This window comes from Pseudoclavibacter sp. AY1F1, from assembly GCF_002931075.1.
GTDB lineage: Bacteria > Actinomycetota > Actinomycetes > Actinomycetales > Microbacteriaceae > Pseudoclavibacter.
On the sequence record NZ_PSTQ01000015.1, the window covers coordinates 1 to 56,708 of the forward strand.

Consider the following 56,708-nt stretch of genomic DNA (forward strand, 5'->3'; position numbering starts at 1 on the left):
CGCCGGGTCGTTGGGATCAAGCCCCAACACCTTCAGCGGCTCACCGTCGTAGAAGTCGTCCATGACCACAGCCTGGACCGGACCACCGACAAACCACGCACCAGCACCCGCACGCGAACAAAAGTGCAGATCAAACGGCGTGTCTCGCACACCCAACGCGGCCCCTGGCCGGCCCATTCGACGATGGTACGTTCGAACCCACGAACAAGGAGGTTCGCTCATGCGCAAGGTCACCTATTCGCTCGCCCTCACGCTCGACGGCTACATCAAGGATGAGGACGGCAGCTTCGACTGGGGCGACCCGAGCGAGGAAGTGTTCCGAATGGCGACCGACGAAGTCCGCGGCGCAGACGTGCACCTCATGGGGCGGCGCCTCTACGAGACGATGGTGTATTGGGAGCCGGGCGCCGAAGAAGAGCACTGGAGTGAGCTCGAGCTGGAGTTCGCCGGGCTCTGGCGGGCTCTTCCGAAGGTCGTCTTCTCACATACGATCTCGGAGGTCGTGGGCACTACCCGACTCGCCGGGGCCAGCCTCGCCGACGAGATCGCGCTCCTCAAGGACGAATCCGGCGACGGCACGATCGCGATAGGCGGCGCCGAGCTGGCCCATCAGGTGGCGGATCTCGACCTGATCGACGAGTACCTGCTTCGCATCTGCCCCGTGCTCGTCGGCGGCGGCACTCCATTCTTCTCCCGGAACAGCCGCCGAACCAAGCTCAAGCTGCTCGACTCCCGCACGTTCGAGTCTGGGGTCGTGCATCTCCGCTACGGCGTCATCCGGTAGCCGAGCCAAGCGGCGACTGCTATGCCTCCCGCGACCACCCGATCGCCGGCGCCACGTGCTCGGCGATGGTCGCGAGCATCCGGGTGTTGTAGGCAACGCCGAGCTGATTGGGGACGGTGAGCAGCAGCGTGTCGGCAGACTGGACGGCCGCGTCGGCCGCGAGTTCCTCCGCGATGCGGTCGGGCGCGCCCTGGTACGTGCGCCCGAACCTGGAGCGCATGCCATCCAGCATCCCGACCTGGTCGCCCTCGCTTCCGCCCCGCCCGCCGAAGTAGGTGACGTCCTCGTCGGTCGTGATGGGGATGACGCTTCGACTCACTGACACACGCGGCTCGCGCGTGTGTCCGGCCGCAGCCCAGGCGTCTCGGAAGCCCTGAATCTGTTCAGCCTGCAGCTCATCGAATGGCACTCCGGTATCTTCCGTGAGCAGCGTGGAGCTCATGAGGTTCATACCCTGCTCGGCCACCCAGACCGCGCTGGCCCGACTCCCGGAACCCCACCAGATACGGTCATCGAGACCCGGAGACTGCGGCTGGATGGGCAGCGGCGCGGTCGAACCCGTCATCTGCGGGTTGCCGGCGACGAGTCCTGCACCATTGATGGCCGCCCGGAACAGTTCCGTCTTGGCGCGCGCCAGTTCGTCGTCCGTTTTGCCCTCCGGAGGGGTGAATCCGAACGCGTGAGCGCCGTCCTGGGCTGGCTCGGGCGACCCCCGGCTCAGGCCGAGCTGCAGTCGCCCCTCACCGCCGGAGTGCGCGCTGATGAGGTCAGCCGAGGCCGCCTCCTCCGCCATGTACAGCGGGTTCTCGTAGCGCATGTCGATGACGCCTGTGCCGATCTCGATGCGGCTCGTCCGAGCCCCGACAGCGGCCAGCAGCGGGAACGGGGCGGCGAGTTGCCGCGCGAAGTGGTGGACCCGGTAGTAGGCGCCGTCGATGCCGAGCTCCTCCGCAGCGACCGCCAGTTCGATCGACTGCACAAGCGCATCACCCCCGGTTCGTGTGCCCGACTGCGGGGACGGGTGCCAGTGACCAAACGAGAGGAAGCCGATTTTCTTGCGCATGCTCGGCATAGCGTTTGGGATGCGCCTCGCATTCCCAGACCGATCGCGTGTCGCCTTCACCCGCTTTGTCGGTCGTCGGAGTTAGCGTGCTCGCATGACTCACGTGATCTACAACACCGCCACCACGCTCTCCGGGTACATCGCCGACGCCGACAACTCACTCGACTGGCTGTTCGTTGTCGACCAGCCGGAAGACAACAGCTTTGGCGAGTTCCTCGAGGGCATCGGCGCCCTCGTGATGGGCGCAACGACGTACGAGTGGGTCTACGCCCACGAGGGCCTCGGCGAGCATCCGGAGAAGTGGCATGCCTCGTACGCCGACCGCCCCACCTTCGTCTTCACGACAAGAGACCTGCCCGTCCCCGACGGTCTCAACATCACATTGGTTCGGGGTCCTGTCGACGACCACTTCGGCGATGTGGCCGCTGCCGCAGGCACGGGCAGCGTATGGGTCGTTGGCGGCGGCGACCTCGCAGGGCAGTTCTACGATGCTGGGCGACTCAACGAGATCCGACTATCGATCGCGCCGGTCACCCTTGAGTCAGGGGCTCCGGTGCTTCCGAGGCGCATCGAGGCGGATGCACTCCACCTGACCTCGGCGCACGCTGAGGGACAGTTCGTGGAAGCGCACTACGAGGTTCGCTACCCGCGACTCTGACGGAGGCGGAACCGCGTCGCGAGGGCAAGCGAGAGGGCCCCCGCGACGAACGCCGCAAAAGAGAGGACAGGAAGCCCAGCAGTCCAGAGCAACGTGGTCCCGGCGCCGAGCGCCGCCGCGATGAGCACCGAGTCGAACTGCCAGAAGAGGCGTGCCACTGCTGAGAGGTCGCCGATCTCACTCGGCATGGGCGTCAGGAGCAGCGGGGGCAGCGGCCCGCGTGCAGCCTCGAACGCGCGCACAGCGACCACACTGAGGCCACCGAGGAGCGGCGCGAAGCTTCCGCCCGAGATGAGCATCGTGGTGCCGATCACAGCAAGGACGACCGCCACGGGGAACGCTGCGTGCAGCAGGAACTCCTCCCCGACAGGCGCGCCGAAGATGGGTGGGCCGGCCGCCGCCTCGGCGGCATGCCTGAACCCTTCGGCGAAGGCCCCAAGGGAGGAATAGATGACAACGGATCCGAGGGCGGCCGTGACCGCGGCAAACGCGCCGAGGCCACCGGGGCCCACCACGAGACCGAGGAGCAGCGCCGCGCCAGCCAGCCCGGCGACCCCAAGCACCGTGCGCTGCGGCGTCCGCAGCGCCCCGACGGCGTCGCGCACGAGCATCGCAGCAGCGCGGGGGCCGCCGACAACCGCCGACAACCGACGCCCGACCGTCGGCGCCTCACGATACGGCGTTGTCGCTTCGGAGAGCTCGCCCGTGGCCACGGCCATCTGGGCCGCCTCGCGATGCCGCGCCTGGAGCAGCAGAACGTCACCTCGAAGGCGGTCGAGCAGCGCAGGAACACACGCCAGCGCGAGGCCAGCGGCCCCCGTGAGGCAGAGCACACCAGCAGCTGACTCTGCAGCGAGACCAGCCAACGCGGCGCCGCCCGCGGGAGCGCCCACCGTCAGGCCTGCCCACGCCGAAGACATCCAGGCCCCGATGCCGATCGGCGAGAGAGCGAAGGCAACGACCAGGACCGCTGCGCCCCACGCCCTCGCGCTGCCGATCAGTTGCCCAACGAGAGCCCCGACAGTCCCGAGGCAGGCGAGCGCCGAAGCCGCGGTGACGAAGCTCAGCGCTCCAATCGGCGATGCGCCAGCACCAACAACAAGCGCGCTCCCGACGAGCGCAGCGAGCCCCGCAGCCCCAGCCGACGCCGTCAGCAGGCTCCGCACGAACGGGCGACGGAGAGTCGCCCGCCTGGGGAGATGGTTCGAGCCGAGCGTCACGGTGGCGAACGGGGTGAGGAGCGCCGGCCCACGGACCGCGCCGGCAAGCAGGCTGAAAGGAACCACAGCGGCCGCGATCACCTGCAGCTGCCCCGCGAAGGCCCCCGACGAGAGCCACGCAAGCGAGGCGGGTTCCAGGAGAGCGAGGAAAAGCATCCGCACGAATGGTGCCACGGCAACGAGCCCGACGGCAGCAACCAGGTAGGCGCGATACGCGCCTTCACGCCGCATGCTGACTCCCCTCGCTGTCTTCCCGCTCGCCATCCCGCCCCTCGCCGCCCTGCTCCTCGCCGCCCTGCTCCTCGCCACCCTGAGCACCGAGTCGGAACTCCGACGCCTGCAGTGCGTCACGAAGCGCCCGGCTGTGCGTCGCGATGACAACTGCCGCGCCGCGGTCGCGTTCCTCGCCGAGGACGCGAGCAAGCAGCTCGCGTCGGTCGGCGTCGAGGCGCTGCTCGGGCTCGTCGAGAACGAGGACGTCGAAGGGACGCGCGAGGACACTGGCCAGCGAGAGCATCTGAAACTGCCCAGAGGAGAGCTCATGCGGGAAGCGTCCCGTCAGCTCTTCCAAGCCAAGACGACGCAGCACCGCGTCTGCAACACTTTCGGCGTCACGCCGTCGTGCACCCCAGGATGCGGAGACTGCAGTCAGGTGCTCCCGCGCGGTCATGGTCAGCGAGAACGGCACCGAGCCGACCACCGCGGCAAGCCTCCGCCGGAAGGCTGGGCTTCGCTCATCCACGAGCTCCCCGCCGACGAGGATGCGCCCAGCCGTCGGCCTCACAACCCCAGCAATGGCCCGCAGCACGGTGGTCTTGCCGGAGCCATTTGCGCCCGTGAGGCACAGCACCGCCCCTCCGGCCACGACGAAGTCGACGTTCGACAGCACCGGCGTGCCTCCGCGGCTGAACGAGGCATCTTCGACGAGGACGGCTGACATGCGGCTATCCTCCCCGTCGGTGCCGCGACGAGCAAGTCGCACCTGCAAGGGCAGGCCACAGGCGGCCCTCGCCGGTCAGAGCTCGACCCAAGCTCACCCCTAGAGCTCGCCCCTGGTTCGGCCCAACGACTCTGGGCGAGGCTCGGCTCCGGCGAGGCTCGGCTCCGTCGGGGGTCAGCCGGCCAGCTCACGCACGAACGCGCCGAGTCTGCTCAGCCCATCGATGAGTTCGCTCCGGGACGCCGCGTAGGAGAGCCGCACGTGCGTCTCGCCGGTGTGAGAGCCGAAATCGCGCCCTGGCGTGAGGGCGACAAGCTTCTCCTCGAGGGCGCGACGGCAGAACTCCCATGCAGAGAGCCCTGTGCCCGCCACGTCGAAGTACACGTAGAAGGCACCGTCTGGCACGACGGGCACCGGGAGGCCGATGGCTTCGAGCCGATCCAGCACGAGCGTGCGCCTGGCGGCGAGCTCGAGTCGGCGTTCTTCGCAGATCGCCAGAGACTCAGGAGTGAACGCTGCGAGCGCCGCTATCTGAGCTGGTGCCGAGGCCGAGAGGAAGTAGTTGGTCGCGAGCTTCTCCGCTGCCGGCACGAGCGCCTCCGGCAGCACGGCCCAGCCGAGTCGCCACCCGGTCATCGCGAAGTACTTCGAGAAGCTGTTGATGACGATGGCGTCAGGGTCAACGCTCAGGACGCTCCGTGCGGGACTTCCGTCCGGCGCAGGATCGGAGAGATTGAGGTAAATCTCGTCGACGATGCGCCAGGCGCCACGAGCTCGGGCGAACTCGCACATCGCGGTCAACTCGTCGAACGGAACTGACGTGCCCGTCGGGTTCGATGGCGTGGCCACCATGAGCGCCGAGGTGTGCTCGGTCCACGCCTGTGCGACGCTGCCCGCGTCGATCTGGTAGCGCGATGCGACGGTTGTCGGCACGCTGACGACGCGACCGCCGAAGCTCTGCACGAGTTGACGGTTGCAGGGGTATGAAGGGTCGGCCATGATCACGTCGTCACCCGTGTCGGTCGTCGCTGCCACCACGAGCAGCAGGGCCGCGGATGCGCCCGAGGTCACCACGATCCGAGCGGGATCGACATCGACTCCGTGACGAAGCCGGTAGAACCCGCTGATCGCTTCGCGGAGCGCCGGCAAGCCAAACGCGACCGTGTACGGGAGGGGCCGCCCGTCCATGGCATCGCGCATCGAAGCGCGCACAGCCGGGGGTGCGCCGAAGTCGGGCTCCCCCAGGGAGAGCTTCACGACTGGGTGCCCCGCAGCCTCGAGCTCGGCGGCTCGCTGCCCGAAGGCCATGGCATGGAACGGCTCGACGGTCTGGGCGCGGCGCGAGAGCTTCATGCGTCAAGGATGACAGGGGCAAGCGACATCGCGCTCCTATGCGCCGGGATCCCTGCCGGTACGCTGATCGGAACGGTACAGAGCTGGGGGCGACATGAGGGTACTTCTGACTGGTGCAACGGGGTTTGTCGGCGCGGCGGTGCACGAGCGTCTGCGATTGATGCCCGAAGTCTCGAGCATCCGCCTGCTGGTACGTGAGGACCGGCCCGCGGTGGCGGGCAGCGCAGGCGACTACTTCCGCGGGGATTTAACGGACGAACCCAGCCTCGCAGGCATTACCGCTGGAATGGATGTGGTTGTACACGCCGCCAGCTACGTTGGGGCAGACGAGGTAGTCGCCACCGCCGTGAACGATTTCGGCACGGCGGCCCTTGTCGGCGAGTGCCAGAGAACGGCTACGCGAATCGTGGACGTGAGCACAACTGCCATCTACGGGCCAGGACCGCACCGCCTCTCCCGGGAGGGTGAGCTCGCGGCGCATCCGGTGTCTGTGGCAAGTGCTTCGCGGAGTGCCGGCGAGTCGCGCACCTTGGGCGCCGGCGGCAAAGTGGTGAGGGCAGCCCTGACGTACGGCGCGGGAGATCGCTGGTTCGTCCCGCTGGCGCTCGCCGGCGTGCGGACATCTCGTGGCTGGGTGGGCGGCGGCGGGGCACGGCTGTCGACGATCCACGTCTCCTCGCTCGCGGCACAGGTCGCCGCACTCGCGCTGAGATTCGACGAGATCGAGGAGTCCGTCTTCCACGCGGCCGACCCGGCCCCCGCGACCTTTCGAGAGATCATGACGCACGTCGGTGACGCGCTCGGAGTCGCGCTCTCTGACCGGGACATCCCCGTCGATGACCCACTCCTGGCACACCTACCCCCGCAACTGCTCCAGCGCGCCTACGTTGACCACAGTTACAGCGGCGAGCTACTCAGCGCGCGGACGGGCGTGCAGGCCCAGGGTGGGGTCCGACTGACGCAGGCGGACTTGGATTGGTACGCCACCACTTTGCAGGCCTGACACGAAGGACGTCACCGCTGGGCCCCACCGCGACAACGGCTCGCACGCGAGGCATGACACCCGTGATCGTGTGCAGCCACATTCCTGTCGGGACCGTTCGAAGAGGCGCGCAGCCGACCTGCTTCCTGGAGTCGCGGCGCTCACTGTCACGGCACTGATTGTCGTGGAACCGAATGTCATGGCCCTCATCGTCACTGCGCGGAGCGCCACGGTCCTGATGGGGGCTTCCCTCGCGGACTGCACCCGGCGCGAAGATGTCGACGAGAAGCGCACGGTCGTCGCTCACGAACACCGCAGACTCCTCCTCGAGCCAGACGGCCCGCTTCGACCCGGCAAGTGGCCCCTCGACACGGATCTCGCCCGCTCCGTCCTTCGCGATCACTATGGCGGCCCCCTGGAGCAGCATGGGCAGGTCGTCCAGCTCTTCGAGCGCTCGCTTCCCCTGCGCCAGCAGCAGAACCGCTGTGGCCGTCTCGCCGTCGAGGTGACTCAGGATGACGATGTCGAGGTACTTGGTGCGAATCTCGGTGAGTGCGCGCTCCCAGTGGCGGGCAAGGAGCCAGGGATTGCCCGAACGATGGTTCGAGACGATACGCAGTCGACCGTCATCAAGTGCACGCAACACAGCGGGATGCACTGGCTTGTCCGGATGAACGAGCACTCCCATGTCTCCCCCGTCGATTCACGACCACTGATGTTCAGCTGGCGCCTCCGGGCAAGCTAACATACAGGACGCTCTGTTTGTGGCATTCGGGAGCGAAGCCCTCTTCACATCCGGCACGACCTCGTCCAAGTCGTCTAGCCGGCGAGCGGCCTCTCCGATGAGCGCCGCGCATGTGTCCGAAGAGCGAATCCGAAGGGGCAATGATGCGTGTAGGTCGAGAACTTGTGCATAAGGACAGCGAGGAGACGATGCTCGTCGCAACCCTGGAAGAGGTGCGGCCAGACAACTACCTCGCGCGGCTTCGTGCAGTTGGCGAGCCGATACTGGCACCGGAAGTCGGAGTCGGCGCGGCAAGCGGGCCTCGAGCGGTAACCTCGCCGACTCTGCTCGGTCTCGAGGTCACGCGCCAGCTCGGTCTGCTCATGGGTCACCGCGCAGGAGGAATCCCACTCGACTGGGCCTTCCTCCTCAACGAAATCAGCTTCCAGGGCTCAGACGCCTTTGCACTTGGAATCGCCACACGTGCCGCTGACATGTCCGCTGCCGTGCACATCAGCGATGCACGCGTGCACGCTGGGCGGTGCGATCAGATGACCGCCAACGCAGTGTTCGAGCTCGACGGCGAACTCGTAGCTACAGGCTCGGGTTCGTTCCGGTGCATCCCTCGACGCACTTACGAGGCCCTCCGTCGACAGCAGCTGAGGGCCCCTCGACGTGCTGACGCGACAACGGGCGGCGCGCTCAACGAGGTGTCCGTGATTGGCACCGACCTCCAGGCGAATCTCGGCTGGCCGTCGGCAAACCGTCTCATCTTCGATCATGACGTCGACCACGTGCCCGGCATGCTGTTCGCCCAGGCTGGCATCGAAGCGCATGAGCACCTCACCGGGGAGCCGCCCCATGACGTGTCGCTTGTGTGCCCGCGTTTCGCGGAGATCGGCGAGGTGGTGTCGATCAGCGCCAGACGCTTCGGGAAGCAGGTTGCGACCGCAGCCGCGCAGGCTGACGAGAGTGTCGCCGAAGTCAAGTGCGCTTCGTGAGGATGCACCGCCACTCGCCGCTCGGCTGCACGAGGAGCGGAGCTTATCGTCACTACACTCACTGGCTATGAGTGCCCTCCCACGTTCGGCCAACGCGCCGCAACAGCAGCGCAGTGTCGCAACCCGGAGCCGTCTGGTTCAGGCCGCCGCCACGACGTTCGTGGAGCACGGTTTCGCCGGCTCGACCCTGGCTCGCATCCGCGCGAACTCTGGCGTGACGAACGGCGCGTTCTACCACCATTTCGCCACGCGTGAAGCGGTTGCCGAGGCCGTGCTCGCGGAATACGCGGTGCGTGCGACGCAGACGGTGACGGATGCAACAGGAACTGCGACAAGCGGCATGGAAGCGCTCCTGAGAGTGTCGGTGGCCTTCGCGGAGCTCCTGCGCACGGACGTTGTCGTCCTCGCGGGAGTGTTGGTGACGACGGAGATCGGCTCGAGCTTCCTCGCCCACGGGCCCTACCTGGACTGGCTAGCCCGCCTCAAGCCGCTGATCGAGATCTGCCAGCGCGAGGGAAACCTGCGCCGGGACTTCAAGGCAGCCGACCTCAGCTCACTCCTCGTGTCGACGTTTACGGGCACGCAGCTCCTCTCGGGAGCGGTGAGCAAGCGCCAGGACATCGTTGACCGGATCGCCTTGCACTGGCGGATCATCCTGCCTAGCCTCGCTCCACCCGAGAACGCTGAGCGCGTCGAGGCCCTGCTCGACACCGTCTTCAGCGAGTATGTGGTGAACAACTAGTTATTGCCGCTCCAGGCCGCCGCCGTGGCAACGGTGCCGGGGCGAGCCGGACGCACGGGTATTCTCGCGCCAGGAAGAGACGGCACATGCCTTTCGCAGACGAACTGCTGGGACGCCCACAGGCAACGCAAATGACCGACCTGCTCGAGTCCGCGGCCGGCGGGCGCGTGCTTGCGGCGACGCGCGAGGCGACCGATGAGCTCACCGACCTGGCCCTCGGAGCTCGGAGTTCACATCTCGCGGCTTCTCTCCTGGCCGATCTGCCGGTGCCGTATGGAGAGTTCGCAGCGATCATTCGGAGGGGGCTGGAATCTCCCGCTCTCACCGGGTGGATGGTCTGGCCGGTCTCGAATGCGGTCTCGGCCGCATCCATTGCAGATGGCAGTGACAGCGCGTTCGACGACGGCATGCAGCTGCTCGCCGAGCTGACCCCTCGGCTCACCTGCGAGTGGGCGGTGCGGGCAATGCTCCGGTCGCGCCTCGAGCGATCGCTGGAGATCATGCTCGCGTGGACCAAGTGCCACGATGAGCACGTGCGCCGCCTTGCGTCGGAGGGCAGCCGCCCCTACCTGCCGTGGGGTGTTCGTGTGGCGGGGATCACCAGCGACGCTCGACTGGCGGCACCGATCCTGGATGCGCTGTACCGCGACGAGAGCGAGTACGTCCGACGGTCCGTCGCCAACCACCTCAACGACATCAGCAGGCACGACTCGGCGCTTGTGTGCGAGCTGGCAGGCGCTTGGCTTGCGGACGGCGACGAGAACACGCCGAAGCTCGTGCGCCACGCGCTCAGGACGCTCGTGAAGCGCGGCGACCCTGCGGCGCTTGGCCTCCTCGGTTTCGGCTCCGCCGACGTTGCTGTGGACGGCCCGACGCTCGACCGCACGAGCATCGCGCTCGGCGAGGAACTGCTCATCTCCGCGCTCATCCGCAACCACGGGGAGGTGCCCGTGAAACTGGTTGTCGACTACGTGGTGCACCACGTGAAGGCCGACGGGAGCCGGACCCCGAAGACCTTCAAGATCTCGACGACAACGCTCGATGCCGGGGCTTCCCTGACCATCGCGAAGCGGCACTCGATCCGACCGATCACAACGCGTCGCTACCATCCCGGCATGCACGCGGTCGAGCTGCAGGTCAACGGCGCCCGCCACGGTTTCGCGGAGTTCGAGCTGCTTCCCTGAGACGTGTGCTGAGATACCCCCATGCCTGAAGAAGCCGCCGCCGCCACCGACACCGACACTGTTGCCGGCACCGCTGCCGGCACCGACACCGCTGCCGACACCGCCGCTACTGACACCGAGTCGATTCGCATCGAGCGCACCGTAGCTGTTGCCAGGGAGGAGCTGTGGCTGTGGCTGACCGAGAGTGCCAAGACCGCCCAGTGGATCGGCCCCTGGCACTACGTCGACGAGAGCGCGGGACAGATTGGCCTGCAACTCGTCGCCGAAGAGGGGGCCCCGGCAAGCGGCGCGACGATCCGACGATGCGAAGCACCAGGCTTGCTTGAGGTCCTGACCGAGGACTCTGCGGGCTCATGGCACCTGCGCATCTCGCTGGAGAGCGCGGTGGCAGGCACGGAACCGGGCACGGAAGCGGGAACGGGGACGACGCGCGATTCCACCCTGCTGGTGTTCGAGCACTTCGACGTTCCCAAGGCGATGCTGACCGACATCCGTGCGGGCTGGAACTTCTACCTCGACCTGATGCTCGCCGCGAAGGACGGCCTCGAGAAGCCAAGGTTCGAGGACTACCTCGAGTCCCCGATGCCGGAAGCCTGATTCGCGGCGACCGGGGAGGGGCGCATCCGTCTACCCGACGACCAGGACAACTTTGCCGCCGGCGCGGCCGCTCGCCACGAGAGTGAGCGCTTCGGCCGCTTGCTCGAAGGGGAACGTCGCAGCGATCGGGAAGGAGAGCTCGCCTGTCGCGAGTGCCCGCAGGAGCCCTGGCCGTGAGGCGACTCGTACCTCGGCGGCGGGCTGATCTGGCCTGCCGTCGAGGGGAACGATGCCGGTGTCGAGGCGCGAGAAGCCGGCGATCGTGAAGACCCGTTGGGGGTCGCCGACGATGGCGAGCGACACGTCGATGGCCTCGTCGTTGCCCACGGTGTCGAGGGCGGCGGCGACGCCATCTGGCGTCACGTCGCGCACACGCTGCTCGAGGCCCTCACCGTAGGCAACGGGCTCGACTCCGAGTTCGCGCAGTCTTTCGTGATGCTTGGCCGAGGCGGTGCCGATGACTCGCGCTCCCTCGGCGATCGCGAGCTGCGCAGCGAGGCGACCAACCGCACCGGATGCTCCGTGGATGAGGATCGTCTGCCCCTCGGTCGGCGCAGCTGCTGCGACGAGCTGGGCCGCCGTTCCACCGACGACAACAAGCCCAGCGGCCTGCTCGAAGGTCAAGTCGCCCGGTTTACGGAGGAGCCCAGTCGTGTCACGGTTCACTGACGTTGCGTAGGCACCGCTTGACGTGGCGGACACGACTTCGTCGCCGATCTTGTAGCTTCCGTCGGCGGCGATACGGTCGCCGACCGCGGTGATGACGCCGGCGAGTTCAAGTCCCGGCACGAGCGGGAGGGCGGATTCGTCCCGCCCGAATACCCCGGAGAGCATTTTTGCGTCGAAGCCGTTGACGCCGATCGCCCGCGTCTCGATCGTCACTTCGTTGGCGGCCGGTGCCGCAAGGGAGCCTTCGACGACCCTGAGTTCCTCCGGGCTCCCGTACCGAGCGGCCTGGGCGGCGAGGATTCTGCGGGCACCTCGTGGTGCCGGGTCTGCTGGTGCCGATGCTGCGGAACTCATGCGGAGGGAAACTTCACTCGCGCAGATGTCATTCCCGGTCATGATCGATGGAGTGTCACATTGTCGATACACAGCGTCGGTAGCCTGTGTTCATGCTCGAAGCCCCCACGAACTCCCCCGCCAGCCGCACAGAAGCTGGCGCTGAACTGCCGGATGAGCTGCGCTCTGACGTACACCTCCTCGGCACCCTGCTCGGCCAGGTCCTGACTGAGACAGGAGGCGCAGACCTCCTCGATGACGTCGAGCGACTCCGTCGCCTCACGATCTCAGCCTACGAGCATGGCGGCATATCCGCGGACGACGACTTCGCGTCCGCCGAGGACCTCGTCGAAACGCTGTCGCCGGCTCGGGCCGACGAGGTCGCGAGGGCGTTCACCTGCTACTTCCACCTCGTGAACCTCGCCGAGGAGCACCACCGGGTCCGCGTGCTTCGCACCCGCGGGGCATCGCCTGCGAAGGAGCAGGAGGACACGATCTCGCAAGCCTTCGCTCGGCTCAGCTCGGAGATCGGCGCAGACAGCGCGGCCGAGCGCGTGCGCGCGCTCCGCTTCCACCCGGTGTTCACGGCACACCCGACGGAGGCCCGCCGTCGCGCGGTGTCGTCGGCGATCAGGCGCATCAGCGACCTGCTCGAGGAACGGGATGAGCAGCGTCTCCTCGGGGGCGCATCCGAGGGCAGCCCGGCCGCCCAGGAGCTCACGCGCCGCCTGCTCGAGGAGATCGATCTGCTCTGGCGCACCTCCCCGTTGCGGAGCGACAAGCCCACTCCCGTCGACGAGGTTCGCACCGTCATGGCCGTCTTCGACGAAACGCTCTTCACGACCGTGCCTCGCGTGTACCGCCGCGTCGACGAGGCACTGCAGGGAGCCCTCTCGGGCACCACTGCGCCCGTCGCGGAACCCTTCGTGCGAGTCGGCTCCTGGATCGGCGGAGACCGCGATGGCAACCCGTTCGTGACGGCGAAGGTCAGCAGGCAGGCGGCGGTCATCGCTTCCGAGCACGTCCTGCTGGGCCTCGAGCGCGCCTCTGCCCGCATCGGCCGCACGCTCACGCTCGGCTCGGACACGACTCCCCTCGACGCAGCGGCGGCAACTCTGCTCGCCCGCCTCGGCAGCGCCGATGAGGCCGCCGCAGCCGAGATCGCGCAGCGCTCTCCCGGGGAGCCGCACCGCCGCGTGCTGCTGCTCATCGCGCGACGCATCGAGGCCACCCGACGCCGCAACGCGGACCTCGCGTACAAGGTGCCGGACGAGCTGCTGCGCGAGCTGCGCATCCTGCAGGCGTCCCTCGTGTCGGCCGGCGCGGGTCGCCACGCTTACGGCGAGCTCCAGCACCTCATCTGGCAGGTGGAGACGTTCGGCTTCCATCTCACGGAGCTCGAGGTGCGCCAGCACTCCCAGGTGCACCGCAAGGTGCTTGCCGAGCTCGCAGACCAAGCCACTGGCGGGGAGCCGAGCGAGCTGGCCGCCGAGGTGCTCGACGTGTTCCGTTCCATCGCGTTCATCCAGGAGCGCCACGGGCCGCGCGCCGCCGGACGCTACATCGTGTCCTTCACGCAGTCCTCCGAGGACATCGCGAACGTGTACAAGCTCGCTGTGGCAGCGACGGGGCCGGGCGCGACGCCACCATCCCTCAACGTGATCCCCCTCTTTGAGACGTTCGCCGACTTGCAAGCCGCGCCGCGCATCCTCGCCGAGATGCTCGAGCAACCCGAAGTCGGAGAACTCCTTGCCGCCAATGGACGCAAGCTCGAGGTCATGCTCGGCTACTCCGACTCGTCGAAGGACGTCGGCCCGGTCGCCGCGACGCTCGCGCTCTACGAGGCGCAGAGTCAGATCGCTGCCTGGGCACGTGAGAACGACATCGAGCTGACGCTCTTCCATGGGCGCGGAGGAGCCCTGGGCCGCGGTGGCGGTCCAGCGAATGTGGCGATTCTCGCTCAGCCGCCGCACTCGGTCGACGGCCGCTTCAAGTTGACCGAGCAGGGCGAGGTCATCTTCGCCAGGTACGGCGACCCCGACATCGCAGCGCGCCACATCGATCAGGTCATCTCGGCGACGCTTCTGGCCTCAGCTCCCTCGACGGAGGCGCGCAACGCGGATGCCGCCGAGAAGTACTCCGGCGTCGCTGCCACGATGGATTCGGCCTCACGTGAGCGATTCTTCGCGCTGGTGAAGGCGCCAGGGTTCGCCCCCTGGTTCGCTCGAGTCACCCCGATGGAAGAGGTCGGGATGCTCGCGCTCGGCTCGAGGCCGGCACGCCGCGGCCTGTCGGTCGAGTCGCTCGAGGACCTGCGCGCCATCCCGTGGGTGTTCGCGTGGACGCAGGCGCGCATCAACCTCACCGGCTGGTTCGGGCTGGGAACCGCCCTGGAGGCCGTCGGCGACCTCGACCAGCTGCAGGCCGCCTACGCGGAGTGGCCGCTGTTCCGTTCGATGATCGACAACGTCGCGATGAGCCTCGCCAAGACGGATGCGCGCATCGCGCGCCGCTACCTCGAACTGGGCGACCGGCCCGAGCTCGCAGAGCTGGTGACCGGCGAGCTGGACCTCACGGCAAGCTGGGTCACCCGCATCACGGGCGGTGCGGAGCTGCTCGAGCGCAAGCCCGTGCTCCAGAGGGCCGTCAAGATGCGCAGCCCCTACGTGGACGCGCTCTCACTGCTGCAGCTTCGTGCACTGCGTCGGCTTCGCGACGACGATAGGAAGCCCGACGCCGCTGAGGCGGCCGAGCTCCAGAGGCTCCTGCTGCTTTCCGTCAACGGCGTCGCTGCTGGTTTGCAGAACACGGGCTGACGCGAACAATCCACGACGAAGCGGGCATTCGCACACACGTGCGGATGCCCGCTCGGTTTTAGGATGCTGGCGAGCTGGCGAAGGCGACGAGGCTGAGGAGTTGCTGCGCGACGGCATCGAAGTCGTCGATATCGCGAGTCGCGCGGCTGACAAGCACGGCGCCCTCTGCGCCGGCGATGAGCGTTGTTGCCAGGGCCTTGGCCGCCTCGTGCGGGACTCCACCCGTAACCAATAGGCCTGCGAGCTCATGAGTCCACCCACGGAAGACACGACCCGCGGCGTCAACGAGGTCTGCGTTGTCGGTTGCAACTGTCACTGCCACCACCGAGCACCCGGTGGAGAAGTCGAGCTGCACCAGGAGTGAGCGCCAGAGGTCGAGGAACGCGGCGGTGACGCCGGCGGCCGGCTCCCCATCGAGCTCCTTCATCCGCATCAGCGTGCGATGGCCGGCGAGTTCGACTGCTTCGCCGACCAACTGGTCTTTGCCCCGCGGGAAGTGGTGGTAGATCGAGCCCCGCGGAGCCTTCGTCAGTGCGATGACCTCGCTGAACGACGTCGCTTGAATCCCCCTCTGCGCGAGGAGCTGGATCGCGCCCTCGACCATTCGGTCACGCACAACTGCGGTCATCTGGACCTCCCGTTTTCTATGGTCTCATTGTCGCGCCAGCCGCCTGATTTGTGAATTCGCATTGACTATGACGACCATCATAGTTCAGAGTCTTCTTTACACGGCGAGAGACGCCGCGCACTGAAGGAGCACCACCATGCCGATGATCGACGTCTACGCCACCCAGGGAACGTTCACCGACCCGCACGCGCTTGCCACTCGTCTCGCGACGGCCGTCATGACGATCGAACAGGTCCCGAACATCCCGATGTTCCGCAAGAACACCGCAGCGTTTGTGCACGACCTACCCGAGGGGTCGATCTCCAACGTCGACGGCGACAGCAACTACGTGCGCGTCCAGGTGCTGACCAACGCCGGCGCCCTCGACCGTGAGAAGCAGCTCGCCGTCGTGAGCGAGCTCACTGCAATCGTCGCCGACGCAGCGGGCGACCCCGCCCTCATCGACCGCACGTGGGTCATGCTCACGGAGGCCGTGGCAGGCGGATGGGGCCTCCACGGCGTCGCGCACACGAATGACGAGCTCGTGACTGCCGCTCGCGCCGAGATAGCGCAGCTGCAGGCTCGCGCCTAGGCTGCGCGAGAACGAGGATCTGGTCTCCACCCCGCCCGCGTGGCGACCAGATCCTCGTTCTCGCACCGAGGGGTCCAGGGCTCTAGACCAGCCACTGCCACTGAGAGATTCCTTAGCCGAGGATCTCGCCGTCGACATAAACCCAGCGGCCACCCTCACGAACGAAGCGGCTGCGCTCGTGGAGCAGACCGGTACCGTCGGAGTCGCGATAGGACGCGCGGAACTCGACGATGCCAGTCTTCGCCCCCGCACCGCCGTCAAGAGTGTCGACGATCTGCAGGCGCCGCCAGACCGTGCCGTCGTTGAGGTCGATCTCGTCGGGCCGCGTCTCGTCTGCCCACGTCTCGGCCAGGTAGCCGGGCAGACCGAGCGCAAACGCCGAATAGCGGGAGCGCATGAGGGCCTCAGCCGTCGGGGCAGGGAGGCCGTCGTGGAAGGCTCCGCAGCACTCGGAGTACTCACTCCGGCTGCCGCACGGGCAGGGCCTAGTTGGCGGCGTGGCGGCGTCCGGCCCGGCGGCCGCACCGGCTTCGACCGCACCGGCTTCGGCCGCCCCTTCTGCCCCTGCCGTCGCGGTCACTCCCCGGCCGTCGCTGGTTTCGTGGCCACCCCGTCGAGCCAGAGTGTGTCGGATTCGTCGCCGTGGGCTCCGGGCTTGCCGACGTGTCTGTCGCTGATCTGCGGTCCGTTCTTGATGACGTGCACAAGCGCCATACCGTGCCCGCGGCCCAGGTCGTAGTCCTCCTTCAGCCAGGCGAGGATGACACCGGCTTTGGTGTCGGGTGCGTCGAAGCCCTTCTCCTGCGCGATGGCGATGAACTGCCGCGGAGTGAGGCCCGTCTTGCCCTCGATGTTGTCGAGATACGACTGGAATGACATGGATGTTCCCTCCCTCGGTTCGCCGCCGATCGGCGACCGTGCTGGCATCCTAGCGAGCGCTCTACCTCCCAACTCCCTGCGGATCGGGCACCGGGCACGACAACGGGAGGAAGATGTGGCTATGTCGCACCATCCAGCATTGTCGCGGCCGCTGTTCCACGACGCAGACCAGAATTTCGAAGCCAAGATCGTCCTCGGCTCTGTCGGCGCGGGTGCCGGCGACCTTGGGGAGATCTTCGCGACGCTCGCCGCCATCGAGGATGGCAAGCGGGAGTCGTGGATTAGGGCCTGGTTCGCGAGGGCCCAGGCCACGCAGCGGCTCGCGGAGGTCTCGACGAGCAGTGGGCGCAACGCGACCGCGTCCGCTCAGTGGCTGCGCGCATCCGCCTACTACGGCCATGCCCTCAACTCGATCGCGTCGATCGGCGATGCCGACGGGTATGCCAACGCGTTCGCCATGCACCGCGCGGCCTGGGATCGCTTCGCGGGGCTTCGGCGTGTACCGCTCGAGCGCCTCTCGATCAGGTACGGCAAGGGCAGTCTGCCCGGCTACCTGCAGCGGCCGGATGCGCCGGCCGCTGCGGATGACGGTAGCCGTGACGCCCCTCTGCTGGTGCTCGTCAACGGCAGCGACGGGACGCTCACTGATCTGTACGCGACCATTGGCGCTTCAGCCGCGGCCCGCGGCTACGCGGTCCTCTCCTTCGACGGGCCGGGCCAGCAGAGTCAGCTGATTGCGGGTTCGCACTTCAGGCCTGACTTCGAGGCCGTGCTGACGCCGGTTCTCGATCACGCCATGTCCCTGCCCGGCATCGACGCATCGCGCATCGCTGTCTACGGCGTGAGCCAGGCCGGGTACTGGGTGCCGCGGGCGCTGGCCTTCGAGCACCGCGTGGCCGCGGCGATCGTCGACCCCGGCGTGACGGACGTGTCGACCTCCTGGGTCAAGCACCTGCCGTCGACGTTGCGCCACGAGCTCGAGAAGGGCGATTCGAAGCACTTCGACCAGTACATGAAGCTTGGCCTGGGCCACAGCGCAGCAGAGCGTGCCGTGTGGAGCTTCCGCGCGAAGCCCTACTCGAGCACCGGCTACTTTGCGGTCTACCGCGAGGTCGAGAAGTACCGTCTGACACCGGATCTGGTGGGGTCGATCACGACTCCGCTGCTCGTCACAGCGCCGGAGAACGAGCAGTTCTGGCCCGGCCAGTCGGAGCAGCTCGCGGCGTGGGTTTCCGACTCCGAGCTTGTCCAGTTCACGGCCGTCAACGGCGCCGACTCGCACTGCGAGCCGCTCGCCCGCACCGCGGTCAACGAGGTGTTGCTCGATTGGCTCGATGCACGCCTCTCGCGCGCGGAAGCTCCGACGCTAGCCGTTGCGGCGACTGCCTAGACGTCAGCGGCGGGCGGCGGCGGGCTGCCCGGCCGCCGCCTACTCACCTGACGGCTACTCGCTGCGCTTCGCCACGAGCGCTTCGCGAACCTGTCGGCGCAGCACCTTGCCGATGAGCGACTTCGGTAGCTCGTCGACCCGCACGACTCGCTTCGGCACCTTGTAGGAAGCGAGGCGCGACCGACAGAAGTCTCGGAGGGCGTCGGCGTCGAAGGTCGCGCCGTCGCGCAGGACGACGGCGGCGGTCACGTCCTCGCCGCCGGAAGAGCGAGGGAGGCCGACGACGGCGGCTCCCTCGACGTCAGGGTGAGCCGTGAGCGCTTCCTCGACCTCGGAGGGCGAAACGTTGAACCCTCCCGTGATGATGAGCTCCTTCTTGCGGTCGACGACCGTGACGAAGCCGTCTTCCGAGACGGTGACGATGTCGCCGGTGCGGAGCCACCCTCCGGCGAGCAGCACCTCGCGTGTCTCGTCGGGCCGCTTCCAGTAGCCCTGGAAGACCTGGGGTCCGCGGATGAGCAGCTCGCCCGATTCTCCGGCGGCACGGTCGACGCTCGGATCGTCCGGGTCGACGACGCGGATGTGCGTGCTCGGGAACGGCACACCAACAGTGCCGGGGCGGCGGGTCGGGCCGACGGGGTTGCCGAGCGCGACGGGCGACGTCTCGGTCATGCCGTATCCCTCGACGAGCAGCCCACCGGTGACCTCTTCCCAGCGCTCCACGGTTTTCACGGGAAGGCTCATGGCGCCGGAGATGGCGAAGCGGATGCTCGTGAAGCTGACGCCCTTGCGGGAGGCGGCCCGCGACAGGGCGTCGTAGATGGGCGGCACGGCGGGCAGGAACGTGGGAGGTGACGTCTTGGCTGCCGCGACCACGAGTTCGACGTCGAACTTCGGGAAGAGCACGAGCCTCGCACCGATGCTCATCGCGAAGGTCAGGCAGAGCGTCATCCCGTAAGCGTGGAAGAGCGGGAGAACGCCGTAGAAGATCTCACGCCCCTCGGTGAGGCCGGGGACCCAGGCCCGGCCCTGCGCAGCATTGGCGCGCAGGTTGCGGTGGGTGAGAATTGCGCCCTTGGGGCTGCCCGTCGTCCCGCTCGTGTACTGCAGGAGCGCGACGTCGTCGAGGGCGGGGCTTGGCACCCGCTTCGAGATGCGCTTGGCGTTCGAGATGCGCTCCCACTTCAGCACGCGGCGGTCCGACGGGCTCGCCGTCAGGGCGTCGCGGGACTCCCTCGCTTTGGCGATGGGCAAACGCAGTGCGAGCCGCTTGCCGAAGGGAAGCGCCGTGGTCATGTCGACGGCGATGACCGTCTCGGGGACGACGTCGCTTGGCAGCTCGGAGATGAGGTCGGCGACTTTGTCCCACACGATTGCGATCTTCGCGCCGTGGTCTTCGAACTGGTGCCGCAGCTCGCGGGCCGTGTAGAGCGGGTTGTGCTCGATCACGATGGCGCCGAGTCGGAGGGAAGCATAGAAGGCGATGACGTGCTGGGGGCAGTTGGGGAGCACAAGTGCCACGCGGTCCCCCGCGCCGACGCCCAGCTTTCGGAGCCCCTCAGCAGCCCTGGCGACCTGCTCCCCGAGCTCGCCGTAGCTCGTCTCGGCACCGAAGAATTCGAGGGCCGGGCGCGAGCCGAAGCGCTTCACGGCGTTGTCGAGCAGGTCGACAAGCGACTCCTTGACCTCCGGGATGTCGTGCGGCACGTCGTCCGCGTACGCGGCTAGCCAGGGCCGGGCCGCGAGGGCGGAGCTGTTGCTGGTCTCGTTGGCGTCGTTCACCAGGGTCCCTTCGAAGATCACGGCTGCGCGCACAGCGGTGCGCTCGAAGCCTAAGACGAGCCACTTGTGCTGGAGCCGTGCGTGTCGCCGCGGCACTGCACGGGCCCGGGTGCGCATCCGCTCCCAAACGAGGTCGAGGCCAAACGCATAGCCTCTCCATAGAAAAGTGCTTCAAGCTACAACTATGAAGAAGCCATCGAAGAAAGCCACCATCGGCATCGTCATCGCGGCTGTCGTCGTGGTGATCGGCATCGCCGCCGCAGTGTTCGGCCCCATGATCTACCGCGATGTCATCGCCGAGCCCGCTGCCGAGGCCCCCGCCCTCGAAATCGAGTCGACGACACCAAGCTCGGCTGACGCCAGCACCCTCGCCGGTTCGTGGACCGTCGCCGCGGGCTCCTACGCCGGCTACCGCGTCGACGAAGTCCTCAACGGCACCGACGTGACCGTGACGGGCCGCACCGAGACGGTCTCTGGCGCCCTCACGACCACCGAGACCGAGCTGACGGCGGCGGACATCACGGTCGACGTCGCATCCATCGCAACCGACGAGGAGCGCCGCGACGAGTACTTCCGCAGCTCAGCGCTCGACACCGCCACGAACCCCGAGGCCACCTTCACGCTCGACGAGCCGGTCGCCGCGCTCGAAGGGCTCGCCGAGGGCGCACAGGAGACGATCCCCGCCACCGGAACGCTGACCCTCAACGGCGTCAGCCAAGAGGTGACCATCGACATCACGGCCGGCATCGACGGCGACAACGTGCAGGTCGCCGGCAGTATCCCCGTGACCTTCGCCGACTACGGCGTCGAAGCCCCGAACCTTGGCTTCGTCTCGGTGGAGCCAACCGGCGATGTCGAGTTCCTCCTGGTGCTCGAGCGCGCCTAGGAGCTAGTCTCCGCGGCTCAGCCACCCCTCTTCAGTCCGCCCGGCTGCATCCTCCCCGCTGCATCCTCCCCGCGCGCCTGACCAACTTGCGTGACGCAACCGGCTGGTCCAGCCGAAAACTCGGTGAAGATCATCCGCCCGTCACGCAAGTTGGTCAGCGGCGCTTCGGTGAGGGAGCCCGTCGACCTGTCTGCGGGGCTCAGGTTGAGGAATCGAGCGCGTCGATCTTCCCTTGGAGCACGCGGCGCTGCTGCTCGTTGCCCGTGAGCTCGACGGCGACGCGCAGCTCCGAGCGTGCCTCGTCGGTCCTTCCCAACTGCAGAAGCAGTTCGCCGCGGATGCTCGCCAGCAGCGGGCCGCGACCGAGGGCACCGGATGCGCCCGGCCGGTCGACGATCGAGAGGGCCGTCGCGGGTCCGGTCGCCATGGAGACGGCGACGGCGCGGTTGAGTTCGACGATGGGACTGGGGGCCAGCCGCCCAAGAACCTCGTAGAGCAGGACGATCTGAGGCCAGTCGGTGTCCTGTACGGATACGGCCACCGCGTGGCGTTCGGCGATGGCGGCTTGCAGACAGTAGCTGCCTCGGCCTTTGCCGAGCGCATCCGCCTTGGCCAGCAGGGCTCTGCCGCGGAGGATCGCGGAGCGGTCCCAGCGACGCCTGTCTTGGTCCGCGAGGAGGATCGGAGTGCCGTCCGGGGCTTCCCGGGCCGCGAAGCGCGAGCTCTGGAGTTCCATGAGCGCGACGAGTCCGAGCACCTCCGGCTCGCGCGGGATCATGCTGCTGAGGGTTCGGCCGAGGCGCAGGGCCTCCGCGGCGAGATCGGACCTCAGCCAGCGGTCACCCGAGCTGGCGGCGTAGCCCTCTGTAAAGATCAAGTAGATGACGGCGAGCACGCCGCTGAGGCGCGCCGACCACTCGCTCGGGTCGGGCGTCTCGAAGGGCACTCTTGCCGCGGCGAGGCTCTTCTTGGCGCGCACGATGCGCTGTTGCACGGTCGCGACGGGGATCAGGAAGAGGCGCGCAATCTCGTCGGTGGTGAGGCCGGCGACGATCCGCAGCGTAAGGGCCACTTGCGCCTCGCGCGAGAGGGCAGGGTGGCAGGCGACAAAGACCAGGCGGAGCACGTCGTCGCTGATCGGCTCCCAAGCGTCGCCGGCAGCCGCATCCATTTCGCTGAGGTCGCGGGCGATGGCGCTGTATCGGTCGTCGAGCCGCTCGCGGCGGCGCCAACCGTCGATCGCCTTGCGCTTCGCGACGGCCGTGAGCCAGGCGCCCGGGTTGACCGGGACTCCCGAGAGTGGCCACTGCGTCAGGGCGTCGGCGACGGCCTCCTGCGCGAGGTCCTCGGCCAGGCCGACGTCCCCCACGACCCGAGTGAGAGTTGCAACGATGCGGGCGCTCTCGATGCGCCAGACGGCCTCGATGGCCGCCGCGGACGCGGGCTGACCTGGCGAATTCGGCCCGCCCGGCTGACCTGGCGCGTTCTGCTGGCCCGGCTGGTCCTGCTGGCTCGGCGAGTTCGGCTGTCCCTGCTGACGCTGCTGACCATGCTGACCCTTCTGGACGGGCGCATTGCGCGAACCGAGCGAGCCTGTTGCGGCGGATGAGCGGACGGCCACGTGGTCGTCCGCTTCACCGCCGCCTTCTGAGGCGTTCATGGCCGTGGCCACCGCTCTAGGTTTGGGCTCGGGGCTCAGGCGCCTGCCTGCTCCTCGCGCCAGCCTTCTTCCTTGCGGAGGAACTCGTTGTCTTCGTGGCCCGCGAAGTCGCTCATATCGGTGACGCGGCGCACTTCGAGCTTGGAGCCCGGTCCCTGCAGCGGGGCTCGTGATGCCCACTGGATGGCTTCGTCGCGGGTGGCGGTCTCGATGATCCAGAAGCCGTTGAAGAGCTCGTGGGTCTCGCCGTACGGCCCGTCGGTGACGACGGGCTGCTCGCCCGTGAAGTCCACGACGAACGCGGTGCTGAGGTCGTCCGCGAGGCCTTCGCCCGCGAGCAGGACGCCGGCTTCCATCATCGACTCGTTGTACTTGCCCATGGCGTTGATGATCTCGGTGAAGTCGACGTTTTCGTAGGCGGCCTTGGCTTCGTCGGTGGCGCGCATGATGAGCATGAACTTCATGGTGATTCTCCTTGTTAGCGACCCTCGGGGCCGATTCCCGGGTGCCGATCAGCACCCGTCTACTATGGCGTCGAACGGCGGGTCGCGAAATCGACACGCGCCGTGAATTTTCTTGAGAATCTTTTCTGGAGGCTCTTCTGGGCGACGGTGGGCGCATCCCCAAGTCGGCTTGATAGCTTCCGGGCATGACGAGCGATTTCGAACCACGCGTCGACCGGGTCTCGAGGGTGCTGCCGGCGAGCGCATCCAGGATCTTTGGGGCTCTGCTCGATCAGGCTGCGCTCGAGTCGTGGTTGCCGCCGGCTGGGATGACCGGCTCGTATCGGCGCTTCGAGCCCTGGGTTGGCGGGCGCAGCGTGCTCGAGCTCACGTATTCGGAGGCTCCGGCGGGCGGCGGGAAGACGTCCGAGTCGCTGGATGTGTCGGAATCCGTGCTCGTGGAGTTGGTGGATGGCGAACGCATTGCCCAGCAGGTGGTGTTCGAGTCGGATGATCCGCGATTCTCGGGCACGATGACGATGGTTTGGGAGCTGGCGGAGTTCCCGGGCGGGACGCTGGTGACGGTGTCGGCGTACGACGTGCCGAGCGGAATCAGCCAGTCGGATCATGTCGACGGGATCTCCTCGTCGCTCGAGAACCTGTCGACGTTTGTGGGGCGCTCGTGAAGCAGCAGGTGAATTTCGTGACGTTCGCGACGCGGGATCTTGACGCGGCGCGGCGCTTCTACGTGGAGGCGCTCGGCTGGGAGCCGCTGCTGGATGTGGCGGGTGAGATCGTGTTCTTCCAGCTCGGGGCCGGGCAGGTGCTCGGATTCTTCGACGCGGACAAGTTCAACCGTGACCTTGGAACTGGGGAGGACCGCTCGCAGGTTTCCGGGGTGACGTTGGCGCACAACGTGGGCAGCCGCGAGGAGGTTGTGTCCGTGGTCTCGGCGATGGCGGCGGGTGGCGGCGTGACGCTGAAGGTGCCGCAGGAGGGCGACTTCGGCGGGGTCTTCCATGGTCTGGTCGAGGACCCGAACGGAGTGGTTTGGGAGGTCGCGCACAACCCGGGGTGGGGTGTGCTCGCCGACGGCACCGTCGTGTTCGGTCAGGACGAGTAGCGAAGCAACTCCTAGGCGTCAGGACGGGGCAGCTTCAGCAGCGTGGCTGCTCGGGGTGCTCGTTGCAGTCGCCGACGGTGATGACGGTGTCGGCGTTGAAGAGCTCAAGGGCAACGGTGGTGGATGCGCGGTTGAGTGTGCCGGTCACCGGGATGCTCGAGCCGCTCGCGAGGGTCACGACGGCCGTGTAGACGACGGTGACGGATGCCTCGACTGTGGCTTTCTCGGCGTAGACGTGGCTTGTTGCGGTGGCGCTGAAGTCGTCCTGGCCGAGGGTGGCCCAGGATGCGCCGGGCGTTGTTGTCTCCTGCGTGGTTCCGTCGCCGTAGTCCCACCGGTAGGTGACCGGGGTGAAGGTCACGGTGACGGGGTGCCCGAGGACGCTTCCGGCGGCGCTGTGCTTGGTGGCGGCCGTGTAGAAGTTCGTGTGGGAGCCGACGATGCTCCACGTCGAGGGTTCCGCGGTGAGGGTCACTGATGCCGGCGCGAGCGTGAGGACGTCGCTGATCGTGAAGCTCGTCGGTGGGCGCGGAGGTGTTGTCGTGGGGCCTCCCCCGCCTCCCCCGCCAGCGTCGCAGGCGCGACAGAGAACGGGAGTGAGGAGTGAGCTCATGGGAGAGGCGAGGGCGCTGGCGCTCGGCGTGAACGGCGGCGGGCCGCCGCTCGCGCCACCGCCCGATCCGCCGCTGTCTCCGCCACCGCCGTCATAAGCCCAGGTGTCGTCGGACGAGTAGCCGTCGCCGGATCCCCCACCGTCATACGAGTCCGAGGGACCGGGGTCACCCACGTAGGTCTCTTCCACGTTCACGCTGACGCTGTCACCGTCGGTAGACGCGCCACCGCAGGCACCTGTCTGAATCTCAAAGTCTGCGCATGTCAACACGATGGCTGTCGGGGAAGCTGGAGCGAGACCACCGGTCGCCAGCGCCAGCGCTAGCAGGAACTCGGGCCAGACCACGGCAGGGTCTCCATGAGGCGAAAGTTCGGGCTGATGCCCTCCACTCTAAAAACAACTGGAACCCGCATGGGCACATCCGGGCTCCGAGCATTCTCACCAGCAGAGTTCGTGAGCTGAGTCCCGGAGATGTCGTAGCACCCATATGACTGGATGCTAGCTAGCCCATCGGCCGCCACGACACTCTGGATCTGCAGAGAATCAACCTCCTTGTTGCCGGTCACCACGAGTCCCTCAGCAGCGAGTTCTTCGTTGCTCGTTCGGACCTGCGAAACATACTGACTGCTGGCAATCGCTTCCAGCTCTGCGTAACTACCCGAGGTCCGCGCATCTGATTCCGCCGTTGAGGCTTTCCGCACCAGCTCTTCCACGATCGCGAGGGCTTCTTCGTTGCTCGGGAGCACTGGCGCGGCGCTTGCTGCGGCGGCAGTGCTGGGGGTCGGGGGCGACGGGGTCTCTTGGGGCGTGCATCCGCTTGCCCCTATGGCCGCGCCGAAGCTGAGCATGGCTAGCAGCACGGTACATATCGACCGTCTGCGCTTCTCCCCTGAGTGCATGGGCGTCAAGCTAGCGTCTTCGTGAAGTCGGCGCAGAAGTTATCCACAGCTCAACCTCAGTGGGTTTGTTCTGGCTAGCATCGGGGCGTGACTACTCGCAGCGAATGGATCGAGCACCGCCGCGGCGACGGCGAGCTTCTCGGTTGGATGCGCCCGGCCGGCGAGGCTTTCGTCGTGATCGACCTGCTCGGGCGTGCAATTTCCGAGCCGCTTGATTGGTTCGACGCGGAGTCCCTTCTGGAGGCGACGGGCATGAGTTACCTCGCTGACGCCTATGAGCTGCGCCTCGAGGATGGCGAGTGGACTCGCGTGCGAATCACGGAGGTGTCGGCGAGCCGCGTTCGTGTGAAGCTCGAGGACTGGGGCGACATGAAGGCGCCGACTCGCGAATACATCCTCCCGTTCCCACCGATGGGTGACCTTCGGCTCTTCGAGGGCAGCTGACGCTCCGCCGAGCTGAGTCGTGCGCGGCAGAGGCCCCGCGGCTTTAGCGGCGTGCTGCAAGCGGTGCAGTGCGGAGCAAGCGGTGCGGAGCAAGCGGTGCGGAGCCGAGCGGTGCCGTGCCGAGCCGAGCGGTGCGGATCCGAGCCAAGCGGTGCAGTGCCGAGCGGTGCAGTGCAGTGCCGAGCGGTGTGGTGCACTCCGATGCGGCCGGGGGCCTTCCGGCGTCACAGTCTCGGTTCGCGGTCAGGGTCGTGTCATTGGATTGTGGTCGCGACGCTGCGGCGCCCGTTTGAGACGGGCGGCTTGTGCGCTCCGTCGCTTTCGCCACGATGAAGGGAGCACGTCTATGGGCTACATCAAGGTCGGGACGCAGAACAGCACGGACATCGAGCTGTACTACGAGGATCACGGCGCTGGACAGCCAGTGGTGCTCATTCACGGCTACCCGTTGAACGGGGCGAGCTGGGAGCGGCAGACGCGCGAACTGCTTTCGGCTGGCTACAGGGTGATCACGTACGACCGTCGAGGCTTCGGCCAGTCGAGCAAGGTCACGGAGGGCTACGACTACGACACGTTCGCGAGCGACCTGAGCGTGGTGCTCGAGACGCTGGATCTGCGGAATGTGATCTTGGTTGGTTTCTCGATGGGAACCGGCGAACTCGCCCGCTACGTCGGGCGGCACGGTCACGAGCGGATCGCGAAGCTTGCGTTCTTGGCGTCGCTTGAGCCGTTCCTGGTGCAGCGCGACGACAACCCCACAGGTGTTCCGCAGGAGGTGTTCGATGGGATCTCCGAGAACGCGCAGGCTGACAGGTTCGCGTGGTTCACGAACTTCTACAAGGACTTCTACAACCTCGACGAGAACCTGGGGTCACGCATCAGCCGGGAGGTTGTGGATGCGAACTGGACGACCGCCACCCAGTCGGCGCCGGTCGCCGCTTACGCCGTCGTGCCGACGTGGATCGAGGACTTCCGAGAGGACGTCGCCGCGGTTCGGGCGAGCGGCAAGCCTGCGCTGATTCTGCACGGTACGAGCGACAACATTCTGCCGATCGATTCGACGGGGCGTCCGTTCCATGCGGCGTTCCCGGAGGCCGAGTACGTCGAGGTCGAGGGCGCCCCGCACGGGCTGCTCTGGACGCACGCCGACGAGGTCAACGAGGCACTCCTGAAGTTCGTCAAGGCTTAGAGGGCGGGTCGTTCCGGGCCGGGTGCGCAGTTCAGTTGCGAGTTGCGCTCCCGACCCTCCGTCGGTTCTGCCGAGCCCGCCTGTCGCCCTGAAGGGGCGAACGGCGAGCGCACTGTGCCGTTGCCGTATTGGGTGGCGTCTCCAGTGACCGGCCCAACTCAACGGTGCAGGTTCTGAGTTCGTCGGCTCTGCTCGACTTCCGCGGTTCCGAGTCCGGCGGCTCCACTCGCGTTCCGCGGTTCTGAGTTCGTCAGCCCACTCGCGTTCCGCGGTACCGAGTCCGGTGGCTTTACTCGCGTTCTGCGGTTTCAGGTTCTGCGGTTCCACTCTGGGCGAGGGGCATCGATGCGCTCAGGCATGCGGCGGCGCGGGGTCCGGCGTCGGACGTGGTGGGCGACGCTCGCCACGACTCTCCACCTGCCATCGGGACGGAGGATGAGGGTGAGTCTGCCGCGGTGGACTTCGTGGTGGTGGAAGGAGCACAGCAGGATGCCGTCTTTCACGTCGGTTGGTCCGCCTTCGCTCCAGGGCACGGCGTGGTGTGTTTCGCACCAGCGTGCTGGCGCTCGGCAGCCGGGAGCTCGGCAGTGTCGGTCTCTGACGAAGATCGCCCGCCGCTGGCCCGTCGTGAAGAGTCGTCGGCGCCTGCCGAGGTCGAGGATCTCCCCATTCGAGCCCCGGACTGCGACGCGGATGAACCCGTCGCACATGACTTTCGCGGCGAATGACGCCGGGACGGGTTCGCCGGTGTGCTCGAAGTGGGACACGTCCTCGGGACGCGCAGGGTTTCCCTCGAGCCCAGCCTCGGTGGTCACGACGACGAGCGTGGGCGCTTCCCCGCCGATGCGGGGCGCGTCGGTCGATTCGGCGTAGGACGTCAGAATCGAGGCGAGCGCGTCCATGCGCCGCTGCGGCTGCGTGCGCAGATCCTCCAATGGGGCCTCGGCGTCACCGTGCTCGTGGTTGTCGTCGTCGCTGCGAGGGTCGTCGCCGTCGCCGTCGTTGGCGGCGGCGGAGTCAGCGCCCGCGTCAGCGCCGGCGTCGTCGCTGTCGAGGGGCGCGCCGTCCGTGCCGAGGGCCGCGGCGTGCGGCTCCCCGCAACTCGTCGCCGCGGGGAACTCCACCGCCCGGCGAGGCGAGAGGAGCGCGTCAATATCCAAGATCAGCTGCTCACCCTGCTCCGGCGTCGCGACGAACTTGCCCGTGATCGCCCCATCAGCGCGCCGCGACCACCACAAACCCCGCTCCGCCGCGATCTTCTCCGACCGCGGCTCGTCACCATCCGGATCCAGGTACGACACCCACATCGCGGCCTGCACCTCCAGCACCTTCGGCACCGCCGGCTGCTCATCCTCCGGGTTCACCCCACACGCCGACGCCACCAGCTCCGCCTCGGCCAGCGCGAGATCATCGACGTCGACGCGGTCACGCGTGTGCTCAAGACCCTTCGTGATCGCGGCCGCCTGCGCCACCGACATCACCCCCGACGAAACCGCCCGGGACACCGCTGCGAACTTCGCGGGGATCGGCTCCCCCGTCATCCCCATCCGCTCCCGCGTCACGGAAGCCACCTTGACGAGCGTGTTCGCCTCGAACAGCTTCACGCCGAGCACCTGCTCAACCATGCCGGCCAAATCCCGAAACCCCGCCTTGCGTGCGACCGTCTCCGACCGCGGCGACTCATCCTCCCGCCGGAGCATCTCGGCAGCCACTTCCACCAACGCCGCATCCAACACCCGCCGACGAGCCGCCAACTCGTGCAGCACGACCACGATCTCCGCGTCAGGAACTCCGGAAAGTTGGGTTCGAGCCTCGAGGAGCGCATCCACAACAGCCGTCTCACGAGACGAACTTCTGAATGACTCCGATGCCACGGTAACCTCCCCCAAGATCACCACCAGCCTAGCACTCGACCGGGTCAACAACTAGTCCTAGACCAGGCTTTTTCCGCGCATTTAGTATTTAAATTCGACCCAGCTGCGATACGCGTGAAACCCCAGATGGGCAGAGTAAATCCGCTCCGCCACACCCAGGCCCGCACACCAGTCACATATCAAAGATCTAAAGGGACTGAATCGACTTCGGAGCCAATCAGACAGCCGGCCGCCAATCAGCGGTCGACGGCCAACCGCCAGTCAGCAGCCAGCGGCCGCCCCACCCCTTACACGTACTGCGCGTACGCCGGCAGGTCGAGCACGCCGTTGCCGGAGAGCCCGAGGACGATGACTTCTCCGTCGGCCGCCTGGCGCGCGTGCGCGATCGCGCCGGCGACCGCGTGCGTCGACCGCGTGCGTCGACTCGGGTGCCGGAATAATGCCTCCGCTGCGCGCGAAGAGCAGGCCGGCTTCGAATGCGTCGTCCTGCTCGATCGCGATGGCGTCCATGAGGCCGAGGTTCACGGCGTGCGACACCATGGGAGACGTGCCGTGGTAGCGGAGGCCTCCGGCGTGGATGGACGGCGGCACGAAGTCCTTGCCGAGGGTGTGCATCTTGAGCAGGGGCGTGAGCCCTGCGACGTCTCCGAAGTCGTAGCGGTACTCGCCCTGCGTGAGCGACGACGGGCAGGCCGCGGGCTCGCAGGCGACGAGGCGGGTCTTGGTGCCCTCGCGTAGGCGTCCGAGGAATGGGAAGGTGAGGCCGGCGAGGTTCGATCCGCCGCCGGCGCAGCCGAAGATCACGTCGGGCACGGCGTCGCCGGCTTCCGCGAGTTGCTGCATCGCTTCCTGGCCGATGACTGACTGGTGCAGCATGACGTGGTTGAGCACGCTGCCGAGCGCGTAGTGCGCGTTCGGGTCCTGGGCGGCGACCTCGACGGCTTCGCTGATGGCCATGCCAAGTGACCCCGTTGTGTTCGGGTCCTTCGCGAGCATCGCTCGTCCAGCTTCCGTGAGGTCGGAGGGCGACGGATGGCAGACGCCGCCGTACACCTCCATCTGCGCCTTGCGGTACGGCTTGGAGTCGTAGGAGGCGCGCACCTGCCACACCTCGACCTCGAGCCCCAGCAGCGCGCCGGCGAATGAGAGGGAGGCGCCCGCGATAGTAGCGGACGCGGTCAGCCTGCTCCGCGTTGCCCTCCGCGTTCTCTAGGCTGGCCTCATGCCCCGCACTCTGATCCTGCTCCGCCACGCAAAAGCCGAGCATCCGATGACGATCGATGACCGCCAGCGTTCGCTCGCCGATCGCGGCGTTCGCGAGGCTGCTGAGGCCGGAGACTGGCTGCGCGAGCACGCCCCGAAGGTCGACAAAGTGCTCTGCTCCCCCGCTGCGCGCACGCGGCAGACGCTGGAGACCGCCGAGATCCTGGCCCCGGCCGAGTTCCCGAGCGTCCTCTACATGGGCGGCGAGGACGACTACCTCGAGCAGGTCAAAGAGACCGACGCCGAGGTGCAGACGCTGCTGGTCATCGGCCACGAGCCGACCGTGTCCGGCACGGCGATCGCACTGGCCTCGGATAAGGACTCCGAGCTGGCTCTCGAGATCCGCCACGGCTACCCGACTTCAGGCATCACGGTGCTGACATTCCACGGCGAGTGGGATGCGCTGCGCTGGAACTCCGCGAACATCACGGCGTTCCACGCTCCCCGCTAGGAACTCGCTGACGGCGCGCGCTCGCATCCACACGAGATACGCACCCTCGTTCGTCAATGAAGATGCGTCCGCCGCGTGGATGCGACTCAGAGCTCAGGATGCGCATCCACTTTGGGCAGCCCGCTAGAACTCCGCGGCCAGGTCCCGCCGTGCATCCGCTGGCCGAAGTGCCATGCCGATGATCGGGAAGAGCAGCACGGAGAGCATCCCGGCCCCGACCAGCGACGAGGCGAGGGCCGGCTCGAGCACTTTCTCGTCGACGCCGATGGCCGTGACGGCGACGATGATGGGCAGCGCCGTCGAGCTGAGCAGTCCGAGGCTCGCCCGCTCTCGCACCGCGGCCCCCTTGGGCGCGACGAGCTGCGCGGGTACTCCCCTGATGAGCAGCAGCAGCGCGAGGAACACGGGCAGCAGGATGAGCGCCTGGGTGCTCCCGAGGAGCGCGTCGAGGTTGAACGTGACCCCGGTGTAGATGAAGAAGAGCGGCACGAGGAACCCGAACGCGATCGCCTCGATCTTGCTCTCGACCTGCTCCCGGTCTGATTCCGGGGCGCTGCGCATGATGATCTGCCACATGACGCCGGCCGCGAAGGCGCCGAGCAGGATGTCGAGGTCGAGGACCGCGCTGAGCGCGACGAGGCAGGCGAGCGTGAAGATGACCACCCGCACCGCGAACTGCCCGGACGTGTGGAGGCTCGCGCTGACCAGCCGGTGCAGGTGCCCGTGCTGCATGCGCACGGCGACGAGGATCGCGACCCCAGTGATGACAACGAACAGCGCGAGCACAAGCGCTGAGACGCCGGGCGAGCGCGTGCCGAGGAAGACGGAGATAGCGACCAGCGGTCCGAACTCTCCGACGGCCCCCATCGCCGTGGTCGCCCTGCCGAACGGGGAGCCGAGCTCGCCGGCGTCGCGGAGGATGGGGATGAGCGTGCCGAGGGCCGTCGAGCTGAGGGCGATCGCGATGATAACTGCCGCCTCGCCTGGCGCGATGAGGAACCCGGCGGCGAGCCCCATGGCGAGGCTCACGACCCACGCCATCGACGCCCGGCCGAGCACTGTGCCGCCGAGGCTGCGGAAGCGGATCTCGTTGCCTGCCACGAAGAAGAGGGCCGCGAGGCCGAACTCGGAGAGCCAGTCGAGCAGCTCGGACTTGTCGACCCAGCCGAGCAGGCTGGGCCCGATGGCGATGCCGAGCAGGAGCTCGAACACGACGATGGGCACCTTGACCCAGAGCGAGATGCTGCGCGCGAAGAGGGGAGCCAGCACTGCGAGGGCCGGGATGAGGAAGATCCCGGGTTCGGACACGCGCTCAGAGTAACAGCGGGTGCGCGTAGCGTGAGCGAGTCTGTCCGAGTTGAGAGCTTGGCCACGAGAACTGGAGCGGATGCATGAAGCTGCACACGATCACGATGGGTGACGGTCCGAAGAAGGTCGCGCTGGTGCATGGCATCGGGGCGAGCGCCGAGCTCTGGGGGTCGCTCGCGGAGCGCATCGCGGAGTCCGGCGAGTACACGGCGATCGCCGTCGATCTGCGGGGGCACGGCGAGAGTCCGCGGGCGCAGAGCTACCGCCTCGACGAGTTCGTGGACGACCTGTGCGAGACGCTACCGGGCGACCTGCACAGCGCGGTCGGGCACTCGCTTGGCGGGGCGCTGCTCGTTCGGGCTGTGCCGCGCCTCCTGCCCGAACGCGCGGTCTACCTCGATCCTGGTTTCAAGCTCGGGCTGCCAAGCGAGGGTGCCGGGGCGCGCGTCTTCTGGGCCCTCTCCGGTGTCACGCTCCCGCTTGTCATGTTGGCGAGCGCCGCGACGGGCACGGGCGACACGAAGCGCTACTCGGCCGAGACGCGCATCCTCGACAAGCGGGCGAAGCAGCGCTTCGACAAGAAGATGACCGTCGGCATCTTCGACCAGATCGCGCATGCGCCCTACGCGCCGACTGCTCCGGTCGTCCAGTCGACGCTGGTCCTCTCGTCGGAGGGCGAGGCCGTCGCCCCGGCACCGATCCCCGCCGAGCTCGAGGCGCTGGGCTGGGATGTGCGGCATCTGCCGGAAGTCGGGCATCCGTTCTGGCTGCACGACGCCGATGCGACGTTCGGGGCGATCTGCGACGTGCTCTGAGCAGGAGAAGCGCGGATGCACGCGGGCAGTTCTCCCCCGCGCCGTCACGCGCCGCTCCCCTAGGCTGGGCGGCAAATCGATCGAGGAGTGCGCATGCTGTCCGTCGAATATCCGAGAGATGTCATCTTCACTGCGTCCTTGTTCGGCTTCGCGACGTTCGTCTGGGCGGGGTGGGCGCAGGAGCGCCCCAGGCACTGGGCGTGGCGCATCGTCTTTGGCGTGCTGGGCCTCGCGGGGGTCGCCCTCGTCGGCATCACCTTGCCGACCGCGATCAAGAACTGGTCAAGCGCGACGGCCCTGCGGGTCGATTCGGTGCCGTTCACGATCTACATCGCCATGGTCGCGGTCGAGGTCGTCGGCGGCATCATCGCGGCGATCGTCCTCCTGCGCCGCAAGAAGGGCGAGCTCATGGCGCCGGTCATGCTCCTCATTGTGGGGTTGCACTGGGTGCCCATGATCTGGGTGTTCGAGCAGCCGTTCCTCGCCCCGGTCTCGATCTGGGCGATCGCCGTCGCGATCGTCACGTTCTTCCTTCCCAGTGAGAAGCAGGCGCCGAGCTTCTGGTGCGGAATCCTCGGCGCTCCGGTGTTCCTCGTCACGGGCGTTATCTTCGCGATCGTTGGACTCAACGAGTTCGCGAGCATGACCTGCGCGTGCTGATCGCGGCGCGAGCATCCGGTGACTTCCCGTTCACGGCGCCCGGATCTCCTCCGCGCCTGACCTAGCATCAGCCCTCATGGACTTCCTCCCGATCTTCGCGATGGCACTGGTCTTCGCCGTCCTCGGCGTCTGGCAGGCCGGCTGGCCCGCATCCGCGGCGTCGACGGGTCAACGGTGGATGTTCCGCGACCGCGAACCCAACTGGAGTGACGCCTACCTCGGCTACTTCAGGTTCGGCGGCGTCGTCTGGTGCCTGCTGGCGATCGGGGCGACCGTTATGGCCGTCTCGTTCACGTACCGGGCGACGCTCGCCGAGCGGTGCGAGCTGGAGCTCAAGCCTGCACTGGATGCGAACCGCAGCGCCGAGGGCTGGTCCGGCTCGGCCATGCAGTCGTTCGCGGACGAGCACGAGCTGACCCTGAAGACGGACACCTCGAAGGTCGATCTGCCGGAGCTGCCCGACTACGGCTCCATCTACGGACTCGACACGGAGGCGCCCGCGAAGCCGACGCCGCTGGTCACGACGACGTACACGTTCTCGACGATGGGCACCCCTGTGTTGGAGGCATCGGTGCAGACGGGTGGGTACGAGTCGTCGAAGCGCGACTTCGGGCCAGACCCGGCTGTCTGCATGCCCTGAGTGGTGCATCCGCTGCCCCTTCTCGGCGGCAGAATCCGCGACTTGTTAACCTGGTGGTCAGTAGAGCGTCATACGTAACTCGACCAGACATACAGAACCAGGGAAAACAGAACATGAGAATTGCGATCATCGGTGCGGGCCCGAGCGGCATGGCACAGCTTCGAGCGTTCGAGTCGGCGGCCGAGCAGGGGCGGGAGATCCCTGAGATCGTCTGCTTCGAGAAGCAGGCCGACTGGGGCGGGCAGTGGAACTACTCGTGGATGACGGGCCTCGACGAGCACGGCGAGCCGGTCCACTCGAGCATGTATCGCAACCTCTGGTCGAACGGGCCGAAGGAGGCTCTCGAGTTCGCTGATTACAGCTTCGATGAGCACTTCGGCCGCCCCATCTCGTCGTATCCCCCGCGCCCCGCGCTGTGGGACTACATTTCTGGCCGCGTCGAGCGCGCCGGTGTGCGCAAGCACGTGCGCTTCAGCACGGTGGTGCGCTGGGTCGACTTCGACGAGGCGACGCAGCAGTTCACGCTCGTGAGCGAGGACCTCGAGTCGAAGAAGACAAGCCGTGAGGTGTTCGATCGCATCATCGTCGGGTCGGGGCACTTCTCGTTCCCGAAGATGCCGTCGTTCGAGGGCCTCGAGACGTTCCCTGGCCAGGTGAGCCACGCGCACGAGTTCCGTGGTGCGGAGAACCTGCGCGGCAAGGATGTGCTGGTCATCGGGTCGAGCTACTCGGCGGAGGACATCGGCAGCCAGGCGCACAAGATGGGCGCGCGTTCGGTGACGGCGAGCTACCGGACGGCCCCGATGGGGTACGACTGGCCGCTCGGCTTCGAGGAGCGCCCGCTCGTGACGAAGTTCGACGGCTCGACGGCGCACTTCGCTGATGGCACGCAGAAGGACTTCGACGCGGTGGTCCTGTGCACGGGGTACCTGCACAAGTACCCGTTCCTGCCCAGCGAGCTGGCGCTCGACTCGCCAAACAACGTGTACCCGGAGGGCCTCTACAAGGGGGTCGTGTGGGAGCAGAACCCGCACCTCTTCTACCTGGGCGCGCAGGACCAGTGGTTCACGTTCAACATGTTCGACGCGCAGGCGTGGTTCGTGCGCGACGTCATCCTGGGCGACGTTGTGCTGCCCGGGGTGGATGCGCGCCAGGCCGACATCGACGCGTGGCTCGAGCGCTTCCACGCGATCGGCGGGGCAGCGGACGAGATCCGCTTCCAGGCCGACTACACGCGCGACCTCATCGAGGCGACCGATTACCCGATGTTCGATCTCGATGAGGTCGTGGAGATCTTCCTCGCGTGGAAGCACGACAAGGCGGAGGACATCATGGGGTACCGCGACCGCGCATACCGGTCCGTGATGACGGGCACGATCGCATCCACGCACCACACGAAGTGGATCGACGAGCTCGACGACAGCCTCGCCCGGTACTTGGCGCCGCTTCCGGCCGCCGACCCCGCAGCAGATCCTGCCGCAGACGCTGCTGGCGCACCTGCGCTTTGAGCTGGCTCTAGGCTGTCGGGATGAAGCTCAGCCGACACGACGCCGCGATCCGTCTCGATATTCCGCTCGAGATGGCGAAGCGGAACGGCCTTCCCCCGTACATCGCCGAGGATGCGTTGGCGGAGCTGGATGCGAACCCGCCGGCTTGGCTGGCCCAGTCGCGGGCCAACCGGACGGGGAAGCGGCCGGTGTGGGCGACGCTGACGTGCGAGGTGTGCGGGACGGTCGAGAAGGTTCGGCCGAAGAAGTGGTGGCCCGAGTTCACGTATGTGTCGTGCGACAACCACGATCTTGACGAACTGCCGGAGCCTGCCGCCGGGACAACTCGGGAGTTCTCGTACGGCATCGGGACTCGCTTCACGGGTGTCGTCGACGCGTAGGTATATCTGGTTTTTCAGATGGGCAACTCCTATCTGAATATTCAGATACTCGAGTAGTATCTGAATATTCAGATGGGAGTTCGTCATGACTGCACGCGCACGGCTCAATGCACCCGCCGACTTCGGCCTGGCCGTGCAGCAGGCGCGCCTCGAGGCCGGCCTCAGCCAGGCTGAGCTCGCCGAGCGCCTGCAGTTGTCGCAGAGCGCGGTGAGCGAGATCGAGAGCGGGAAGACGACAATCTATCTGCGGCGCCTCTTCGATCTGATGCACGAGTTGGATATCGAGTTGTCTGCAAGCTGGGAGCAGCGGGCCGATGAGTCGGCGGGGCCGCGCTGATGCGATTGGCGGTGGAGCTCTACGGCGTCGAGGTCGGACTGCTCGAGGGTGACGATTCCCGATCCTTCGACTTTGTGGCATCCACGGCCGGCATCGCCGAGTTCGGAACGAACAGCAGCATTTTGGCGGTCGAGCTCCCGCTCGTCGCTCGCCAGACTCGGGCGAAGGCGGGCAGGCGTCGCAACTGGTTCGCGGAGCTTCTGCCGGAGGGCGATCAGTACGAGTACCTGCGCACTCAGGCAGGGCTCCGACCCGGAGACATCCTGGGGTTTCTTGCTCGCTACGGCCGTGACGTGGCGGGTGCGGTGCAGCTCTGGGATGTCGACGATCCGACGGAGCCACGGACGCCCGGCACGAAAGCCGTCGACGACAGTCAGATTCGGGCACTCCTCGAGAACCCGCTGTCGGCTTCGCTCGGGAATCTCGCTGACGTGGGCAAGTCGTCGCTGGCGGGCGTGCAGCCCAAGATCGTACTTGCAGCGACGGAGTCCGCGACGGGTCGGACGCTCTGGAGCCAGGCATTTGGTGGCTTCCCGTCGACGCACATCCTGAAGCCGAGGCTGTCGGCGAACCCGACGGTGATCTTCGACGAGGAGTACGGCGCGCGGCTGGCCCGGCGGCTTGGTCTGGCGTCGTTCTCAACGACTGTCGCCGAGTTCGATGGCCTGCCGGCGCTCGTTGTCGAGAGGTTCGACCGGATCGATGGCCATCGGATCCACCAGGAGGATTTCAGCCAGGTGCTCGGGGCGTCGGGCAGTCAGAAGTACCAGGAGCTGGGTGGCGTCACGAGCTTGAAGCGTGTCGCTCAGGCGTTGCGCGGTCAGTCGCGTTCGACAGATCTGATCGTGCTGGCACGGATGCTCGTGCTCGGTATCGCCGTCGGCAACCTGGACATGCACACCAAGAACCTTGGGTTATTGCACCCTGTTGACGGTCGCACTCGATTGGCTCCCGCGTATGACGTGGTGCCGCAAGCGCATCAGGCTGGGGTGGATGGTCGACTCGGGTTGGCCGTGAACGGTCGCTACGAGCATCACCTGGTCGAGCGTTCGGATGTCGTGTCGGAGGTCGCGTCGTGGGGGCTGCGCGGCGCAGAGCGGCTTGTCAACGAGACGCTCGACGAGGTTCTCGCCGCGGTCGCTACTGAGCAGCCGCTCGTGGGCTCGTACCCGCACCTGGCCGCGCAGATCCGGACTTTTGCGGAGCGATTGCGGTCGGGCGAAGCGGCCGGGCGCTTTCTGCTCGCGGAGTAACGCCTAGCGTTCGCGCGCGTTACGACTCGCTGTTCGCCGGCCGCCACCCGCCGTCGGCGGAGAGCAGGTGCAGCTCTCCGCCGATGGAGGCGTACTGCGTGAACTTGGTCGCCGACATGTCGTTCCAGATGGACCCAATGATGCGGTCTCCTGCGGTGTAGTTGGCGATGAGCTCCATGAAGAACGTGTCGTGCTGGATGAAGTCGTCGTGGAAGTCGGAGGCGAGCCAGAATCGTTCGGTGTCTGAGGTCAGGCCGGCGGCCAGGCCGCACGGCACGCCAGTGAACCAGTCACGCTCGGGGAGGTACTCGGCCCACTGGTAGTGCGGGGTGCCGTCCACCAGGTTGGGGCCACGGCTTGCAGCCGGGTCCTTCGAGACGACCGCTTGTAGATACTCGGTCACCCAGAGGGGCCGGTCTTTGCGGAGTTGGGTCTGGATGGTCATAGAGATCGCGTAGCTCACGCGACCACCCTATTCACCGGGCTCGGGCTGGCTCTTCGCTGACGTCCAGGTCGGGTGCCGTCTGCGCGCTGCCGCGCGGTCGCGCCCGACTGGGCCGGGACCTTTCTCTCGAAACCGCTGCACAGTTTTCACCGGGCATGATCCAGTGGCTCCGAGAGGGCCCGGTTCCTCAGCCCCGAGTGCTGGCCTTCCGGCTCAGGTGCTCGAGGTTCCGGTCGCGCAGCCTGCCGTCACCTCGTGCTCCTTCGTCGCGGAAGGCGCGATGGTGTCGACCCGTTCTTCCCCTGGGGCACCCCACGGCATTCCCCACGTCCCCGGGGAGGTTTATCGGCGTTGTCTAGCGGTTCTAGGCTCAAAGCATCCCCAAAAACTCAGGAGACAGAATGTCGTTCTACCCTGCCCCCGCACAGCCCCCGCAATCAACCTGGCGCTCTCGTATGACTACGTTTTCCTGGATCGTGGCGGGCGTCATGGTGGTACTCCTCCTCATCGCGGCAATAAATGGAGGCATAGGGACATTTCTCGCGCTTGCAGGACTGATGGGGTTTTTGACCGGGCTCTACGTTCTGATTACGCGTAGAAGCAGCTGGGCGGGTCTACCGCGATCGCGCAAGCTGGGTGCCATTGTGCTCGGGGCGGGCCTCGTAGTCGGCATTGTTGGCAGCTCCATCGGTGGAGCTCAAGCTACTCGTGAAACTCCAGTTGCCGCACCTGCTCCGACCGTTACGGTGACTTCCACCGTTCAAGCCCCCACAGAGACCGTGTTCGTCACTGTCACCGCCGAGCCGGTTGTTGCTCCCGTCGCCGAAGCAGTCCCTGCTCCCGACCCTGTTTCTGTGGCAGACCCGGAATTGGATGCGGCGCAGCAAGCCCCCGCTCCGCTTTATGCGGCACCAGAACCTGCGCCCGCCGCTCCTGCACCGGCTCCCCAGCAGAACGTTTCCTTCGCGAACTGCACCGAGGCCAGAGCCGCGGGAGCTGCCCCTGTTCACATCGGCGATCCAGGGTACGCCTCACATCTTGACCGCGATGGCGACGGCGTCGGCTGCGAGAACTGAGGCGGAAACGTCTACGCACTAGCCCGGGAACTCGAATCTTGCTCGCACCATAGACTCGTCGATACGCACGAGCTGTAGGAGAGAATCCCAAAGTGAAGAGAATCGATGTCGTCGGCGCTGTCATAGTCAAGGATGGACGAGTGCTCTGCGCTCAACGGGCTCACAAGGGCACCCTGGGCGGCATGTGGGAGTTCCCGGGAGGCAAAGTCGACACCGGTGAGACGCGTGAAGCCGCGCTCGTCCGAGAAATCGTCGAGGAACTTGACTGCGATGTGAAGGTGGGCGAGCTGATAGTCACAACCGTTCACGCATACGATTTTGCCGAGATTACCCTGACCACGTACTACTGTGATCTGTTGGGCAGCGAGCCACGACTTCTCGAGCACGCAGACAGCAGATGGCTGTTCCCCAAGGAACTCCAGGAATTGGATTGGGCACCTGCCGACATTCCAGCCGTTGAGAAAATTGTAGAACAGCTAGGCCCTCGTGGTTGACTACATCGACCCGCCTGGACCTTTCGAACTTGATCTCCGCTTCGGCTACCTCGACAAGCATCTGACTTCTCCGCGAGTCCGTTCACCTCGCGTTGTCTGGAACGCGCACGAAAACACAATGCTGAGAGTCCTTAAACATCAGCTCTCCGAGAGCGATGAGTTCACGTTCAGCGTCGCGTTCGTTACGGCTCGAGCGATCGCCATGTTGAAGCAAGCCTTCGTGGACTTCCGTGGCCGAGGCCTGATTGTCACTTCCGACTATCTCACTTTCAATGCTCCTGACGCGTTTCATGAACTGTTGGGTCTGGCGGAATTTGGCGTGGAAACTCGCATCCACGGCGCATCAGCATTCCACCCCAAGGGGTACATTTTTCAGCGAGACGACCATGTCACATCGATTTTCGGTAGCTCCAACCTGACCGAGAAGGCTCTGGTCTCGAACCACGAATGGAACCTGCAGGTTTCCGCCAATCGCGGCAGCAACCTTGCTGAGCAGCTCGACACCCTGGTCGCGGAAGAGGTCCAGCGATCGGCGCCCCTAACACAGGCTTGGATAGACGAGTACACGGTCGGCTACCAGAGGCGAAAGTCGTTCGAAGTTTTGGCTCGAAAGCTCGCGGCTGCCGATCTGCGCAACACCACTGCAGGCACGAGCCACGATTCGCCCGCCGCCACGGTCACACCCAACTCAATGCAACTCGAGGCACTTGAGGCGCTTCGGGATTTGCGGGTGAGCGGGCAGACCAAGGGGCTCATCGTCTCCGCCACGGGCACTGGGAAGACCATTCTTGCGGCCCTTGACGTGCGTGCCGTGAAACCACAGACGATGCTCTTCGTCGCACACCGAGAGCAGATCATCGACAAAGCGATGACCGAGTTCCAGCGCGTCCTCAATGAGCCAAGTCACGAGTTCGGCAAACTCTCCGGGACGAGCAAAGATCGCTCAACGAAGTACCTTTTCGCCACGGTCCAAACGCTGTCGCGGCCCGATATGCTGAGCTGGTTCACTCCTGAGGCTTTCGACTACATAATCCTGGACGAAGCGCATCGCAGCGGCGCTCGGTCGTTCGAGAGAGTTCTAGATCAGTTCTATCCCAAGTTCCTCTTGGGAATGTCGGCCACTCCCGAACGGACTGACGGTTACGACATTTTCAAGCACTTCGACTACAATGTTCCGTACGAAATTCGGCTCAAGCAAGCGCTCGATGCTGACATTTTGACCCCGTTCCACTACTACGGAATTGCGGACGTCACGCTCGAAGACGGCACGATCGTCAGCGATCAGACCGATGTCAAGAACCTCGTGTCTTCACTCCGGGTCGAGCACATCGTCACAACTATCGAAACCTACGGCCAGAAGGCCGAACCACCGCGCGGCCTGATCTTCTGCAGCAGCAAGGACGAAGCGCACGACTTATCTGAGCGACTCAACTCCCGCAAGGTGCACGGAGAGCTGCTGCGCACGCGTGCGCTTACGGGAGAGGACTCGGTGGCAACGCGCGAACTTGCAGTCTCAGCTCTAGAACGCGGTGAGCTCAATTACCTACTCACCGTAGACATCTTTAACGAGGGTATCGACATCCCCACGATCAACCAGGTCGTGATGCTCCGTCAAACCCAGTCAAGCATCGTGTTCATTCAACAGCTGGGTCGCGGCTTACGGAAGGCACCCGGCAAGGAATACGTCGTCGTCCTGGACTTCATCGGGAACTACCAGAACAACTTCATGATCCCGATAGCACTCCTCGGAGATGAAAGCCTAAATAAAGAGTCACTGAGGCTCAATCTTTCGCGGGCAACCGAAGCCGACACGCTTCCTGGTCTTTCCAGTGTGAGTTTCGATCGCATCGCACTGGAGCGGGTACTCCGATCTATCTCGGAAACCAAGCTCAACGGGGCCCGTCTCATTCGACGCGCATTCGAGGACCTCAAGGCTCGTCTTGGCCACCCACCTCGACTCACTGATTTCCTGCGCTTCGAGTCCACCGATCCCTACGAGATCATCTCGAACTACCAGAACTACGAAAGTTTCGTGAGCAAGATGCTCCGTCAGCGAAGCCCGATGAGCCAGGCGGGCCTTGACTTCCTGACGTACGCCTCGATCGAGGTCTTCTCAAGTCGACGACCCCACGATGTTCTGGTCTTGGATTCGTTACTGCGACAAGGAGCCGCGTCGAGCGAGCAGCTGACGCGGCGCATCGATGAGATCGTTTCGACCAGGGCAAACGACATCATAAGTGTCATCCGAAACCTAGATTTGAGCTTTCACACGGAACCGGATCGAGAGAAATACAAACAGGCAATACTGGTCGCGGACGCCAGCGGAATTGTCGACCTCAACCCCGCGTTCCGTGAACTCTACACAACGGACGAATCATTTCGCCTGGACGTAGACGACCTGCTCCAGGCCGGGATCACGGTGAACCTCGATCGCTATGCGGCGGGTACTCCGATGGTACCCGGCAGGCAGTACACACGCAAAGACGCATGTCGAATCTTCGGCTGGACAAAGAATGCCTCATCAACGCTCTACGGGTACAGAGCGAACTACGCTCAGGGGGTGTGTCCGATCTTTGTGACTTACCACAAATCTGAAGAAGTCTCCGCCAGCACGGCCTACGGGGACCGGTTCATGGATCAATCAACAATGCTTTGGTACACCCGCAGCAATCGCACTCTCACCCGACGTGAAGAGAATGCCATAGCAACGAACCAGGTACGGCCGGAGCTTTTCGTCAAGCGAGATGAAACTGACGGCGGTGACTTTTACTACTTGGGTCCGGCAACCGCGAAAGACGCCAAGGACTCGCAAATGGTTGACGGTGACGGCAACGGAATTCCGGTGGTCACGATGCACCTACAACTGGAAACCCCTGTAGCTACCAGCCTCTACGAGTACCTGTCAGGCACACACGCGGACTGAAAGTGTCACGTCACACATGCCCATACCCGGGTACCGTCCGTGACCATCCACTGAGTGACGCTCTCACACCCACTCGCCTACTAGCGTCGTCCTCGACGAAAGGCGTGACGCTCATGGACATCACGATCGACCAGATGGTTCGACAGCTACGGGAAGCACGAAACCCCACGCCCAGGCCACTGACGCGGCTCGAGTGGATCTTGCTCGCCGTCACGACCGCCGCACTCTTCGCCGTGTCCGTGTCGATACTCGGCGCCGTCTACCACGTGCACGTCGGATTCGCGTTCGGAATCTCCGCTCTCAGCTCTGCGGGCCTGCTCCTCGCGCCAGTACGACCGCGCCTCGCGATCCTCCTGCATTTCGCCGGAACAGCGCTCTTCCCGTTCCCCTACGCGATCTACGCCGAGGCTTGGCCACTCCCGGTGCCCCAGCTCATCTCACTCAGCCTGCTCCTTGCCATCATCGTGTTGCGCGAGACGCTGACCCTCGCGATCGTCACCTGGCTCCTCAACCTCGTCGCGCCGGCAGTCGCCCTCATCCTCCTAGGGTTCGCGGCCATGCAGGTCGGCGGGAACATCATCCAAGAGTCCTCGAGCCTCATCGCCATCTCCATCTACACAGGCCTGATCGTCGCCGCCGGCTACAACCTCAGCCGTCGCAACTGGTCAAAGCACGAACTCGTGCAGGCAAAACGCACCGCCGAGATCGAGCAGGAACGCCGCATGGGCGCTGAGGAACGCTCGCGCATCGCCCGCGAAATGCACGACGTCGTCGCCCACAGCATGAGCATCGTGCACATGCAGGCCAGCTCGGCACCCTTCCGCGTCGCGGACCTCAACGACGAAGCCAAGGCTGAGTTCGAGTCCATCGCCGAATCCGCCCGCGACGCCCTCAAGGAGATGCGCACCCTTCTCGGAGTTCTCCGACTCGACGAATACTCGGCACTCACCCCACAGCCCCAGCTCACCGACCTCCAAGCCCTCGTCGAAGGCAGCAGAAACGGCGGCATCGAAGCCGCCCTCCACCTCGACACCGACCGCGACCCCCGCGAGTTGCCAGACACCGTGCAACTCACCGCCTACCGCGTCGTCCAAGAAGCCCTCAGCAACGTCATCCGCCACGCCCCAGGCACCAGCGCCGAAGTCTCCGTCATGCTCCTCGGCCCCGAGCTCACCGTTCGGATCACGAACACAGCACCACCCGCATCCACCGACCCCCGCGACGGGGAGGAATCAGACTCCACCGGCTCGGGCACCGACCTCGCATCCGGCGGTGTGGGCATACTCGGGATGCGCGAACGCGTCACCACCCTCGGCGGGCACCTCACCGCGCGGCCCCAATCGTTTGGCGGCTACGTCGTCGAAGCGCGCCTCCCCGTTACCGACTCCGCCCACTCAGCGCCCGAACCGGAGCACGCATGACCCGCATCCTGATCGTCGACGACCAGCCCATGTACCGCATCGGGCTCGCCGCGATCCTCGGCGCTCAAGACGACCTCACCATCGTCGGAGAAGCCAGCGACGGGCGCGAAGCCATCGCCCGGGCCCGCAGCCTCCAACCCGACGTGGTGCTCATGGACGTGCGCATGCCGAACCTCAACGGCATCGAAGCAACCCGCGCCATCGCGGACGCCGCCAACGAAGGTGGCCACCCCACCCGCGTCGTGATGCTCACCACGTTCGACATCGACGACTACGTCTTCGACGCGCTCCGTGCCGGCGCCAGCGGATTCCTGCTCAAGGACGCGACGCCCCAGGAACTCGTGGATGCGGTGCGCACGGTCGCGGGCGGCGACGCGCTCCTCGCCCCGAAGGTCACCCGCACCCTCATCGAAGCCTTCGCCCAGGCGCCAGCCAAACGCAGCGTCTCCCCCACCCGCTTCAACGAGCTCACCGAACGCGAACGCGAGGTGTTCGAGCTCGTCGCCAAGGGACACTCCAACTCGGAGATCTCGAAGACGCTCTTCATCGCCGAGCAGACCACGAAGTCCCACGTCAGCCGCATCATGGCGAAGTTACACCTCCGCGACCGCGTCCACGCCGTCGTGCTCGGCTACGAGTCCGGGCTCATCACGCCGGGCGAAGCCGTCGACTGATGAGCCCCGTGCATCGATGTATCCGAATGAAAACGCGTGTCACGTCCGACTACTTCGCACTTCCCGCTCTTCACCTGGAGGGGAAAAACGATATGCGTCAATAATATACGAGATCCATATGAGCATTTGGAATGCAACCGCCCCGATCTCCCGTTACCAGTTGTCAGCCCGGCGTGCCTGCGTTAAGCTCGGCCAGAATTCCAGTGGCCTCAGTCGTTTGGGGTGACTACTGCTGGTCGAGAACCTAGGGGGGCGACGTGTCGAATCACGGATTCACAGTGCAGGAAGAAGCGCTGTACTACAACGGAAAGCGCATAGGGCACAGCGAGTTACAAGCTGGTTTCAGTCGGTTCTTCTTCGAGAGGGCGCCCCTGGGCGAAGGTGGAAACGGGGTGACATTTCGAGTTCGTCACCGCATTCTCAACACGCAGCAAGTAGTGAAGGTTTACTTTCCTGGCCGGAACGGAGTCGCAATCAAAGCGCAGCTCGAGGCCATGAAAAATGCGGATCGACGAGTTAGCGAGGTTCTGGCACTGGTTCACGATGCTGGAACCTACGAATACCCCGAACCAATTTCCTTCTCGGTCATGGAAAGCATTGACAATATCCAAACTTTGAGGGAATGGATAGCTCAAAGGAACGCCATGTGGGAGTTTGCGCTAATCTCAAACGTTGATGAAAACCGCACATCGAGTGATTGGCTAGAAACGAGACAAAGAATTGTCCAAGCGGAAGCGCTCAACGTCGCAACGGGCTTTATGGCCGCGGTGGTTCGACTGCATTCTCCTTTGATTACCCACGGCGACCTTAATCCAGGCAATATCTTGTTACCCAGAGAACAAGAAAACCCAATCTGGGGTGAATGGAAGTCGGCCACAGCGACTTATAACAAACTCGAAGTCGCCAAACTATTAGAAAAATTCGGATCCGCCAAGAATTGGTACACCGGCGGGAAGCCAAACGAACCGAGGCCCGGTACTCTGCAGCCGGAGAAGGTACGTCTCATAGATCTAGGGTCCAGCCAAGTCGAAGGCACCGACGCCACAGTCGGGAGCAGCCGGGAGACCCGGTTCATGATTGATGATCTGAAACGGATCATGAAACCTTTCTTCCCCGGTGCCGGCAATCTTCTCAACTGGCTCAACATCGAGAAGAAATCAGTCGTGAGAAATGGGGAGAAGATGGATGCGTTCGTAACGCTCGCCGGCGCACCCGTGGACCACCTGGCATTGTCTGGTGAAATATTCCGCCTACTATGTGCACTGAATGTACTTTTGGGCCATGAACACAACTCACGCGAACCGGTAACTGGTGCACCTTCCGCGGACCTTACTCTGGCCATGGATGACATCGGCATCCTCCACACACTCATCACTGGCCGCCCTTCCGACATACGAGACGATGTTTTTAGCTTAGAAGCCCTCACTGCGATGCAGTACGTCCCGATTCAATCTCAGCGATTGATCAACTGGAGTAGAGTTTTTCACGACTGGGGAGAAAGGCACGCTGGTTTCAAGAAGTATGAGTTCAGCAGGGGATCTATTCGGATAGCGACCATACAACCATTGATATAGGCCGCGTCAGACCGAGGAGACAACGGAGTCCGAGACGAGGAGGTCCTGCATCACTCCTTTCAGCGTGAGGAGTCCAAGCGTTTGGCGTGGGTGGGAGTTGAGCTCGTCTGTGACCATGTTCCGTTAGCCTGGTACGCCGTAACCTCGACGCTTTGGCGAGGTTCTCGCGGATGAAATTTCTCGTGTTCTCGTGACTCGGCCACTCCCACAGCAAAGAAGATGCGCGTAGCGCACGCGAGGCTTTCTCGCGAAGGTGACCGGCGCGTGCTTCGTCACCCCGCTGCCCTGATTCAAGGCGAGCGAGACCGACGATGCGCGCCAAGTTCCGTGACGTGATCGATTAGCGCGTCCGCGACCACTGTCGATTCTATGAGTTCGGCAGGCTCAGGATCAGCACGTACATGGAATAGCATTTCGTCGTCCTGGGTGCCTCGGTGTTGCCAGCGCGCCGATTAAATGCTTCCCTTCCCACGTTCCTTGCATCCGACGATCGGATTCCGTTACTGGGTGGTGATCGGTCGAGAGCATGCCCACGATCGGGCGTTCATTCACGCGCGGACGCACGCCGCTTCTGCGCGCTGTGTTCAGCGCCGCCTCGGAGTACGCGTATTTCCTTCGGGATCGCGCATACTCACCGGTAGATCGCTTCGTGCAACACGGGCCTGCGTTGAACGTACGGAGATTGATCCATGTTGCCCTCGCCGTTCTCGTTCGCTTGCAAAGCGAAAGCTTCAATCGATCTTCCGCTTCAATGAGCTCACCGAACGCGAACGCGAGGTGTTCGAGCTCGCGCCAAGGGACACTCCAACTCGGAGATCTCGAAGACGCTCTTCATCGCCGAGCAGACCACGAAGTCCCACGTGAGCCGCATCATGGCGAAGCTGCACCTCCGCGACCGCGTCCACGCGGTCGTTCTCGGCTACGAGTCCGGGCTCATCACGCCGGGTGAGACCCAACAGCAGTAACCCGCTCGCGGGGCCGTACCGGGAACTCACCCTCTCGTACGGTTTACCTCAACCTGCGGAGTGATGCCCCGCACGCAGGCCCCTTTCTACGGTTCGGAACATCCGAACCAGTAGACAGAAGGCAGCCACGTGACCCAGCTCACTCTCCCCCGCAGCGCAGCATCCCCAGAGCCCGACGACGCCAACCCACGCGCGTCCCGGCGTGACCCTGCGGTTGACCTCGTCCGCGCGGCCTGCCTCACCACCGTGCTGGTGCTCCACATCGCGATGGCCGGCATCTCGGTCACCGGCGGCGACATCAGCATCACCAACGCGGTCGAGGATGAGGCCTGGTTCGCTCCCCTCACCTGGCTCCTGCAGGTCATGCCGCTGTTCTTCATCATCGGCGGCTTCGCGGCCAGAGCCCAGTGGATGCGAATGCGCGCCAGCGGCGGCACGTCGCGCGAGTTCATCGCCACTAGAACACGGCGCCTGCTCGTGCCGTCGCTCGCGTTCGCCGCCTTCGTGACCGCCGGGCTGCCCCTCGCCGCACTCGCCGGCGCGGACACCGAGCTCCTCGCCGAAGCATCCTTCCGCATGACACAACCCCTCTGGTTCCTCGCCGTCTACCTCGGCGTGACGGCCCTCATCCCGCTCATGCTGCGCGCCCACGAGGCCGCGCCCCACGCCACCCTCATCACCCTCATCTCCGGCGCCATCCTCGTCGACGCCTTCCGCGCCCTGACCGGAATGGATGCGGTCGGCATCGTGAACTACGCCTTCGTCTGGCTGGCGATCCAGCAGCTCGGGTTCTTCTTCGCCGATGTGAAAGGCCGCAAGACGGTTGCCCGGCCGGGCTGGCACCGACTGCCTATCGGGCTCATCGGCGGCGGCATTCTTGCCCTGGTGCTCCTCGTCACGTTCGCCGGCTACTCCCCCGAGCTACTCCTCGACAACAACAACCCGGCGAGCGTCGCCCTCATCGCCCTCGGAATCGCCCAGCTAGGGCTGCTCATGCTGATGCATCCCTGGCTCACGAGCGTCGCATCCGGCACACGAGCGGCCGCGTTCTCGCGCTTCGTCAACGCCCACTCGATGCGGCTCTATCTCTGGCACATGCCGGTGCTGGTCGCAGTCACGGCAGTCCTGCTCCTTGTGGGTAGTTGGATGCCCGAGCCGCTCAGTTTCGGATGGTTCGCGACGAGGCCCCTCATGCTCGTCGCCGTTCTCGTGGCAACGGCGGCCGTAGTACCCGGGCTCGCGCACCTGGATGGGCCCACGGAACGAGGCGTCGAGTTCGCGACCTCGCGCATCCGCTACCGAAAGCCGAGCACCCCGGTCTCCGTCTGGACGGGCATCGCTGGTGTCGTCGTGCTGCTGGTGTTCGGATTCTGGCCGATGTGGGCCGGGGCGCTGGCGTGTGCGCTGATGATCGTGAGCCTGCGAACACCGAATAAGTCGGTGCCTACCGAACGCGCTCGAACTGCAGCCGAGCCGTCGGGTGCTCAAACGAAGCGATGATCTCGGCGTCGGAGGCGGGAGCACCAAGATCGACGTGCGACAGCAACCACGGCGCTACGGGCTCCTCGACGAAGTCCCCGAGCTCCCAGCGCTCCATGGCCGCTGAGTAGGCGACTGACCACACCTCCTGCTCCTCCTCCGTCGGCTCACGGTCCTGGGGGAAAACAATCGTCTCGAGGTCGAACTCGAGCATGAGCTCGTCGAGAGCAGCGTGCTCGGCCATCCGCACGAGCATCCGGCGGTGCCACTCGTTCTCGCACGCGTTGATCGCCGCGTCCAGCGCTTCCTGTGACTGCGCGTTCCAGGCCTCGCTGAGAACCTCCTCCGGGAGCCCAAGCCGTCCGGTCACCTCCATCGGCGAATAGCGGCCGGCGATACCGTCGAAATACTCCTCAGCCTCAGCCTCGAAGGCGCGCCGCTGCTCCTCGGTGACGAACGTCACAGTCGGTTCGTCGTCCCCAACGATCGAGACGAACCACTCAACTGTCTCTTCGTCGATGGGTGTCCCAGCGGCGGCGGCCTTCGCCTTCGCCCTCTCAAACGCCGCTTGAATCTTCGCCTCCTTCACCGCTTCGACGTCGACGTCGACGTCGACGTCGACGTCAGTGTCGGTGTCGGTGTCGGTGTCGGTGTCGGTGTCGGTGTCAGTGTCGGTGTCGGTGTCGGTGTCGGTGTCGGGCTGTGGCTCTTCGGGTTCCACGATCGCCGCAGCGTTCCAGACGCCAGATTCCCGAGCTTGGTACTCCTCCTCTGTGAGTGACTCGTAGGACATCGCGCGCAACCTCTGGTCGTTCTGAACGCTGCGCTGCAGACTCGCCCGTCGCTCCACCGCTTCCTCGGCGGTCCTTGCTGGGACGAACTCAGGCAACCCGTTGACCGGGTTGAGCTGAAGAACTCGACTCCGAGCGAGTACTCGGGCCTCAGTCAGAGGCCAGGCACCCGCCACAACGACGACCTGGTCGCTGGGCTCAGGCTCGAGCAGGTAGGCGAGCATCCCAGTCCCTCCACCGAGGTCGAACACTCGAACACGTTCGTCAGGCGCATCGTGCACGTCGAGTTGCTCCGAGCGCAACGAGCCCGCAGATGCCTCCAGGCCGGCGAGGAATGCGCTGAGTCGCAGCTGAACCTCCGCGTTGTGCTGAACACACGGCTGACGACTTACATAAATGGATGGCATGGCTCCCCTGGGATCTGGTCCCGAAAGAGCCTAGGCCCAGGGCGCCGTCAACCGCCCGTCCCCTGCACGCATCCCGCGGGCAGGGAGTTCCCGCTGATCGAGAAGTCGTCGCAGGTGAGGAAGTGCGCCTGGTTGAGTCCGAGCAGGTATGCGATGACAACGATGCCCCCGACCACGGCGACGATCAGCCAGCGGCGGCGCCTCGTGGTGCTGGACGCGAAGTCCGGCCACACGATGCGCAGCAGCACCCACAGCGTGAACGGCACACAGATCAGCACCACCAGCAGCGCCGCGAAATCGACGAGCGCAGTAGCGACGTCGTCAGAGTCGGCGTCGACGAGGAAGTTCAGAATCAGCCATACCGTCGGCACCAGCAGCACTGCCGCGCGCCCGACGCGGCCCCACACGGGTCGCCGCTCGAGCAGCACAAACACGAACGCCGCCGTCGACGCCGCCCAGAAGCCGAGGATGTCGTCGAAGAAGACCTCACCCCACGCGCCGAGCGTGAACGCCGGCCACCACGCGACCGCCGCCATGCCCACCATGACGACGCCAAGCGGCACGTCGCGCCGACGATCGGCCTGCGGAATCGTGATCTTCTCGGGGGTGCTCACCCTCGAAAGGTAACCGCCCCGAACGCTCCGCGGAAGCCTCCCGCCCATCCCGCGAACCCGGCCGTGCGTGCCCGCACGCCCCGCGCCCCGCATCCACCCGAAACCTCGCAGGCAAGCACCCCGCTCGCACGTGTAGCTTTCTCTCACCCCGTGTGAGAAGTTGAGTCAACCAGCGCCGCGAATCGCCGGAATTCCCCCTCACGCTTCGCCTGAAGGAGCACCCGATGTCGTTCCACGCACGCCCATGAGCGCCATCCTCGAGTTGACCATCATTGACTCGCCGGCGATGTGGATCATCTACCTCATCGCGGTCGCCTTCACGATCACTCTGCTGGTGCGGGTCCCGGATGCGAAGTGGTTCGTGCGCGCATCCATCGGCGTCATCGCCGGGGTACTCCTCGGCGCCCTCGTGTACTTCGCGAGCAACCTCCTCGACCTCTTTGGCGCCGACCTGCCGCCCGCGGCCGGCCTGTGGGCCGCCGCGACGCTCGGCGGGATCGGCCTCGCCATCGCATCCTTCAAGGAAGCAAAACCCTGGCGCCGCGTCGTCGCGGCCATCGCCATCGTCGTCTATCTGCTCGCCGGCGCAACCGGCATCAACGCCGCCTACGGGCTCAACCCCACGCTCGGATCGGTCTTCGGCGACGTGGAAGAGAGCAAGGTCGACCTGCCGAACTTCAACGCCGACAACCGACAGGCGCCAGCTCAGCCACTCGCGCAGACCTGGCAGCCGCCAGCCAACCTGCCATCGGCTGGCCAGCGCGGATCCCAGCCCATCCCCGGCACGACGTCTGGGTTCGTCGCCAGGGATGCCGGCGTCTACCTGCCACCGGCCGCCCTCGTCGAGAACGCCCCGGCGCTCCCCGTGGTCATCACGATGATGGGCTACCCGGGCAACCCAGACGGCACCATCATCAGCGACGTGCTCGACGAGTTCGCGGCCAAGAACAACGGCCTCGCGCCGATTGTCATCACCGCAGACCAGCTCGGCGCAGCCGGCGTCCAGGACCCGGCCTGCGCCGACTCCGCAAAGTACGGCAACGCAGAGACGTACATCACCACCGACGTCGTTAACTGGGCCAACGCCAACCTGAACGTCATCCAGGACCCGAAATACTGGACCATCGCCGGCTACTCCAACGGCGGCGGATGCGCAGCGAAGTACGGCGCGAAACACCCCGACATCTTCAAGAACGTCATCAGTATCTCCGGCGAAGAGTTCCCCGGATCCGAGGGCGTGGATGCCGCGACCGCCGACATCTACGGCGGCGACACAAGCGCGTTCGAAGCCTCCAAGCCCATCAACATCATGAAAGCAGCCCCCGCCGGCACCTACGTCGGCATGACCGCGATCTTCACCGCCGGCAGCGAAGACCCCACGTTCTCCGCCGCCGCAACCGCCGTGTCGCAAGCCACCGAGGCCGTCGGCATCAGCACCACCCTGTTCCTCGTCCAGGGCGCAGACCACGGCGGCGACGCCGTCAGCGGCGGCCTCACCGAGGCGTTCGAAGTGCTCTACCCGGTGCTGGGGTTGTCCTCGGGAAGCTGAGCGAGCAGCTGCTTCGAACTCGAGTCCGGGAGCAATCCGTGATGCGAGCCCTCATTACACTCGACACCGTGACCTTCTTCGAGTCGATCCGCACCGTCATCCGCAAGTACGCAGACTTCACCGGCACCGCGAGCAGGTCAGAGTTCTGGTGGTGGATGCTCTTCGACACCCTCGTGCTCGCCGCCCTCGGCTTTATCGACCCCACAACAGTTGGCGACAACGGAACCATCGGCGGCGGCGTGCTCGGAAGCGTGTGGAACGTGGCGACGCTGCTCCCCACGCTCGCCGTCCTCGTCCGACGCCTTCGCGACACGGGGCGCCGCTGGACCAACGTCTTCTGGCTCCTCGTGCCAGTCGCCGGGCTGATCATCATCACGCTGTATGCGATCGCGCCCGGACGTCCGGTTCGCGCGGACGCAGTCAGCGGCCCCGGCGAGCGACTCGCGCCGTAGCTCGTCACGCCGCGAGGCTTCGGCGGCGAAGAAGCACCAGAAAGAAGTGGTGGAGGACTCTGGAATCGCACCAGACAAGGCGTCTCAAGAACGCGTCCCCCAAGGCTTCTGAGTGTAGGCGCGCGACCACCGGTTGAGCAAGGGAACGACGAGACTCACCTAAAGTGCCCGCGTGCCGGTTCCGGTGCCTCACCTAAGAATGCCCGCGAAAGCGCGGACACCGTCGGTATGGGAGGCCTACTGTCGAGGACACTCGGCATGCTTCCTCCCGTCTGGTCCACGACCACAGCAGCAGAGAGCACAGGCTGCTGGAGGGCGAGATCAAGAATTCGCCCAGCAACGGCGTCCGACCGCAGTCCCGAAAGCAACGGCAACCATGTCACCTTGATGCCCTGCAGGTCCTCGATCAGACGATTCGAGTTGGCGACAGCAAGCTGCGCGGCTCCGATAAGCGCTTCCACGATCAGCATCGGATCGCACACTCTGTACGGGCCGAGTGCGGAGAAATGGGCGTCCCGCCTTCGAAGCAGCCCCGCAGACATAGGGATCACGCTGCGCCGCATGACGCGTTCATGGTTGAGCATCGCGTGCAACGAACCTCAGCAGGTCGTCCATCGCTGCCGGCACGCGATCATGGTGTGGCGGCACGAACTCCACCCCGTGAGGATGGAACCCGTAACGGCCACCGATCCACACCTGCTCAGCCCGATACCGGCCCGTCAAAGCGGGGACGTTTCCCAGGATCGCCGCCTGCATTTTGGGCCTATTGAGGTTTAGGCCCTAAACGCAAATAAGGAAGCGGTCTAGAAGCACTTAGGCGATAGCATCCGCACTCCTCGTCGCGCCCACACCCTTCGAAGGGTCAGCGCTGCGCCAGTCGATGGACTTCGCGAGCAGGCCGGTGACGGCGATGAGCACCGCGACCGCCAGGGCGACAACACCAACAAGCGTCGACTCGGGTGCATCCGAGAGCCGACCGAAGCCGACCCACGCGACGCCCCAGATGATCGCCGCCGAGACGGCCAAGTTCTTCCAGCGCCACACATAGAACGTCGCGAGACCGAGCACTGCAACGAGTGCCGCCACAGTGGAGACCTCGCCGAGCGTGCCCTCCGCCGCCACACCGGTCGAAACGATCGCGGCCCCGAGGTTCGCGAGCGTCGCAACCGACACCCAGCCGAGGTACAGACCGAACGTGGTGTCGACGGCGAGGCGCTCGCCCCAGTTCTCAGCGGGGTTCGCGGCGATGCGACTCACAAGCATGATGCAGACCGCAAGCAGCGCGACGATGACCCCGACACTCACCCAGATGAGGCCGAACTGGGTAACCAGCAACCACCCCGCGTTCAGGAGCATCGAAAGCGCAGCCAGCCAGCCCGTCGCGCGTGCCTTCGCAGAGGTCGCCTGCTTCGGCAGCCACTGCCAGATGACGTAGGCGAACAGGCCGATGTAGATGACCGACCAGATCGAGAATGCAGTACCGGCGGGGGCGATGAGCGTCGCATCGGCGGCAAGGTTGCCGCTCGACGACTGATTAACCTCCGTGCCGCCGAAGAGTCCCACTCCGAAGAGGGTCCCGACGACGCAGAGGATTCCGGAAACGGTCACGAACAGGCGGCGAAGCAGATCGGAGGACATGGAAAGAAGCTAAACGATCTAACTGAATGGGGCTTGGGTGTTGACATCCAAGCTCACCAGACTTCGACCTCACGCCCGCTTGCGGACGAACCCCAATTCTGGCGCGCCCCGTGGACAGACGCACGAGCGGCCCGGCCCCGCACAGACGGAATCGGGCCACTCGAGCTTGCTGGAGTTCGGGCTACAGCTCGACCTTGCCGTTGTCGCCCTCGATCGGCTCACCAGACACCTTCGACTTGATGAAGCTGAAGACCGTTGCGATGCGACCGCCCGGGGTGTCCCAGTACTCGCCTCCGCTCGCCGTGAACTTAAGCACGCCGACGTTCGGGTCCTCGGGCCCGTCCGGGAACCATGCCTCAGCCGCCGGGTTCCAGAGCTCGCGCAACTTCTCCGGCGCATCCACGACCCCGGCTGTGCCGGAGAGGGAGACCCACGAGTCGTTCGAGCTCAACGCCACCCCGGCGCGAGCATCGGCGACCAGGTTGCGGACCGTTGTCGAGTCGTTCTGGATGAGGAACCACAGGTCGCCGTCGAACTCCGCCTCTTGAATCGTGAGGGGATGCGCGACCAACGACCCGGAGCCCTCGATCGTCGTGAGCATGCCGAAACGGAACTCCTTCACGAGCTTCGCGATCTTCGCGACCTCGTCGGCGTGCGTCGCGTTCGAGTGCGTGCCGTGGCCGTCGTGCGTGGTGTGGTCAGTCATGTGTTGCTCCTGGGGGTCGGATCCTGCACGCTGAGGCGCCCTACAACGGGCGCTCCCGTATCCGGGACCCCGCGAACGTACGCACGGCGCATCCGAAACGCCCTCGTGTCGCCCGGGTGCCCGCCGTGCACTCCCCGCGCACCACCTGGGAGGATCGCCCGGGCTGACTGCGAGTGCCCGATGACCGCACGTGCTCGATGACTGCGACGGCCTGAACTACCGGCGTGCCCCGTAGCCGACCAGCTCACGGAGCCAAGCAACACCCCGCACACTCGCCCCAACCTCGGTGACTCGTTCACCGAGTTCTCGGTCGCTCGTAACGACCGTCACGGACTCCCCCAGAGCCAGCCGGCGGCGAGCCTCAGCGACGATTGCGTCGTCACCGGAGGCCGGGGCTCTGACGACGCTGACGGAAGCGTGCGCCGCCGATTCGCTGGCCGCTGGGCAGCGGGCATCCCGGGCGGCGCCCTCGACGACCACAGCGAACTCAGGGAACCAGCGGTCCCCGGCGAGACCGAGTTCTTCCGCGGAGATTCCCCCACCGGTCGCACTCGGCGCGGAGCTCGAGGGCGCGTCCGACGAGAAGTTGGAGCTCAAGGCGCGGGATGCGACGTCCGGCGACCCGGCCAGCGCGAACGCGTGCACCTTGGCCAGCAGCCGCTCGGCGGCCCCCACGCGGTCGCGCCACCAGCCGTCCGGCACCGAGCCGACGACGTTCCCACCGTCGACGATGATCGTGGGCCTTACCGCGAGCGCCGAGCGCAGCCCGGGCCAGCTCGCCGCGAAGCCGTGGTGCAGGGGAAGCGCGTCGACTTCGTCGATGGGCACCCAACGCAGCTCGAGGCTCTCGGCGTCGGCGATGACGGGGTCGAACGGGTCCGTCACGCGGGCCACCAGGGTCGTGTAGCGCCAGAAGCCGAGCTCGAGCACACTCGTGAACAAGGGGGCAACGGCGTCGGCGGGCACGCCTGCCTCCTCGGCCGCCTCGCGCAGCGCGCCGACGGCGGGCAGCTCACCTTCGTGCAGCGCCCCGCCAGGAATGCCCCAGGTTCCCCCGTGGTGGCTCCATTCCGCGCGGTGCTGCAGGAGGATGCCACGCTGAGGGTCGACGGCAACAAGTCCAGCGGCCCCGAACCGGCCCCAATAGCGCTGCCCGGTCTCCGAGTAGACCCAGGCGTCCCCCGGATCGCGCGGCCCATGCAGGCGTCGAGACACCTGGCTGCTCACGGGGGAAGTCGTCACCCCGCCAGCTTCACACGACGATGGCACCCTGCCAAGGGCCCGGGCCCATGGACGTAACAGATCGAGGGGTTGCCTCCTGGCGGTACCAGGCCGACTCTGTATGCACTCGGCCTGTGGATGCGCACCCCTCCACAGGCGTGGAACGTTCGCGTTCCTGCGCCGCTCACCGCGCGCAGACTCGTCGCATGACAGCGAC

At 65.9% G+C, this 56,708-nt stretch carries 56 protein-coding genes (1 of these 56 running past the window's edge); 34 read left to right on the plus strand and 22 right to left on the minus strand.

Annotated features, from left to right (window positions below):
- Window positions 1–220: 220 nt before the first annotated feature.
- A complete protein-coding gene (locus tag C5B85_RS16780; protein WP_104287156.1) occupies window positions 221–784 on the plus strand; it encodes a dihydrofolate reductase family protein in 564 nt (187 codons plus the stop codon).
- Window positions 785–803: 19 nt separating this feature from the next.
- On the opposite strand, the gene C5B85_RS16785 is transcribed toward C5B85_RS16780, so the two are convergent.
- On the minus strand, window positions 804–1,847 hold the full coding sequence (locus C5B85_RS16785; RefSeq protein WP_104287232.1) for an LLM class flavin-dependent oxidoreductase: 1,044 nt from the start codon (window positions 1,845–1,847) through the stop codon (window positions 804–806).
- A gap of 94 nt (window positions 1,848–1,941) precedes the next feature.
- Between C5B85_RS16785 and C5B85_RS16790 the strand changes: the two genes are divergently transcribed.
- Window positions 1,942–2,505 carry a dihydrofolate reductase family protein gene (locus C5B85_RS16790; protein ID WP_104287157.1) on the plus strand — a complete coding sequence of 188 codons (564 nt, stop codon included), beginning with the start codon at window positions 1,942–1,944 and terminating at the stop codon, window positions 2,503–2,505.
- Here the strand turns inward: C5B85_RS16790 and C5B85_RS16795 are convergent.
- From C5B85_RS16795 to C5B85_RS16805, 3 genes are all read right to left on the minus strand, one after another.
- Window positions 2,490–3,956, minus strand: coding sequence for a hypothetical protein (locus C5B85_RS16795; protein WP_146077996.1), 1,467 nt, complete (start codon window positions 3,954–3,956; stop codon window positions 2,490–2,492). The two genes, C5B85_RS16790 and C5B85_RS16795, sit on opposite strands and share 16 nt — an antisense overlap.
- Window positions 3,946–4,665 (minus strand): ABC transporter ATP-binding protein, encoded by a 720-nt coding sequence (locus tag C5B85_RS16800; protein WP_104287159.1) that lies wholly within the window; start codon window positions 4,663–4,665, stop codon window positions 3,946–3,948. Before C5B85_RS16800 ends, C5B85_RS16795 begins: the two co-directional genes overlap by 11 nt.
- A 174-nt stretch (window positions 4,666–4,839) precedes the next feature.
- Window positions 4,840–6,018 (minus strand): aminotransferase class I/II-fold pyridoxal phosphate-dependent enzyme, encoded by a 1,179-nt coding sequence (locus tag C5B85_RS16805; RefSeq protein WP_104287160.1) that lies wholly within the window; start codon window positions 6,016–6,018, stop codon window positions 4,840–4,842.
- Window positions 6,019–6,112: 94 nt separating this feature from the next.
- Here C5B85_RS16805 and C5B85_RS16810 point away from each other — a divergent pair, with 94 nt between their 5' ends.
- The 6 genes from C5B85_RS16810 to C5B85_RS16835 all read left to right on the plus strand — a co-directional run bounded on the left by C5B85_RS16810 (window position 6,113) and on the right by C5B85_RS16835 (window position 11,248).
- Entirely contained in the window at window positions 6,113–7,021 is a 909-nt protein-coding gene (locus tag C5B85_RS16810) for an NAD(P)-dependent oxidoreductase (RefSeq protein WP_104287161.1), read from the plus strand.
- A gap of 163 nt (window positions 7,022–7,184) precedes the next feature.
- Window positions 7,185–7,745, plus strand: a complete 561-nt coding sequence (locus C5B85_RS16815; protein WP_146077997.1) for a hypothetical protein — start codon at window positions 7,185–7,187, stop codon at window positions 7,743–7,745.
- 164 nt (window positions 7,746–7,909) lie between these two features.
- Complete coding sequence (locus tag C5B85_RS16820) at window positions 7,910–8,725, plus strand: AfsA-related hotdog domain-containing protein (RefSeq protein WP_219819439.1); 816 nt, start codon at window positions 7,910–7,912, stop codon at window positions 8,723–8,725.
- A 67-nt stretch (window positions 8,726–8,792) separates the two neighbouring features.
- Window positions 8,793–9,467, plus strand: coding sequence for a ScbR family autoregulator-binding transcription factor (locus tag C5B85_RS16825; protein WP_181064479.1), 675 nt, complete (start codon window positions 8,793–8,795; stop codon window positions 9,465–9,467).
- 86 nt (window positions 9,468–9,553) lie between these two features.
- The gene (locus C5B85_RS16830; protein ID WP_104287165.1) at window positions 9,554–10,651 is read left to right on the plus strand and encodes a DNA alkylation repair protein; all 1,098 of its coding nucleotides are present in this window, start codon (window positions 9,554–9,556) and stop codon (window positions 10,649–10,651) included.
- A gap of 21 nt (window positions 10,652–10,672) precedes the next feature.
- Window positions 10,673–11,248, plus strand: coding sequence for a hypothetical protein (locus C5B85_RS16835; protein ID WP_104287166.1), 576 nt, complete (start codon window positions 10,673–10,675; stop codon window positions 11,246–11,248).
- 30 nt (window positions 11,249–11,278) lie between these two features.
- On the opposite strand, the gene C5B85_RS16840 is transcribed toward C5B85_RS16835, so the two are convergent.
- Window positions 11,279–12,271: an NADP-dependent oxidoreductase gene (locus tag C5B85_RS16840; RefSeq protein ID WP_181064480.1), complete on the minus strand. Its 993-nt coding sequence runs from the start codon at window positions 12,269–12,271 to the stop codon at window positions 11,279–11,281.
- A gap of 92 nt (window positions 12,272–12,363) precedes the next feature.
- Here C5B85_RS16840 and C5B85_RS16845 point away from each other — a divergent pair, with 92 nt between their 5' ends.
- On the plus strand, window positions 12,364–15,066 hold the full coding sequence (locus C5B85_RS16845) for a phosphoenolpyruvate carboxylase (protein ID WP_104287233.1): 2,703 nt from the start codon (window positions 12,364–12,366) through the stop codon (window positions 15,064–15,066).
- A 58-nt stretch (window positions 15,067–15,124) separates the two neighbouring features.
- On the opposite strand, the gene C5B85_RS16850 is transcribed toward C5B85_RS16845, so the two are convergent.
- Complete coding sequence (locus C5B85_RS16850; RefSeq protein ID WP_104287168.1) at window positions 15,125–15,694, minus strand: TetR/AcrR family transcriptional regulator; 570 nt, start codon at window positions 15,692–15,694, stop codon at window positions 15,125–15,127.
- A gap of 136 nt (window positions 15,695–15,830) precedes the next feature.
- On the opposite strand from C5B85_RS16850, the gene C5B85_RS16855 reads away from it, so the two are divergent.
- Complete coding sequence (locus tag C5B85_RS16855) at window positions 15,831–16,265, plus strand: hypothetical protein (protein WP_104287169.1); 435 nt, start codon at window positions 15,831–15,833, stop codon at window positions 16,263–16,265.
- A 112-nt stretch (window positions 16,266–16,377) separates the two neighbouring features.
- Here C5B85_RS16855 and C5B85_RS19645 read toward each other — a convergent pair whose 3' ends face one another.
- Both C5B85_RS19645 and C5B85_RS16865 read right to left on the minus strand, forming a co-directional pair.
- Complete coding sequence (locus tag C5B85_RS19645) at window positions 16,378–16,845, minus strand: YchJ family protein (protein WP_258070866.1); 468 nt, start codon at window positions 16,843–16,845, stop codon at window positions 16,378–16,380.
- The gene (locus C5B85_RS16865) at window positions 16,842–17,144 is read right to left on the minus strand and encodes a DUF4287 domain-containing protein (protein ID WP_104287170.1); all 303 of its coding nucleotides are present in this window, start codon (window positions 17,142–17,144) and stop codon (window positions 16,842–16,844) included. The genes C5B85_RS19645 and C5B85_RS16865 overlap by 4 nt, the downstream gene beginning before the upstream one ends.
- A 121-nt stretch (window positions 17,145–17,265) precedes the next feature.
- Here C5B85_RS16865 and C5B85_RS16870 point away from each other — a divergent pair, with 121 nt between their 5' ends.
- A complete protein-coding gene (locus C5B85_RS16870; RefSeq protein WP_104287171.1) occupies window positions 17,266–18,534 on the plus strand; it encodes a S9 family peptidase in 1,269 nt (422 codons plus the stop codon).
- A gap of 54 nt (window positions 18,535–18,588) precedes the next feature.
- Here C5B85_RS16870 and C5B85_RS16875 read toward each other — a convergent pair whose 3' ends face one another.
- Complete coding sequence (locus C5B85_RS16875; protein WP_258070867.1) at window positions 18,589–20,316, minus strand: long-chain-fatty-acid--CoA ligase; 1,728 nt, start codon at window positions 20,314–20,316, stop codon at window positions 18,589–18,591.
- 184 nt (window positions 20,317–20,500) lie between these two features.
- Between C5B85_RS16875 and C5B85_RS16880 the strand changes: the two genes are divergently transcribed.
- Complete coding sequence (locus C5B85_RS16880) at window positions 20,501–21,202, plus strand: YceI family protein (protein WP_104287173.1); 702 nt, start codon at window positions 20,501–20,503, stop codon at window positions 21,200–21,202.
- A gap of 199 nt (window positions 21,203–21,401) precedes the next feature.
- Here C5B85_RS16880 and C5B85_RS16885 read toward each other — a convergent pair whose 3' ends face one another.
- Window positions 21,402–22,862 (minus strand): RNA polymerase sigma factor, encoded by a 1,461-nt coding sequence (locus tag C5B85_RS16885; protein ID WP_219819440.1) that lies wholly within the window; start codon window positions 22,860–22,862, stop codon window positions 21,402–21,404.
- Between the two features lie 35 nt (window positions 22,863–22,897).
- The gene (locus tag C5B85_RS16890) at window positions 22,898–23,326 is read right to left on the minus strand and encodes a YciI family protein (RefSeq protein ID WP_104287174.1); all 429 of its coding nucleotides are present in this window, start codon (window positions 23,324–23,326) and stop codon (window positions 22,898–22,900) included.
- A 185-nt stretch (window positions 23,327–23,511) separates the two neighbouring features.
- Between C5B85_RS16890 and C5B85_RS16895 the strand changes: the two genes are divergently transcribed.
- On the plus strand, window positions 23,512–23,991 hold the full coding sequence (locus C5B85_RS16895) for an SRPBCC domain-containing protein (protein ID WP_104287175.1): 480 nt from the start codon (window positions 23,512–23,514) through the stop codon (window positions 23,989–23,991).
- A complete protein-coding gene (locus tag C5B85_RS16900; RefSeq protein ID WP_104287176.1) occupies window positions 23,988–24,428 on the plus strand; it encodes a VOC family protein in 441 nt (146 codons plus the stop codon). The genes C5B85_RS16895 and C5B85_RS16900 overlap by 4 nt, the downstream gene beginning before the upstream one ends.
- Before the next feature lie 34 nt (window positions 24,429–24,462).
- Here C5B85_RS16900 and C5B85_RS16905 read toward each other — a convergent pair whose 3' ends face one another.
- Both C5B85_RS16905 and C5B85_RS16910 read right to left on the minus strand, forming a co-directional pair.
- On the minus strand, window positions 24,463–25,236 hold the full coding sequence (locus C5B85_RS16905; protein WP_146077999.1) for a hypothetical protein: 774 nt from the start codon (window positions 25,234–25,236) through the stop codon (window positions 24,463–24,465).
- A gap of 125 nt (window positions 25,237–25,361) precedes the next feature.
- Entirely contained in the window at window positions 25,362–25,889 is a 528-nt protein-coding gene (locus tag C5B85_RS16910) for a hypothetical protein (protein ID WP_146078000.1), read from the minus strand.
- Window positions 25,890–26,027: 138 nt separating this feature from the next.
- Between C5B85_RS16910 and C5B85_RS16915 the strand changes: the two genes are divergently transcribed.
- Window positions 26,028–26,384, plus strand: a complete 357-nt coding sequence (locus C5B85_RS16915; RefSeq protein ID WP_104287179.1) for a hypothetical protein — start codon at window positions 26,028–26,030, stop codon at window positions 26,382–26,384.
- 346 nt (window positions 26,385–26,730) lie between these two features.
- Window positions 26,731–27,573: an alpha/beta fold hydrolase gene (locus C5B85_RS16920; protein ID WP_104287180.1), complete on the plus strand. Its 843-nt coding sequence runs from the start codon at window positions 26,731–26,733 to the stop codon at window positions 27,571–27,573.
- 308 nt (window positions 27,574–27,881) lie between these two features.
- Here C5B85_RS16920 and C5B85_RS16925 read toward each other — a convergent pair whose 3' ends face one another.
- Both C5B85_RS16925 and C5B85_RS16930 read right to left on the minus strand, forming a co-directional pair.
- Window positions 27,882–29,447, minus strand: coding sequence for an HNH endonuclease signature motif containing protein (locus C5B85_RS16925; RefSeq protein WP_181064481.1), 1,566 nt, complete (start codon window positions 29,445–29,447; stop codon window positions 27,882–27,884).
- A 261-nt stretch (window positions 29,448–29,708) separates the two neighbouring features.
- Entirely contained in the window at window positions 29,709–30,629 is a 921-nt protein-coding gene (locus tag C5B85_RS16930) for a TrpB-like pyridoxal phosphate-dependent enzyme (RefSeq protein ID WP_308471346.1), read from the minus strand.
- 40 nt (window positions 30,630–30,669) lie between these two features.
- Here C5B85_RS16930 and C5B85_RS16935 point away from each other — a divergent pair, with 40 nt between their 5' ends.
- Window positions 30,670–31,161, plus strand: coding sequence for a histidine phosphatase family protein (locus tag C5B85_RS16935; protein ID WP_104287182.1), 492 nt, complete (start codon window positions 30,670–30,672; stop codon window positions 31,159–31,161).
- Window positions 31,162–31,284: 123 nt separating this feature from the next.
- Here C5B85_RS16935 and C5B85_RS16940 read toward each other — a convergent pair whose 3' ends face one another.
- Entirely contained in the window at window positions 31,285–32,469 is a 1,185-nt protein-coding gene (locus C5B85_RS16940; protein ID WP_104287183.1) for a cation:proton antiporter, read from the minus strand.
- An 83-nt stretch (window positions 32,470–32,552) separates the two neighbouring features.
- Between C5B85_RS16940 and C5B85_RS16945 the strand changes: the two genes are divergently transcribed.
- The 7 genes from C5B85_RS16945 to C5B85_RS16975 all read left to right on the plus strand — a co-directional run bounded on the left by C5B85_RS16945 (window position 32,553) and on the right by C5B85_RS16975 (window position 38,062).
- Entirely contained in the window at window positions 32,553–33,284 is a 732-nt protein-coding gene (locus C5B85_RS16945; protein ID WP_104287184.1) for an alpha/beta hydrolase, read from the plus strand.
- Window positions 33,285–33,377: 93 nt separating this feature from the next.
- Window positions 33,378–33,944, plus strand: coding sequence for a hypothetical protein (locus C5B85_RS16950; protein ID WP_104287185.1), 567 nt, complete (start codon window positions 33,378–33,380; stop codon window positions 33,942–33,944).
- A 76-nt stretch (window positions 33,945–34,020) separates the two neighbouring features.
- Window positions 34,021–34,584, plus strand: a complete 564-nt coding sequence (locus C5B85_RS16955) for a hypothetical protein (protein ID WP_104287186.1) — start codon at window positions 34,021–34,023, stop codon at window positions 34,582–34,584.
- Between the two features lie 113 nt (window positions 34,585–34,697).
- The gene (locus tag C5B85_RS16960) at window positions 34,698–36,092 is read left to right on the plus strand and encodes an NAD(P)-binding domain-containing protein (protein WP_104287187.1); all 1,395 of its coding nucleotides are present in this window, start codon (window positions 34,698–34,700) and stop codon (window positions 36,090–36,092) included.
- Window positions 36,093–36,112: 20 nt separating this feature from the next.
- A complete protein-coding gene (locus C5B85_RS16965) occupies window positions 36,113–36,472 on the plus strand; it encodes a hypothetical protein (protein ID WP_104287188.1) in 360 nt (119 codons plus the stop codon).
- Between the two features lie 85 nt (window positions 36,473–36,557).
- Window positions 36,558–36,809: a helix-turn-helix transcriptional regulator gene (locus C5B85_RS16970; RefSeq protein ID WP_104287189.1), complete on the plus strand. Its 252-nt coding sequence runs from the start codon at window positions 36,558–36,560 to the stop codon at window positions 36,807–36,809.
- The gene (locus C5B85_RS16975) at window positions 36,809–38,062 is read left to right on the plus strand and encodes a type II toxin-antitoxin system HipA family toxin (protein ID WP_104287190.1); all 1,254 of its coding nucleotides are present in this window, start codon (window positions 36,809–36,811) and stop codon (window positions 38,060–38,062) included. Before C5B85_RS16970 ends, C5B85_RS16975 begins: the two co-directional genes overlap by 1 nt.
- Window positions 38,063–38,081: 19 nt before the next feature.
- On the opposite strand, the gene C5B85_RS16980 is transcribed toward C5B85_RS16975, so the two are convergent.
- The gene (locus C5B85_RS16980) at window positions 38,082–38,507 is read right to left on the minus strand and encodes a hypothetical protein (RefSeq protein ID WP_146078001.1); all 426 of its coding nucleotides are present in this window, start codon (window positions 38,505–38,507) and stop codon (window positions 38,082–38,084) included.
- Window positions 38,508–38,962: 455 nt separating this feature from the next.
- Here C5B85_RS16980 and C5B85_RS16985 point away from each other — a divergent pair, with 455 nt between their 5' ends.
- From C5B85_RS16985 to C5B85_RS17015, 7 genes are all read left to right on the plus strand, one after another.
- Window positions 38,963–39,583 carry an excalibur calcium-binding domain-containing protein gene (locus C5B85_RS16985; RefSeq protein ID WP_181064482.1) on the plus strand — a complete coding sequence of 207 codons (621 nt, stop codon included), beginning with the start codon at window positions 38,963–38,965 and terminating at the stop codon, window positions 39,581–39,583.
- Between the two features lie 92 nt (window positions 39,584–39,675).
- Entirely contained in the window at window positions 39,676–40,077 is a 402-nt protein-coding gene (locus C5B85_RS16990) for a (deoxy)nucleoside triphosphate pyrophosphohydrolase (protein ID WP_104287193.1), read from the plus strand.
- Window positions 40,070–43,000, plus strand: coding sequence for a DUF3427 domain-containing protein (locus C5B85_RS16995; protein WP_258070868.1), 2,931 nt, complete (start codon window positions 40,070–40,072; stop codon window positions 42,998–43,000). The genes C5B85_RS16990 and C5B85_RS16995 overlap by 8 nt, the downstream gene beginning before the upstream one ends.
- Window positions 43,001–43,113: 113 nt before the next feature.
- A complete protein-coding gene (locus C5B85_RS17000; RefSeq protein ID WP_146078002.1) occupies window positions 43,114–44,421 on the plus strand; it encodes a sensor histidine kinase in 1,308 nt (435 codons plus the stop codon).
- On the plus strand, window positions 44,418–45,095 hold the full coding sequence (locus C5B85_RS17005) for a response regulator transcription factor (RefSeq protein WP_104287196.1): 678 nt from the start codon (window positions 44,418–44,420) through the stop codon (window positions 45,093–45,095). Before C5B85_RS17000 ends, C5B85_RS17005 begins: the two co-directional genes overlap by 4 nt.
- A gap of 278 nt (window positions 45,096–45,373) precedes the next feature.
- Window positions 45,374–46,669, plus strand: coding sequence for a hypothetical protein (locus C5B85_RS19015; protein WP_146078003.1), 1,296 nt, complete (start codon window positions 45,374–45,376; stop codon window positions 46,667–46,669).
- 1,094 nt (window positions 46,670–47,763) lie between these two features.
- The gene (locus tag C5B85_RS17015) at window positions 47,764–49,134 is read left to right on the plus strand and encodes an acyltransferase (RefSeq protein WP_104287197.1); all 1,371 of its coding nucleotides are present in this window, start codon (window positions 47,764–47,766) and stop codon (window positions 49,132–49,134) included.
- On the opposite strand, the gene C5B85_RS17020 is transcribed toward C5B85_RS17015, so the two are convergent.
- Window positions 49,079–50,002: a hypothetical protein gene (locus C5B85_RS17020; protein WP_146078004.1), complete on the minus strand. Its 924-nt coding sequence runs from the start codon at window positions 50,000–50,002 to the stop codon at window positions 49,079–49,081. The genes C5B85_RS17015 and C5B85_RS17020 overlap by 56 nt on opposite strands.
- Before the next feature lie 356 nt (window positions 50,003–50,358).
- Window positions 50,359–50,925, minus strand: coding sequence for a hypothetical protein (locus C5B85_RS17025; RefSeq protein WP_258070869.1), 567 nt, complete (start codon window positions 50,923–50,925; stop codon window positions 50,359–50,361).
- A 244-nt stretch (window positions 50,926–51,169) separates the two neighbouring features.
- On the opposite strand from C5B85_RS17025, the gene C5B85_RS17030 reads away from it, so the two are divergent.
- Both C5B85_RS17030 and C5B85_RS17035 read left to right on the plus strand, forming a co-directional pair.
- The gene (locus tag C5B85_RS17030; protein ID WP_258070870.1) at window positions 51,170–52,474 is read left to right on the plus strand and encodes an esterase family protein; all 1,305 of its coding nucleotides are present in this window, start codon (window positions 51,170–51,172) and stop codon (window positions 52,472–52,474) included.
- A gap of 68 nt (window positions 52,475–52,542) precedes the next feature.
- Window positions 52,543–52,926, plus strand: coding sequence for a DUF805 domain-containing protein (locus C5B85_RS17035; RefSeq protein WP_104287237.1), 384 nt, complete (start codon window positions 52,543–52,545; stop codon window positions 52,924–52,926).
- A gap of 813 nt (window positions 52,927–53,739) precedes the next feature.
- Here C5B85_RS17035 and C5B85_RS17050 read toward each other — a convergent pair.
- The 3 genes from C5B85_RS17050 to C5B85_RS17060 all read right to left on the minus strand — a co-directional run bounded on the left by C5B85_RS17050 (window position 53,740) and on the right by C5B85_RS17060 (window position 56,512).
- Window positions 53,740–54,564: a TspO/MBR family protein gene (locus C5B85_RS17050; protein ID WP_181064483.1), complete on the minus strand. Its 825-nt coding sequence runs from the start codon at window positions 54,562–54,564 to the stop codon at window positions 53,740–53,742.
- A gap of 181 nt (window positions 54,565–54,745) precedes the next feature.
- Entirely contained in the window at window positions 54,746–55,270 is a 525-nt protein-coding gene (locus C5B85_RS17055; protein ID WP_104287201.1) for a pyridoxamine 5'-phosphate oxidase family protein, read from the minus strand.
- Window positions 55,271–55,486: 216 nt separating this feature from the next.
- Window positions 55,487–56,512, minus strand: a complete 1,026-nt coding sequence (locus tag C5B85_RS17060; protein ID WP_258070871.1) for an NUDIX hydrolase — start codon at window positions 56,510–56,512, stop codon at window positions 55,487–55,489.
- A gap of 185 nt (window positions 56,513–56,697) precedes the next feature.
- Here C5B85_RS17060 and C5B85_RS17065 point away from each other — a divergent pair, with 185 nt between their 5' ends.
- Window positions 56,698–56,708: the beginning of a hypothetical protein gene (locus C5B85_RS17065; RefSeq protein WP_146078005.1), read on the plus strand. 415 nt of this gene lie beyond the right edge of the window; only the first 11 of its 426 coding nucleotides appear in the window; its start codon is at window positions 56,698–56,700; its stop codon lies off the right edge, out of view.

Coding starts and splice junctions, on each gene's coding strand:
- C5B85_RS16780 (WP_104287156.1), top strand. CDS start 221: ATGCGCAAGGTCACCTATTCGCTCGCCCTCACGCTCGACGGCTACATC.
- C5B85_RS16785 (WP_104287232.1), bottom strand. CDS start 1,847: ATGCGCAAGAAAATCGGCTTCCTCTCGTTTGGTCACTGGCACCCGTCC.
- C5B85_RS16790 (WP_104287157.1), top strand. CDS start 1,942: ATGACTCACGTGATCTACAACACCGCCACCACGCTCTCCGGGTACATC.
- C5B85_RS16795 (WP_146077996.1), bottom strand. CDS start 3,956: ATGCGGCGTGAAGGCGCGTATCGCGCCTACCTGGTTGCTGCCGTCGGG.
- C5B85_RS16800 (WP_104287159.1), bottom strand. CDS start 4,665: ATGTCAGCCGTCCTCGTCGAAGATGCCTCGTTCAGCCGCGGAGGCACG.
- C5B85_RS16805 (WP_104287160.1), bottom strand. CDS start 6,018: ATGAAGCTCTCGCGCCGCGCCCAGACCGTCGAGCCGTTCCATGCCATG.
- C5B85_RS16810 (WP_104287161.1), top strand. CDS start 6,113: ATGAGGGTACTTCTGACTGGTGCAACGGGGTTTGTCGGCGCGGCGGTG.
- C5B85_RS16825 (WP_181064479.1), top strand. CDS start 8,793: ATGAGTGCCCTCCCACGTTCGGCCAACGCGCCGCAACAGCAGCGCAGT.
- C5B85_RS16830 (WP_104287165.1), top strand. CDS start 9,554: ATGCCTTTCGCAGACGAACTGCTGGGACGCCCACAGGCAACGCAAATG.
- C5B85_RS16835 (WP_104287166.1), top strand. CDS start 10,673: ATGCCTGAAGAAGCCGCCGCCGCCACCGACACCGACACTGTTGCCGGC.
- C5B85_RS16840 (WP_181064480.1), bottom strand. CDS start 12,271: ATGAGTTCCGCAGCATCGGCACCAGCAGACCCGGCACCACGAGGTGCC.
- C5B85_RS16845 (WP_104287233.1), top strand. CDS start 12,364: ATGCTCGAAGCCCCCACGAACTCCCCCGCCAGCCGCACAGAAGCTGGC.
- C5B85_RS16850 (WP_104287168.1), bottom strand. CDS start 15,694: ATGACCGCAGTTGTGCGTGACCGAATGGTCGAGGGCGCGATCCAGCTC.
- C5B85_RS16855 (WP_104287169.1), top strand. CDS start 15,831: ATGCCGATGATCGACGTCTACGCCACCCAGGGAACGTTCACCGACCCG.
- C5B85_RS16865 (WP_104287170.1), bottom strand. CDS start 17,144: ATGTCATTCCAGTCGTATCTCGACAACATCGAGGGCAAGACGGGCCTC.
- C5B85_RS16870 (WP_104287171.1), top strand. CDS start 17,266: ATGTCGCACCATCCAGCATTGTCGCGGCCGCTGTTCCACGACGCAGAC.
- C5B85_RS16880 (WP_104287173.1), top strand. CDS start 20,501: ATGAAGAAGCCATCGAAGAAAGCCACCATCGGCATCGTCATCGCGGCT.
- C5B85_RS16885 (WP_219819440.1), bottom strand. CDS start 22,862: ATGAACGCCTCAGAAGGCGGCGGTGAAGCGGACGACCACGTGGCCGTC.
- C5B85_RS16890 (WP_104287174.1), bottom strand. CDS start 23,326: ATGAAGTTCATGCTCATCATGCGCGCCACCGACGAAGCCAAGGCCGCC.
- C5B85_RS16895 (WP_104287175.1), top strand. CDS start 23,512: ATGACGAGCGATTTCGAACCACGCGTCGACCGGGTCTCGAGGGTGCTG.
- C5B85_RS16910 (WP_146078000.1), bottom strand. CDS start 25,889: ATGCTCAGCTTCGGCGCGGCCATAGGGGCAAGCGGATGCACGCCCCAA.
- C5B85_RS16920 (WP_104287180.1), top strand. CDS start 26,731: ATGGGCTACATCAAGGTCGGGACGCAGAACAGCACGGACATCGAGCTG.
- C5B85_RS16935 (WP_104287182.1), top strand. CDS start 30,670: ATGCCCCGCACTCTGATCCTGCTCCGCCACGCAAAAGCCGAGCATCCG.
- C5B85_RS16945 (WP_104287184.1), top strand. CDS start 32,553: ATGAAGCTGCACACGATCACGATGGGTGACGGTCCGAAGAAGGTCGCG.
- C5B85_RS16950 (WP_104287185.1), top strand. CDS start 33,378: ATGCTGTCCGTCGAATATCCGAGAGATGTCATCTTCACTGCGTCCTTG.
- C5B85_RS16955 (WP_104287186.1), top strand. CDS start 34,021: ATGGACTTCCTCCCGATCTTCGCGATGGCACTGGTCTTCGCCGTCCTC.
- C5B85_RS16960 (WP_104287187.1), top strand. CDS start 34,698: ATGAGAATTGCGATCATCGGTGCGGGCCCGAGCGGCATGGCACAGCTT.
- C5B85_RS16965 (WP_104287188.1), top strand. CDS start 36,113: ATGAAGCTCAGCCGACACGACGCCGCGATCCGTCTCGATATTCCGCTC.
- C5B85_RS16970 (WP_104287189.1), top strand. CDS start 36,558: ATGACTGCACGCGCACGGCTCAATGCACCCGCCGACTTCGGCCTGGCC.
- C5B85_RS16975 (WP_104287190.1), top strand. CDS start 36,809: ATGCGATTGGCGGTGGAGCTCTACGGCGTCGAGGTCGGACTGCTCGAG.
- C5B85_RS16980 (WP_146078001.1), bottom strand. CDS start 38,507: ATGACCATCCAGACCCAACTCCGCAAAGACCGGCCCCTCTGGGTGACC.
- C5B85_RS16985 (WP_181064482.1), top strand. CDS start 38,963: ATGACTACGTTTTCCTGGATCGTGGCGGGCGTCATGGTGGTACTCCTC.
- C5B85_RS17000 (WP_146078002.1), top strand. CDS start 43,114: ATGGACATCACGATCGACCAGATGGTTCGACAGCTACGGGAAGCACGA.
- C5B85_RS17005 (WP_104287196.1), top strand. CDS start 44,418: ATGACCCGCATCCTGATCGTCGACGACCAGCCCATGTACCGCATCGGG.
- C5B85_RS17030 (WP_258070870.1), top strand. CDS start 51,170: ATGAGCGCCATCCTCGAGTTGACCATCATTGACTCGCCGGCGATGTGG.
- C5B85_RS17050 (WP_181064483.1), bottom strand. CDS start 54,564: ATGTCCTCCGATCTGCTTCGCCGCCTGTTCGTGACCGTTTCCGGAATC.
- C5B85_RS17055 (WP_104287201.1), bottom strand. CDS start 55,270: ATGACTGACCACACCACGCACGACGGCCACGGCACGCACTCGAACGCG.